56 protein-coding genes are annotated in these 55,477 nt (G+C 60.9%); 27 read left to right on the top strand and 29 right to left on the bottom strand.

What is annotated here, in order from left to right; all coding sequences use genetic code 11:
• Window positions 1-268: 268 nt before the first annotated feature.
• On the bottom strand, window positions 269-1,585 hold the full coding sequence (locus tag APH33_RS26750) for a site-specific DNA-methyltransferase (protein WP_082433629.1): 1,317 nt from the start codon (window positions 1,583-1,585) through the stop codon (window positions 269-271).
• Between the two features lie 103 nt (window positions 1,586-1,688).
• Between APH33_RS26750 and APH33_RS26745 the strand changes: the two genes are divergently transcribed.
• Together APH33_RS26745 and APH33_RS26740 are read left to right on the top strand one after the other, a co-directional pair.
• A complete protein-coding gene (locus APH33_RS26745; RefSeq protein WP_082433628.1) occupies window positions 1,689-2,591 on the top strand; it encodes a DNA adenine methylase in 903 nt (300 codons plus the stop codon).
• Window positions 2,592-3,950, top strand: coding sequence for an HNH endonuclease (locus APH33_RS26740; RefSeq protein WP_082433627.1), 1,359 nt, complete (start codon window positions 2,592-2,594; stop codon window positions 3,948-3,950). It abuts the gene before it with no gap.
• Window positions 3,951-3,999: 49 nt separating this feature from the next.
• Here APH33_RS26740 and APH33_RS16595 read toward each other — a convergent pair whose 3' ends face one another.
• Window positions 4,000-4,500 carry a JAB domain-containing protein gene (locus APH33_RS16595; RefSeq protein WP_054886188.1) on the bottom strand — a complete coding sequence of 167 codons (501 nt, stop codon included), beginning with the start codon at window positions 4,498-4,500 and terminating at the stop codon, window positions 4,000-4,002.
• The gene (locus tag APH33_RS27230; protein ID WP_156351965.1) at window positions 4,487-4,825 is read right to left on the bottom strand and encodes a hypothetical protein; all 339 of its coding nucleotides are present in this window, start codon (window positions 4,823-4,825) and stop codon (window positions 4,487-4,489) included. Before APH33_RS27230 ends, APH33_RS16595 begins: the two co-directional genes overlap by 14 nt.
• A gap of 476 nt (window positions 4,826-5,301) precedes the next feature.
• Between APH33_RS27230 and APH33_RS26735 the strand changes: the two genes are divergently transcribed.
• On the top strand, window positions 5,302-5,526 hold the full coding sequence (locus APH33_RS26735) for an AlpA family transcriptional regulator (RefSeq protein WP_082433626.1): 225 nt from the start codon (window positions 5,302-5,304) through the stop codon (window positions 5,524-5,526).
• Window positions 5,527-5,753: 227 nt separating this feature from the next.
• Window positions 5,754-6,845, top strand: coding sequence for an inovirus-type Gp2 protein (locus APH33_RS26730; RefSeq protein WP_177332408.1), 1,092 nt, complete (start codon window positions 5,754-5,756; stop codon window positions 6,843-6,845).
• On the opposite strand, the gene APH33_RS16590 is transcribed toward APH33_RS26730, so the two are convergent.
• The 11 genes from APH33_RS16590 to APH33_RS16545 form a co-directional block, all read right to left on the bottom strand.
• Window positions 6,833-7,627: a hypothetical protein gene (locus tag APH33_RS16590; RefSeq protein WP_128610107.1), complete on the bottom strand. Its 795-nt coding sequence runs from the start codon at window positions 7,625-7,627 to the stop codon at window positions 6,833-6,835. The genes APH33_RS26730 and APH33_RS16590 overlap by 13 nt on opposite strands.
• Window positions 7,628-7,682: 55 nt before the next feature.
• The gene (locus tag APH33_RS26725; protein WP_082433624.1) at window positions 7,683-8,894 is read right to left on the bottom strand and encodes an integrase arm-type DNA-binding domain-containing protein; all 1,212 of its coding nucleotides are present in this window, start codon (window positions 8,892-8,894) and stop codon (window positions 7,683-7,685) included.
• 385 nt (window positions 8,895-9,279) lie between these two features.
• Window positions 9,280-9,978: a helix-turn-helix transcriptional regulator gene (locus APH33_RS16585; protein ID WP_054886186.1), complete on the bottom strand. Its 699-nt coding sequence runs from the start codon at window positions 9,976-9,978 to the stop codon at window positions 9,280-9,282.
• A gap of 176 nt (window positions 9,979-10,154) precedes the next feature.
• A complete protein-coding gene (ppa, locus tag APH33_RS16580) occupies window positions 10,155-10,682 on the bottom strand; it encodes an inorganic diphosphatase (RefSeq protein ID WP_003255365.1) in 528 nt (175 codons plus the stop codon).
• Window positions 10,683-10,775: 93 nt separating this feature from the next.
• Entirely contained in the window at window positions 10,776-11,591 is an 816-nt protein-coding gene (locus tag APH33_RS16575; protein ID WP_054886185.1) for a zinc-dependent peptidase, read from the bottom strand.
• A gap of 8 nt (window positions 11,592-11,599) precedes the next feature.
• Window positions 11,600-12,247, bottom strand: coding sequence for a DedA family protein (locus tag APH33_RS16570; protein ID WP_054886184.1), 648 nt, complete (start codon window positions 12,245-12,247; stop codon window positions 11,600-11,602).
• A gap of 285 nt (window positions 12,248-12,532) precedes the next feature.
• Window positions 12,533-12,991, bottom strand: coding sequence for a GNAT family N-acetyltransferase (locus APH33_RS16565; protein ID WP_054886183.1), 459 nt, complete (start codon window positions 12,989-12,991; stop codon window positions 12,533-12,535).
• A gap of 109 nt (window positions 12,992-13,100) precedes the next feature.
• The gene (eutC, locus tag APH33_RS16560) at window positions 13,101-13,919 is read right to left on the bottom strand and encodes an ethanolamine ammonia-lyase subunit EutC (protein WP_054886182.1); all 819 of its coding nucleotides are present in this window, start codon (window positions 13,917-13,919) and stop codon (window positions 13,101-13,103) included.
• An 8-nt stretch (window positions 13,920-13,927) separates the two neighbouring features.
• Window positions 13,928-15,322 carry an ethanolamine ammonia-lyase subunit EutB gene (locus APH33_RS16555; protein WP_054886181.1) on the bottom strand — a complete coding sequence of 465 codons (1,395 nt, stop codon included), beginning with the start codon at window positions 15,320-15,322 and terminating at the stop codon, window positions 13,928-13,930.
• A gap of 46 nt (window positions 15,323-15,368) precedes the next feature.
• Window positions 15,369-16,817, bottom strand: a complete 1,449-nt coding sequence (eat, locus tag APH33_RS16550; RefSeq protein WP_054886180.1) for an ethanolamine permease — start codon at window positions 16,815-16,817, stop codon at window positions 15,369-15,371.
• 215 nt (window positions 16,818-17,032) lie between these two features.
• Entirely contained in the window at window positions 17,033-18,553 is a 1,521-nt protein-coding gene (locus APH33_RS16545; protein WP_054886179.1) for an aldehyde dehydrogenase family protein, read from the bottom strand.
• A gap of 255 nt (window positions 18,554-18,808) precedes the next feature.
• Between APH33_RS16545 and APH33_RS16540 the strand changes: the two genes are divergently transcribed.
• The 4 genes from APH33_RS16540 (at window position 18,809) to APH33_RS16525 (ending at window position 23,132) form a co-directional block, all read left to right on the top strand.
• A complete protein-coding gene (locus APH33_RS16540) occupies window positions 18,809-20,803 on the top strand; it encodes a sigma-54-dependent Fis family transcriptional regulator (RefSeq protein ID WP_054886178.1) in 1,995 nt (664 codons plus the stop codon).
• Window positions 20,804-20,872: 69 nt separating this feature from the next.
• Window positions 20,873-22,222: a UDP-N-acetylmuramate:L-alanyl-gamma-D-glutamyl-meso-diaminopimelate ligase gene (mpl, locus tag APH33_RS16535; RefSeq protein WP_054886177.1), complete on the top strand. Its 1,350-nt coding sequence runs from the start codon at window positions 20,873-20,875 to the stop codon at window positions 22,220-22,222.
• Window positions 22,219-22,848, top strand: coding sequence for a flavin prenyltransferase UbiX (ubiX, locus tag APH33_RS16530; protein ID WP_054886176.1), 630 nt, complete (start codon window positions 22,219-22,221; stop codon window positions 22,846-22,848). The genes mpl and ubiX overlap by 4 nt, the downstream gene beginning before the upstream one ends.
• Window positions 22,845-23,132, top strand: coding sequence for a YceK/YidQ family lipoprotein (locus APH33_RS16525; RefSeq protein ID WP_054886175.1), 288 nt, complete (start codon window positions 22,845-22,847; stop codon window positions 23,130-23,132). The genes ubiX and APH33_RS16525 overlap by 4 nt, the downstream gene beginning before the upstream one ends.
• Before the next feature lie 6 nt (window positions 23,133-23,138).
• Here the strand turns inward: APH33_RS16525 and APH33_RS16520 are convergent, their stop codons facing one another.
• The 3 genes from APH33_RS16520 to APH33_RS16510 form a co-directional block, all read right to left on the bottom strand.
• Window positions 23,139-23,780, bottom strand: a complete 642-nt coding sequence (locus APH33_RS16520; protein ID WP_054886174.1) for an oxidoreductase — start codon at window positions 23,778-23,780, stop codon at window positions 23,139-23,141.
• A gap of 27 nt (window positions 23,781-23,807) precedes the next feature.
• Entirely contained in the window at window positions 23,808-25,541 is a 1,734-nt protein-coding gene (locus APH33_RS16515; protein ID WP_054886173.1) for a C13 family peptidase, read from the bottom strand.
• A 193-nt stretch (window positions 25,542-25,734) separates the two neighbouring features.
• Entirely contained in the window at window positions 25,735-26,190 is a 456-nt protein-coding gene (locus tag APH33_RS16510) for a MaoC family dehydratase (RefSeq protein ID WP_054886172.1), read from the bottom strand.
• Between the two features lie 144 nt (window positions 26,191-26,334).
• Between APH33_RS16510 and APH33_RS16505 the strand changes: the two genes are divergently transcribed.
• The 3 genes from APH33_RS16505 to APH33_RS16495 are packed head-to-tail and all read left to right on the top strand — an operon-like array spanning window position 26,335 to window position 28,013.
• Window positions 26,335-26,694: a CidA/LrgA family protein gene (locus APH33_RS16505; RefSeq protein WP_054886171.1), complete on the top strand. Its 360-nt coding sequence runs from the start codon at window positions 26,335-26,337 to the stop codon at window positions 26,692-26,694.
• Window positions 26,695-26,696: 2 nt separating this feature from the next.
• Complete coding sequence (locus APH33_RS16500; protein WP_054886170.1) at window positions 26,697-27,413, top strand: LrgB family protein; 717 nt, start codon at window positions 26,697-26,699, stop codon at window positions 27,411-27,413.
• 9 nt (window positions 27,414-27,422) lie between these two features.
• Window positions 27,423-28,013 (top strand): LON peptidase substrate-binding domain-containing protein, encoded by a 591-nt coding sequence (locus APH33_RS16495; protein WP_054886169.1) that lies wholly within the window; start codon window positions 27,423-27,425, stop codon window positions 28,011-28,013.
• A gap of 194 nt (window positions 28,014-28,207) precedes the next feature.
• On the opposite strand, the gene APH33_RS16490 is transcribed toward APH33_RS16495, so the two are convergent.
• Together APH33_RS16490 and APH33_RS16485 are read right to left on the bottom strand one after the other, a co-directional pair.
• Window positions 28,208-29,524, bottom strand: a complete 1,317-nt coding sequence (locus tag APH33_RS16490) for a bifunctional DedA family/phosphatase PAP2 family protein (protein ID WP_054886168.1) — start codon at window positions 29,522-29,524, stop codon at window positions 28,208-28,210.
• A 3-nt stretch (window positions 29,525-29,527) separates the two neighbouring features.
• A complete protein-coding gene (locus APH33_RS16485) occupies window positions 29,528-30,220 on the bottom strand; it encodes a DNA-3-methyladenine glycosylase (protein ID WP_054886167.1) in 693 nt (230 codons plus the stop codon).
• 204 nt (window positions 30,221-30,424) lie between these two features.
• Here APH33_RS16485 and APH33_RS16480 point away from each other — a divergent pair, with 204 nt between their 5' ends.
• The 13 genes from APH33_RS16480 to APH33_RS16420 all read left to right on the top strand — a co-directional run bounded on the left by APH33_RS16480 (window position 30,425) and on the right by APH33_RS16420 (window position 42,785).
• Window positions 30,425-31,696 carry a glutamate-5-semialdehyde dehydrogenase gene (locus APH33_RS16480; RefSeq protein WP_054886166.1) on the top strand — a complete coding sequence of 424 codons (1,272 nt, stop codon included), beginning with the start codon at window positions 30,425-30,427 and terminating at the stop codon, window positions 31,694-31,696.
• Between the two features lies 1 nt (window position 31,697).
• Window positions 31,698-32,357 (top strand): nicotinate-nucleotide adenylyltransferase, encoded by a 660-nt coding sequence (nadD, locus tag APH33_RS16475; protein ID WP_054886165.1) that lies wholly within the window; start codon window positions 31,698-31,700, stop codon window positions 32,355-32,357.
• 44 nt (window positions 32,358-32,401) lie between these two features.
• Window positions 32,402-32,824, top strand: coding sequence for a ribosome silencing factor (rsfS, locus tag APH33_RS16470; RefSeq protein ID WP_054886164.1), 423 nt, complete (start codon window positions 32,402-32,404; stop codon window positions 32,822-32,824).
• Window positions 32,825-32,833: 9 nt separating this feature from the next.
• Window positions 32,834-33,301, top strand: a complete 468-nt coding sequence (gene rlmH, locus APH33_RS16465; protein ID WP_008090421.1) for a 23S rRNA (pseudouridine(1915)-N(3))-methyltransferase RlmH — start codon at window positions 32,834-32,836, stop codon at window positions 33,299-33,301.
• Between the two features lie 16 nt (window positions 33,302-33,317).
• Window positions 33,318-35,207, top strand: coding sequence for a penicillin-binding protein 2 (mrdA, locus tag APH33_RS16460; protein ID WP_054886163.1), 1,890 nt, complete (start codon window positions 33,318-33,320; stop codon window positions 35,205-35,207).
• Between the two features lie 38 nt (window positions 35,208-35,245).
• Window positions 35,246-36,349, top strand: coding sequence for a rod shape-determining protein RodA (rodA, locus tag APH33_RS16455; RefSeq protein ID WP_054886191.1), 1,104 nt, complete (start codon window positions 35,246-35,248; stop codon window positions 36,347-36,349).
• A gap of 17 nt (window positions 36,350-36,366) precedes the next feature.
• Window positions 36,367-37,377: a lytic murein transglycosylase B gene (mltB, locus tag APH33_RS16450; RefSeq protein WP_054886190.1), complete on the top strand. Its 1,011-nt coding sequence runs from the start codon at window positions 36,367-36,369 to the stop codon at window positions 37,375-37,377.
• Complete coding sequence (locus APH33_RS16445) at window positions 37,377-38,378, top strand: septal ring lytic transglycosylase RlpA family protein (RefSeq protein ID WP_054886162.1); 1,002 nt, start codon at window positions 37,377-37,379, stop codon at window positions 38,376-38,378. Before mltB ends, APH33_RS16445 begins: the two co-directional genes overlap by 1 nt.
• Before the next feature lie 209 nt (window positions 38,379-38,587).
• Window positions 38,588-39,748, top strand: coding sequence for a D-alanyl-D-alanine carboxypeptidase family protein (locus APH33_RS16440; protein WP_054886161.1), 1,161 nt, complete (start codon window positions 38,588-38,590; stop codon window positions 39,746-39,748).
• 74 nt (window positions 39,749-39,822) lie between these two features.
• Complete coding sequence (locus tag APH33_RS16435; RefSeq protein ID WP_054886160.1) at window positions 39,823-40,098, top strand: DUF493 domain-containing protein; 276 nt, start codon at window positions 39,823-39,825, stop codon at window positions 40,096-40,098.
• Entirely contained in the window at window positions 40,098-40,745 is a 648-nt protein-coding gene (gene lipB / locus APH33_RS16430; RefSeq protein WP_054886159.1) for a lipoyl(octanoyl) transferase LipB, read from the top strand. Before APH33_RS16435 ends, lipB begins: the two co-directional genes overlap by 1 nt.
• A 2-nt stretch (window positions 40,746-40,747) precedes the next feature.
• Window positions 40,748-41,764, top strand: a complete 1,017-nt coding sequence (gene lipA / locus APH33_RS16425; RefSeq protein WP_054886158.1) for a lipoyl synthase — start codon at window positions 40,748-40,750, stop codon at window positions 41,762-41,764.
• 82 nt (window positions 41,765-41,846) lie between these two features.
• A complete protein-coding gene (locus APH33_RS16420; protein WP_054886157.1) occupies window positions 41,847-42,785 on the top strand; it encodes an LD-carboxypeptidase in 939 nt (312 codons plus the stop codon).
• Window positions 42,786-42,819: 34 nt separating this feature from the next.
• On the opposite strand, the gene APH33_RS16415 is transcribed toward APH33_RS16420, so the two are convergent.
• The 5 genes from APH33_RS16415 to leuS form a co-directional block, all read right to left on the bottom strand.
• Window positions 42,820-44,136, bottom strand: a complete 1,317-nt coding sequence (locus APH33_RS16415) for a lytic murein transglycosylase (protein ID WP_054886156.1) — start codon at window positions 44,134-44,136, stop codon at window positions 42,820-42,822.
• A gap of 60 nt (window positions 44,137-44,196) precedes the next feature.
• Entirely contained in the window at window positions 44,197-44,361 is a 165-nt protein-coding gene (gene arfA / locus APH33_RS16410; RefSeq protein ID WP_054886155.1) for an alternative ribosome rescue factor ArfA, read from the bottom strand.
• Between the two features lie 189 nt (window positions 44,362-44,550).
• The gene (holA, locus tag APH33_RS16405) at window positions 44,551-45,588 is read right to left on the bottom strand and encodes a DNA polymerase III subunit delta (RefSeq protein ID WP_054886154.1); all 1,038 of its coding nucleotides are present in this window, start codon (window positions 45,586-45,588) and stop codon (window positions 44,551-44,553) included.
• A 36-nt stretch (window positions 45,589-45,624) separates the two neighbouring features.
• A complete protein-coding gene (gene lptE, locus APH33_RS16400; RefSeq protein WP_054886153.1) occupies window positions 45,625-46,230 on the bottom strand; it encodes an LPS assembly lipoprotein LptE in 606 nt (201 codons plus the stop codon).
• 61 nt (window positions 46,231-46,291) lie between these two features.
• Window positions 46,292-48,898, bottom strand: a complete 2,607-nt coding sequence (gene leuS / locus APH33_RS16395) for a leucine--tRNA ligase (RefSeq protein ID WP_054886152.1) — start codon at window positions 48,896-48,898, stop codon at window positions 46,292-46,294.
• 229 nt (window positions 48,899-49,127) lie between these two features.
• On the opposite strand from leuS, the gene APH33_RS16390 reads away from it, so the two are divergent.
• Window positions 49,128-49,442 (top strand): hypothetical protein, encoded by a 315-nt coding sequence (locus tag APH33_RS16390; RefSeq protein WP_054886151.1) that lies wholly within the window; start codon window positions 49,128-49,130, stop codon window positions 49,440-49,442.
• A 131-nt stretch (window positions 49,443-49,573) separates the two neighbouring features.
• Entirely contained in the window at window positions 49,574-50,335 is a 762-nt protein-coding gene (locus APH33_RS16385; protein ID WP_054886150.1) for a YdcF family protein, read from the top strand.
• 108 nt (window positions 50,336-50,443) lie between these two features.
• Here APH33_RS16385 and lnt read toward each other — a convergent pair whose 3' ends face one another.
• Genes lnt through APH33_RS16365 form a run of 4 tightly spaced genes read right to left on the bottom strand, consistent with a single transcriptional unit; the run spans window position 50,444 to window position 54,299 of the window.
• On the bottom strand, window positions 50,444-51,961 hold the full coding sequence (gene lnt / locus APH33_RS16380) for an apolipoprotein N-acyltransferase (RefSeq protein ID WP_054886149.1): 1,518 nt from the start codon (window positions 51,959-51,961) through the stop codon (window positions 50,444-50,446).
• Window positions 51,962-51,969: 8 nt separating this feature from the next.
• On the bottom strand, window positions 51,970-52,809 hold the full coding sequence (locus APH33_RS16375) for an HlyC/CorC family transporter (protein WP_027917759.1): 840 nt from the start codon (window positions 52,807-52,809) through the stop codon (window positions 51,970-51,972).
• 25 nt (window positions 52,810-52,834) lie between these two features.
• Window positions 52,835-53,308, bottom strand: a complete 474-nt coding sequence (gene ybeY, locus APH33_RS16370) for an rRNA maturation RNase YbeY (protein ID WP_054886148.1) — start codon at window positions 53,306-53,308, stop codon at window positions 52,835-52,837.
• Window positions 53,301-54,299, bottom strand: a complete 999-nt coding sequence (locus APH33_RS16365) for a PhoH family protein (protein ID WP_054886147.1) — start codon at window positions 54,297-54,299, stop codon at window positions 53,301-53,303. Before APH33_RS16365 ends, ybeY begins: the two co-directional genes overlap by 8 nt.
• A 174-nt stretch (window positions 54,300-54,473) precedes the next feature.
• Between APH33_RS16365 and APH33_RS16360 the strand changes: the two genes are divergently transcribed.
• A complete protein-coding gene (locus APH33_RS16360) occupies window positions 54,474-54,800 on the top strand; it encodes a DUF1820 family protein (RefSeq protein WP_054886146.1) in 327 nt (108 codons plus the stop codon).
• A gap of 3 nt (window positions 54,801-54,803) precedes the next feature.
• Here the strand turns inward: APH33_RS16360 and APH33_RS16355 are convergent, their stop codons facing one another.
• Window positions 54,804-55,349 (bottom strand): tetratricopeptide repeat protein, encoded by a 546-nt coding sequence (locus APH33_RS16355; protein WP_054886145.1) that lies wholly within the window; start codon window positions 55,347-55,349, stop codon window positions 54,804-54,806.
• Between the last annotated feature and the right edge of the window lie 128 nt (window positions 55,350-55,477).

The raw sequence follows: 55,477 nt of genomic DNA, 5'->3' as shown, positions 1-55,477 counted from the left end.
GGGAGCGGGCTTGCCCGCGATGCGCCGCGCGGGCGGCGCTCGATCTGATAGGCGCTGCACAACTGTCGGCATACAAAAAAAGGGCATTAAAAAGCCGGCTTGTGGCCGGCTTTTTAATCGGCTTAGCAGCTTATTTTATTGGGTTTCGTCATGATCTATGCTTTCGATCCCCCATTTATCCCCCCAGTCTAGCAAAGCGTGAGGGGAAAGAGAGCTCTTAAGTGATTGAGCCTCGGTGGTTAGACCAGTCTGTTAACCTTTCATCGCCTCACGAGGCAGTTGGCAGCTCACAAGCATGCGCCAGTCCAGCTAGGCTATGAACCAGAGACTGTGAGTGGGTCAATTTACCTGTCCTGCCGAATCTGGGAGGAACGTGGACAACCTCAAAGCTGCCACCGCCCTGCCAAGAGACTGTTTCCGTAATTCCTCCCGGATCCCTGCCTTTCACGACGTGTTCAAGACGAGGGTAGAGGAACTCTAAAACGGTTTGTGCATTACGCTCAGCTATCATCCAGCGCCGCCCCATTTTGTGGGCAACTGCCGCCGTGGTTCCGCTGCCTCCGAAAATGTCTACTACTAGCTCTCCAGGATTCGTGGCGATATGGATAATGCGTTCGAGAAGGAGCTCGGGCTTAGGAGTATCAAATACCTCGTGATCCGGGAACATCGCTAGCAAATGCCGTTTGGCTTCGTCATTCGTACCCGTATCTGAGGTGCCCCAGACAGTGAAAGGTACTAGCCCGCGAAGCTGGTTTGCGAAGAGTTTCAGCCGGGGCGATCCATCACCTCCTTTAGGAAACCAAATTCGACCGTCCTCGATTAGGTCCCGGTACGTGGGCTCTGTGGCGTACCACGACCGTCCTCGCGGTGGGCGCAGAACACGACCCGTAGGAGTGACAATCTCATACTGCTGTGCGGGGCGGATACCCGGCGCGGTGAACGGAGCATCCCCCCAAGGGCCTCTTGGGTCATTATCTTTGTTGAGAAGATGGGCATTATCTTTAACTAAGAGGTTTCTCGAAGTTTTCCATTTCTTCGGACCGCTTGGAGCATATACGAGAATAGTGTCATGGTTTGACGAAAACGCAGCGCGCGAGTCTCGGGTCGTTTTCTTTTGCCAGACTACAGATGTGACAAATGCACCTTCACCGAATACCTCATCCATTACTGCACGCGCGCGATGCACTTCGCTGTCATCCAGATGGACCCAAATACTTGCGTCTTCAGCGAGGAGTGGAAGTATGGCTGTAAATCTATCGCGCATCATACTCAGCCACTTGGAGCGGTCCATGGTATCTGTATACTGGCGGAAATTAACCTGTGTGTTAAAAGGCGGGTCGATGTAGACCAGGCGTATACCGCCATTGAAGAGCGCAGAATTGCGATGGAGCGCCTCAAGGGCATCCAGTCCGTCGCCGATCACCAGCGCGTTCGACTGGGGGGTTATAGGCCCAGGGGTGAGCATTTCCGTCTCGTATGGTTGCAACAGCCGAGGATCCGCTGGATGCATCCATTCGTACCCGTTGGCACCGGAAGCACGCAGTGATAAGTCCTTGTTCGGCCAGACGAGCTGAACGTCAGACATAAAAACTCCTAAATTTACCTTCATCGGACAGTGATGCGTTACCTACGTTGTACATCCTGCTAGAATACCTTTGGCCGATCAACCGGCGGAAATAAGAGATCAAATGGACAAGTGTGCTTCAAATCTGGGTCAGGCGCAACTACCGTTCGCCGGCTCCCTCCCAGCTATCAAGCCGTTCGTAAGATGGGTTGGGGGTAAAACTCGCCTACTTCCGCGCATACTCCCGTACATTCCAGACAAAATCCAGAATTACTACGAGCCTTTTCTCGGTGGGGGAGCGGTATTTCTAGCTTGCGCAGGACGTGTCGCGGGTCGTGCTTACCTGGCTGATTTGAATCAGCACTTGGTCGCAGGCTGGGTTGCCATGCGGGACCATCAAGAGGAGCTAATACCTCGACTCAATTGGTACATGGAGAACGACTCCAAGGAGTTTTATTACGAAGTTCGTGCGCAAGTTCCAACTTCGCTGCTAGAAAAGGCGGCAAGGTTTTTCTACCTTAACGGAGTTTCATGGAATCACTTGTGGCGGGAAAACTCTCGCACAGGTGCAATGAATGTTCCTTGGGGTGACCGAGCGTTTAAAGGTTTCGAGTCCGCTTCCTTAGCTAGCATAAAGCAGGTTTTAGCGCGCGCGGATATAAAAAATGCCGATTTTCGAGAAGTGTTGAAAACTGCTTCCAGTGGGGATTTTGTTTATCTTGATCCTCCCTATCTGCCGATATTCACTCGCCCTGATTCAGAGAAAGAGCCAACTGCTAAGTTCAATAAATATACTGCAAAAACTTTTGAAGCTGCAGATTTGATCGAGCTCGCTCGCATTTGCCATAATTTAACCGATCGTGGTGTTAATTGGGTGATGTCGAATCGTGACACTGAGTCAGTGCACGAACTCTTTCCAAATGCAGAAATTGTGACTTTCACTACTCATCGCTCGCTTGCCGCTCAGAGTAAGAGAGAGGTTGAGGCTCATCGTTCACCAGAAGCGATTATCATAGGGAGGGCATGAATGTCAGCTTTGCCAGTGGAGTGGGTTTTAGTAATCTATTACGGCCCGTCGGCGCATCGAGCTACATATGGACGTTTCAATAACTCGAAGGATAAAACCTATACCAAGGATTATATCCAGCTGTCGAGAAAAAGCACGTTCATGGATGCTATTGATCGTTATTTTCCGAAAGCGAATAGCGATGGCTCAGCGCCGCTTACTTATAAGTGGCCGACTGGGACAGCGTCGGGTGCTTTGGTATTGATTTCCGCCGACCGCCCGCATCTTAAATGGGAAACAAGTGTTGGCGCTCCCCTGGTGTGGCGCATGTCGATTGATCCCACCGAAGAAACTGCTCAAACGATACCTGGCGATCCTACTCACACAGAAATTGCCGCAGCCGAGCGCGAGTTTGAGCTCCTGGCCAGTCGGGGAGCGGGCCAACCGTATCTGTTTGCTATAAAGCTGGTTGGTGAAGACGACACGCTTCAGCTCCGTGCCTATCTTTCGGAACCGAGCGAGGATTTTGAGTGGGCTAGTATTAGCCTTGTTCCTCAAGAAATCCAAGATATAGCGGCAAAAACCTCTCAACGCTCAGCTTTGGCTTGGTCATCCGTTGCAAGCGGAGGTGTCGCGCCGAGCAAAGTAACAGATGCAGCTTTATCGCGGTTATTAGAGTCCAGTGAGCCTGAAGCCGTCATTGAATCATTGGATGATGTTACGGCGATTGCTTTAGCTGGCTACTTGAGGAATCCAGGATACGGCTTGTTTTTTGACCCTTCCCGTAATCACGATGCCTGGCAGAAGGTACTCAAGTTAGATCCTCAAATCACAGCTTCAGTTGATTCATTTCTTGAGATGCTGGGCAAACGCTCATCTTCACTCGTGCTGAGCGATGCTGTAGCCGAAACGCTAGATGTATCCGTTGAGGAAGTAGAGGTCTTCCGTGACCAAATTGAAGATCGGGATTATGAAGTACAAGATTCTCACGCCACCGTTAAAACTCGGGGAAGCGCCCAACGAGCTTTCGCCGAAGCTGTGAAGCGAAATTACGGCTACCGATGCGCTTTAACAGGTATTAAAAGCAGGGACTTTTTGGTGGCTTCGCATATCGTTCCTTGGAGTGAAGACCAGACAATTCGTTTAGATCCATCGAATGGCATATGTTTGTCTCTTCTGGTAGATAAAGCATTTGAAAAAGGCTACCTCCTCATTGAGGATGATTGTGTTGTATCTCTCAATAGAGATAAGATCGGAGCTGATACATCACTTCTAGCGCTATTAACTCCTTATGAAGATAGAAAGCTCCGTGCTCCGAAGAAGTCTCCTCCGAGATCTGCCTATCTTGAAAGGCGGCGAGCATGGGTATCTGCTGACTGATTTAGATAATTTATCCTGATAAACGTGCCTCAGTGCTCACTGGGGCAATTCAGTCAATTCTAAACTTTTCGTCGGCGAGCACGAAACAGGTTTCAGTATTGACCATTACGTAGTCAAGCATTCGGCAGCCTGTTAAGTGAAGTGACTTTGCCATATTTCCGATAACGATCTTTCTCTCTTCAATATCTTTAAGAGAGTGCGTGAGGTTTTTGTGGGCGATAATGACTGCTGCAGCATTGTGTTCGATAACGGCTTTACACAGTTCTCGACTACAAATGCTTCCTTTACGATTGCGTCTAAATAGTTCACGAGTGGCAAAAACTGTCTCTTCTTCATTGAGCAGAAGCAAGATAAAGGTGTCGTCGTCATGAAGCTCCAGCATCCGTTGTAGCCAAGTAATTATTTGCTTTGGTTGAGCGAGTGAGCGTCCAATCATAAACCGTTTCATCGCTACCTGTTGCGCGGCTTGAATTACGTCCGCTTCAAGAATCGGCCCGGCACAAGAGTCATAACTGCAACAAGAGGTCGTGAGAACGTTACAGTATTTCATTTCTTTCTCCAAAGCTATGTCCGCATTTCATGCAAAAGCGATACTGTAAAATCTGCTGATCAATTTGTTGTCCAAGCTTGCTTCCAGCTGTAAATCCTGCAGTTGCGCCTATTAATCCGCCCAGCACAGCTCCGATGAACGTTCCAGTGGTGAAACCCACTGGACCGGCGATGGTTCCAGCTAGTGCACCCGCTTCAGCACCTGTTCTGGCGTTTTTATAACCTTTGGCCGAACCAGCGATTGCGCCGATCCAAGCGCACAAGTTCGTAGCTGAATTTTTATCCGTCGTATGTGTGGACGAACAGATGGGGCATGTTATAGCCATGGGAAATCCACTCTCGTTTTGGTACTACCGGAAGGCATCCTCACCTCAAGCTGACCGCTTGGGCGGTCAGCTTGAGGCTTGGGTTCCGAGTGATGATGTATGACTGCGAAATTTTTGATTTTTTGAGCCTTCCGACTGGGAAAGCTTCGAGAGCGGGAGCGCCGTGGAGTCTGGAAAGGGCTTGGCCTGGCGGGCGAAAACTAAGTCCGCCAATCAGGAAACTAAGTCCGGCAACGCAGACGGCCTTGGGGCTAGGGGGGCACCCGGTTTCAGCCGGGAGGTCCAAAATCTGTCAGTCACGAACGGGGGCAGGTAGGGCTGTTTTATCGGCTTGGGCGAGGCTTATTAAGCGAGGGTTTAGGGGGGGCTACTGGGCTTGTAAAACTTCTACCGAAGCACTGTGATTACCCCGGTCGAGGAAATGGCGATATGGTGGCTGCCAGCGCATAAGCAAGCCGCCTGGAGGGCATCCCAACGTGAGTGGTTCTACACCGATACACCCTAAGATCCTTCGCCTCAAAGAAGTCGTGAATCGCATTGGGCTCTCTCGCTCGACTATCTACGATCGGATAAATCCTGATTCATCCCGTTATGACAGAACTTTCCCAAAGCCCATTAAGATTGGTCGAGCGGCAGTTGGTTGGTTAGAGTCGAGTGTAAATGAATGGATTGAATCACTGAATGGTAATGTAAACTTTTAATAATCATCTAGGTTATATGTCGGATGGCGTCTAGATTGTGTACTAACTTTTTGAAATCACTCGCGCGATAGCCTGTCCCTTCCGCGTTGATTGAAATGCTGCGCCCCTCGGTTTGCGGCTATTAAGGAGGTCTTGATTTTTGGTTTATATGTTATTAGCTTGTCATGTTCTTGTGTCTAATAAATATTGTAATGCTTAACAGTCAGTGGTGTATTGGGATATTGTTTATGGAGCAGGCAGAGTTTCTTGAGGTGTACAAGGATAAAGCATATGAGCATTACTACGATGAGGCAGATGGTCAATGTCGTAGTAGCTATAATCAGGGTATGTTGTTTGAGTTCGTGAGCCGAATTATGAGGGCGGTAGATGTTCTGCGTGGGCCTGGTGGTTTGTTTTTGCCGAGGAAGACAAAAGGGCTTGGGAGCCTGGTTCTGAATAAATCTGAGCAGCGCGTTCTTTCAGCTATCGCTATAAACTATGTGGATCTTGAGAGGGAAGTGATTCTTTTCAAAGTCAATCCCTACATAAAGGTATTCATTGATTGTAATGCGGAGATAAAGCCATCTAACCCATATTTGTTGAAAGGTGAGGATGTTGATGAATCTATCGCCATCTTGAACAAGTTTGTAGCGGTTGCTCGTGCAAAAATTTCTAGCAATGAATTTAGAAGAAGTATGGCGGCTCATGCTAGGGCGGCTGATAAGAACTACGCCGGGTTAACGCGCTATATAAATGACCTGTTTGCTAAATATTCGAGATTGCTAGTGTTGAGATTGGATTTTTCGTATAGGAAAGGCGAATTTGATATTGAAGATCTAAGCCGTCCTGATGATAGGCAGGAAGCGCTTATGTCTGTTACCGATGATCTAGTTAGGCATCGTGTTGAGTTGCTTAACCATCTCAAATATAAATGCCCTGGCTTGGAAATGGTAGGCTATGTATGGAAGCTGGAGTATGGTCGAGAAAAAGGTCATCATTACCACATGATGTTTTTTCTAGATGGCGCCAAGGTGCGGCAAGACGTTGTGATTGCCAAGCGGATAGGTGAGTGCTGGGTCACGCATGTAACAAAGGGGAGAGGGCTTTATTACAATTGCAATAGAAATAAAGAGGATTATAGGTTTTGTGGGGTTGGCATGATCAGTCATAGTGACTCTCAAATGATCGCCAATCTTAAAGAAAAAGCTGCGCTCTATTTGACAAAGGTAGATCACTTCGTAAGTGCATGCATGCCGTGCGGACGCCGAACTTTTGGTAAAGGGAACTCCCCTAAGCTTGATAACGTAGTCGGGAGACCTAGAAAAAGTTATCCTGTATGAGTGTCGGGAGCTTTCACAACTGCAGCGATTATCGAGTCGGATTTTATCCAGCGTCGTACTGTTCTCTCTATGCTGTCTGGCGCTGGATATCTGATGCCATTTTCCTTCATGTAGTTCTTCAAGCTTGGCATTATCGCTTTAAGTGCTTGTAACTCATTTGACCAACCAGTAATTGGTCGAAATATCTGGAGCAGTCTGCAGACTTCCTTTTTTGCAGGAGTGTAGCGATCCCTGCGCGCAATGCCTCCCTCGCTCGCAACTTGCTTCCGAGTTTTGATCTGTTCTTTATAAAATCGCTGGTCGCCTTCGTAGAGTTGATGCAAGCCAACGCACAAAGTCTTCATCGCAATCGCTTGTCCGTACAGCGGCAAGAGCTCAATTGCTTTCGAGATGCCCGAGTAGGCGTTCACGATTCGTCCGAGTACAGCCCTTTTTTCTTTAGAGAGTATCGTGTTAATCTGCTCCTGTTTTTCAGGCAGAATGACGCGCCGCTCAATTTTCTTTTTTAGGAAGTCGTCTAGCATATATTGGCTGCGCAGCGGTAGTGTTCTTCTTAGCATTGAGTATTTCTTTGTGACTAGGCTTGCTGCTTGGTTTGCTGCTATGTTGCCGGGTAAAGATTTTAAATACTGATACTCAGGTAAGTCCTCCAAGCTGTTTGGTAATACTTTTCCCGCTTCAGTTGATTTGTCATAGAGTTTTTCGAGTTCGCATTTTGGAAGGCCGCACCACATCTCTGACAGTGACAGGTTGAGTTCAATAATTGAATGATTGATTTTCATTTTTATTTCACGACTTGTTCTTGAGATGTAGGTGGCGGCAATCGTTATCGTGTTTTTATGTTTCGGCCGGGATTTGAGCCAATATGTAGTTTGCCCAGTCAGTCATAAGGTCGCGGCGTTTATCCAAGAAATCTGTACGTGAATATGCGCCCTCAGACTGGTCCCGTTCGTCATGTGCTAATGCCATCTCACATACTTCCCTTGGGTAGTTCGTACATTCTCCTGCCCAGTCTCGAAAGGAAGAGCGGAAGCCATGCCGGGTAACTTGTGTATATCCCAATTCATGTAAGAGCGTGCGGACTGCGTTTGCATGCATAACGCCTGTTTTTCCGCTGCCGGGGAAAAGATAGGGGTTATCATCAACTCTAGGGATACTCCGCAGCAGCTTTTGCACTTGGTTCGCGAGAGGAATAGAAAAGGCTACTCGCATCTTCATTCGTTCGGCCGGCAATGACCAGATGTTGGACTCTAGGTTAAACTCATCCCAGCGAGCGAATCTGACCATGTGTGCGCGTGCTCCAGTCAAAATCAGCAACTGGGCAGCCCATGATGAGGGGGTAGTGTGCGATGAAAGCTTACCCATCAACTCAGGTACGTCTTGCCATTTCAAAGCTTGGTAATGTTCACGTTTCCGTGCCTTTTTCTTATCCGCGCGGCTTAGCAGGTTGTCCAAGTGTCCGCGCCAGCGGGCGGGATTCTCTCCCTGCCTGAGATCGCGGGCCTTGGCAGCGTCCAGTATTTGCTCAAGTTGGCCTCGAACCTCGTCAGCTGTTCTTGTTTTAGTTGCCCAAATAGGTTGTAGAACCTTGAGGATTTCGCCTGTGCCAACATCTGCCGCTGGCAGCTTCCCTATGTGTTCAAATGCGTAAAGCTCAAGTTTTCTTAACCAGCCTCTACGCCACTTTTCGGACCATGTAGCCCCGTGAGCCCGACAGTAATCAGTGGCGAGCATTTCAAATGTTACTTGCTTGGCTTCGTTGACGCGATTCGCCTCTTTTAATAGCGCACGCTCTTCATCACGGGCGACCAGCGGGTCAACCCCGGCGGTAAGCAGTCTGCGTTTTTCGCTGGCATCAATTCTGGCGTTCTTCAAACTCACATCAGGATAGGCCCCAAGACCCATTTCCCGTCTGCGCCCATTGAGCTGGAAACGGAAAACCCATGATTTGCGGCCCGACGCCTTCACAACCAGACGGAGACCTTCGCCATCTTCGTAGGTGCCAGGCTTAGCCAGGTTTTCAACCTGCTTAGGATTGAGCTTACTCAAGATGATCCCCTTTTATTGTCCCCCCAATTGTCCCCCCATCAGACCGCAGACGCCTTTGCATGCATTCGGACGTTGTCGGACAGAAGGAACCTTGAGAGCCCCATGAAACAAGGCTATCAGGAAGATTCTCGGACGAGATAGGAAAGTTTCGGACAAATAAAAAGCCGGCTTGTGGCCGGCTTCTCGGGGACGGTTCCGACTAATTTATGGTAAGTCGCAACCGCCTTAACTGTGTGGCCAGCAAGGGCCTGAAAGAGATGGCAAACGGTCGTGTGGAGCGTCGCCGAGCCCTCTGGAACGCGGCTTGCGCCGGCCGGGGCTGAATGTGCCGCGTAGCATACAAGGGCTGGCGCGGTATGCCCAGCAAAAAATGGCACAGGGCGTGTCAGCCGGGGCGTCGCTGGCGGTAATGCGACCAGTGGAACACCCAGCCGAGTACCTCCAGCTTCTGCGCCTTGCGCTGTAACGGTGTGTAGCGCTCCACCACCTCACGCCGGTTGTGGCTGTGCAGGCACAGGGTGCCTTGGTGGCCGAGGCTCAGGCTGTTCACCCTGAGCCTGCCGTTGTGCAGCAGGGCATAGATCTCGCCATCAACCACCCGGGTGTAGCTTAGGTCGATCGCCAGGATGGCATCGCGTGGAATCCACGGCGCCATATTGGCAGCCGGCATGGTCATGCAGATGGCTTGCTCCACGGGTACGGCCAAAGCCTCCAGCGCAGGTGCCGGCATTGCCAGGTGATGGCCGTCGATCGCGATGAGCTGGCCGTTGCGCAGATCGTGGAAGGGTACTTGCACCAGGGGCACAAGTTGGTCCGATGACGCACCGAATGCGTCTATCGGCATTGCCTGTGGCGCATACATGCGCAGAAGCGAATGCGGGTGCTTCGGGCCTTCGCCCGTTTGCAGCCAGCGGCGCTGCACACAGAACAACTCGGCCATTTCGTCGAGGCGGGCAATCGGGATGCCGCGGGTGAACCAGTTGTTGATGTGCTGCGACGTCACGCGGCGCTGGGCAGCGAAGTCTGAGGGGGTCAGGCCACATTCCCGGAGGAGTGCCTTGAGTCGGTCACCGGATCTGTTCATGAGGCCGAGTGTAGCGGCCGGTTGCCAGTAGCGAAATGAACGTGATGTTGATATGAACGGTGTGAAAAATGCTTGGATGTAGGGCGAAGGTGTAGGGCTGCGTAGGATTTTTTACCTGCCTTCCGCGTAACCCATAAAAAACCCCGCTGAGGCGGGGTTTTTTATGCAAAACGGTATCAGCCTTTGTAGGCAGCGACCGATTTGGTGATCGCGGCGCGGGCGGCGTCGGCGCCTTCCCAGCCTTCGATCTTGACCCACTTGCCCTTCTCCAGATCCTTGTAGTTCGCGAAGAAGTGCTCGATCTGCTGGATCAGCAGGGCTGGCAGGTCGGTGTATTCCTTCACGTCGACGTACAGCTGGCTCAGCTTGTCGTGAGGCACGGCGATAACCTTGGCGTCGCCGCCGCCGTCGTCGGTCATGTTCAGCACGCCGACCGGACGGGCACGGATAACCGAGCCAGGAGCAACCGGGTATGGGGTCACGACCAGCACGTCCAGCGGATCACCGTCGTCGGCCAGGGTGTTCGGGATGAAACCGTAGTTGGCCGGGTAGAACATCGGGGTGGCCATGAAGCGATCGACGAACAGGGTGTCGCTGTCCTTGTCGATTTCATACTTGATCGGCGCGTGGTTGGCCGGGATCTCGATGGCGACGTAGATGTCGTTCGGCAGGTCTTTGCCAGCCGGAATCTTGCTGTAGCTCATTGGGCAGTGCCCCCGTGTTTGATCAAAAAAGTGGCGGCGATTATAGGCACATTCCGCCAGGCCATGCCACGTGTGCACGGATGTGCGGCCGCATCAGGCGTGGCTTTCGCGGTAATCCGGATGCCCGGCCTGCAGCTTCAGCAGGCGCTCGAGCGGGTTCTGCCGGTAGAATAGCGACAGCTGCTGGTACACCTGTGGATAAGCCTGCTGCAGCAGGTCGGGAGCGCTGAAGAAATACTCGCTGGTGACGGCGAAGAATTCCGCCGGGTTTTCCGCCGCGTAGGGGTCGATGGCGGTTTCAGCATCGGGGTCGGCGTCGAGCTGGCGGTTGAGGTCGTCGTAGGCCTGCTGCATGGCCGCTGCCCAGTCTTCCACGCGCATGCCCGGGTGCAGCGGCGGCAGGCCGTTGGCATCGCCATTGAGCATGTCGAGTTTGTGTGCCAGCTCGTGTATCACCAGGTTGTAGGCCTCCCAGCCGCCACTGGCCAGCACCCCGGCCCAGGCCAGGATGATCGGCCCCTGCTGCCAGGCTTCGCCGCTGTGTTCGGCATCCCACGCGTGCTCCACGCCAGTGGCATCGCGGTGGCGCTGCGGGCTCTTGAAGTCATCGGGGTAGAGAATGATCTCGTGGAAGCCCTGGTACCAGTTCAACTCGCCCAGGTGCAGCAGTGGCAGCTGCGCCTGGGCGGCGAGAAACAGGCGCTGCTCGTCGTCCAGCTCGACCCCGGGGAGGGTGGTCAGGTGCTTGTCGAGCAGGAACAGGATGCAGGCTTCGCGCAGCCACTGGTCTTCGGCATCGGTGATGCCATCGAGCATCGGCAGGCGATCACGGATCACCTGCCATTGCTGTGGGTCGATCGGGTAGCGCGCGAGTGTGCGCTTGCGCCGCCAGGCGCTGAAGGACCACATGTCTGCTGTCAGTGGGCCTTGGCGGTGCGGCCCAGGCGGCTGCGCAGCAGGCCGAGGATCATCGGTACCAGGGATAGCAGGATGATGGCGACCACCATCAGCGACAGGTGCTGCTTGATGAACGGCACATTGCCGAAGAAGTAGCCCAGGGTCACCAGGCCACCGACCCACAGCAACGAACCGGCCACGCTGAAGCCCAGGAAACGCGGGTAGTGCATGTGCGCGATACCGGCCACGAACGGCGCGAAGGTGCGCAGGATCGGCAGGAAGCGTGCCATGGTTACGGTCTTGCCGCCATGGCGTTCATAGAAGTCGTGGGTCCGCTGCAGGTAGTCGCGGCGGAAGATCTTCGAATTGGGGTTGCTGAACAGTTTTTCGCCTGTGGTGCGGCCGATGATGTAGTTGGTGCTGTCGCCGAGGATGGCGGCGGCCATCAGCAGGCCTGCCAGCAGGACCGGGTCCATCCCGCCACCGGCGGCCACGGCGCCAGCGATGAACAACAACGAGTCGCCCGGCAGGAACGGCATCACCACCAGGCCGGTTTCGCAGAAGATCACAGCAAACAGGATCGCATAGATCCAGGGGCCGTAGTTGGTGACCAGCAGATCGAGGTAGGCATCGAGATGCAGGATTAAGTCCAGCGGGTTGAATTCCATGTACAGCACCTGTGTTCTTGCCCGCCTATACGGGCATGCGATGACCGACAATGCCCTCGGCGTCGGCATGACTAACCTGTGAGTGGGTAAATTTTCACACATGACAGGTCGAAGCATTATACGGCCAAGTAGGAAACCTGCCCGTAGAGTTTGTAGCGGGGGGTTACTGTGTGCGCCTGTGCCGTCCTCTTCGCGGGCACGCCCGCTCCCACAGGTACCACACAAGGCTCAAGGGCTGTGCAGTACCTGTGGGAGCGGGCGTGCCCGCGAAGAGGACGGTACAGGTCAGTCCTGGCTGATCGGCAGGATGTAGTTCTCGAACTCGGTGTCCTTGCGAAAGCCGATCGACTCATAGGTCTTGCGCGCCACCTCGTTGTTGGCACTGGTCGATACCCGCATGCGCACGGCCTGGGTCTGCTTGGCCATTTTCTTGGCCTCGCGCATCAGATGGTCGGCCACCAGCATGCGCCGCGAGTCTTCGGCGACAAAGATGTCGTTGAGGATCCATACGCGTTTCAGCGAAAGCGATGAAAAGCTCGGGTACAGTTGACAAAAACCGAGCAATTTACCGTCATCGTCATCCGCCAAGGCCAGGTAGATCACCGATTCGTCGCGTTTGAGGCGTTTCTCGAGAAAGGCACGCGAGCTGTCGGGGAAAGGCAGCTGCCCGTAGAACTCGCGGTATCTGACGAACAGCGGGGTGAGCAGGTCGAGGTGTTCCAGGGTTGCCTTGATGATGCGCATGTGCGGCCCTCAGAGTCCATTTGGGGAAACGGCGGAATGCCTGCAGCTTTCATGGGCATGCTGCCCCAATGCTGGCCGTCAGTGCAATCCGCCTTCCGTTACAGGTTCTTTAACCTTCACCGAGCAGGAAATTGCCGCGCTGGTTGGGGGTGTTTTCACTGTCGATGCTATGGACCTCGGCTTCGTCCTTCAGATTCACACCGGAAAGCTGCCGCCGGCAGGCTTCGCGCATCAGGTATAGCAGGCGGTGGGCTGCCATGCCGTAACTCAGACCCTCCAGGCGGATGTTGGAGATGCAGTTGCGGTAGGCATCGGTCAGGCCGACCTTTGGTGCGTAGGTGAAATACAGGCCCAGGCTGTCTGGCGAGCTCAGCCCTGGGCGCTCACCGATCAGCATCACGGTCATGCGTGCACCGAGCAATTGGCCCACTTCGTCCGCCACGGCAACCCGGCCTTGCTCGACCAGCACCACCGGGGCGCTGGTCCAGCCATCGGCTGCGGCCTGCTCCTCGAAGCGGGCCAGGAATGGCAGGGTATGGCGGTGCACGGCCAGGGCCGAGAGGCCGTCGGCGACCACGATGGCCAGGTCGACGCCTTCGGGGTTGGCCTGGGCATGCTGGCGCAAGCGCTCGGCCGAATCGTCGTTCAGCCGCCGTCCCAGGTCGGGACGTTGCAGGTACTGGTGGCGATCACTGGCAGCGCTGTGCAGCACCAGGCTGTCGCGGCCATGGTCCTTGAGCTGTTCACTCAGGGTGGCGTGGTCGAAGGCCAGGTGCACGGCGTCACGGGCCTGGGCGTGGGCGAACTGGAAGTCCAGTTGCGCAGCGGTAGGCAGGCTGGTGCCGCAACGGCCCAGGGCGATGCGTGCCGGGGTCAGGTTGCGCAGGGCCAGCCAAGGATTTTCAGGGATTGGGGATCGGTCTGCCATGGTCACCTCTAGGCCAGCTGTGCCAACGCCTGGCGGAATGCCGGCGGCAGGTTGTCGCCAAAGCGCACGCGGCCATCGGCCTGGGTGAAGATGCCGGTGCGTTGCAACCAGGCTTCGAATTCCGGCCCGGGCTTCAGGCCCAGGGTCTGGCGCGCATACAGCGCATCGTGGAACGACGTGGTCTGGTAGTTGAGCATGATGTCGTCGGAGCCTGGGATGCCCATGATGAAGTTGATCCCGGCCACGCCCAGCAAGGTCAGCAGGGTGTCCATGTCGTCCTGGTCGGCTTCGGCGTGGTTGGTGTAGCAGATGTCGCAGCCCATCGGCACGCCGAGCAGCTTGCCGCAGAAGTGGTCTTCGAGGCCGGCGCGGATGATCTGCTTGCCGTTGTACAGGTATTCGGGGCCGATGAAGCCGACCACGGTGTTGACCAGGAACGGCTTGAAGTGGCGAGCCACGGCGTAGGCGCGGGTCTCGCAGGTTTGCTGGTCGACGCCGTGGTGGGCATTGGCCGACAGCGCGCTGCCCTGGCCGGTTTCGAAGTACATCAGGTTCTGCCCGAGGGTGCCGCGCCTGAGCGACAGGCCGGCCTCGTAGCCTTCCTGCAGCACGTTAAGGTTGATGCCGAAGCCGGCGTTGGCCGCCTCGGTGCCAGCGATCGACTGGAACACCAGGTCCAGCGGCACGCCGCGGTTGATCGCTTCGATCGAGGTGGTGACGTGGGTCAGCACGCAGGCCTGGGTAGGAATGTCATAGCGCTGGATGATGGCGTCGAGCATTTCCAGCAGGGCGCAGATCGAGGCGATGCTGTCGGTGGCCGGGTTGATGCCGATCATGGCGTCGCCGTTGCCGTAGAGCAGGCCGTCGAGGATGCTGGCGGCGATACCGGCCGGCTCGTCGGTCGGGTGGTTGGGTTGCAGGCGGGTCGACAGGCGCCCGCGCAAGCCCATGGTGCCGCGGAACCGGGTCACCACGCGGATCTTCTGCGCCACCAGCACCAGGTCCTGCACACGCATGATCTTCGACACGGCGGCGGCCATTTCCGGGGTCAGCCCAGGGGCGAGGGCGCGCAGGCTCTGCTCGTCAGCTTCTTCGCTGAGCAGCCAGTCGCGCAGGCCGCCAACGGTCAGGTGGCTGACCGGAGCGAAGGCCTGGGCGTCGTGGGTGTCGACGATCAGCCGGGTGATTTCGTCCTGTTCGTAGGGGATCAACGCTTCATTCAGAAAATGCGTCAGCGGGATGTTGGCCAGGGCCATCTGTGCGGCCACCCGTTCGCCGTCGTTGCTGGCGGCGACACCGGCCAAAAAGTCCCCGGAACGGGCCGGGCTGGCCTTGGCCATCACGTCCTTGAGGCTGTCGAAGCGATAGACCAGGTGGCCTACCGTGTGTACGAAACTTGCCATACAGAATCTCCAGAGCCGCGGGCTGGCCCGCGGCAGGTGGCTTTGATCAGTGCAGCGCCTCTTCGGCCTTCTGGATCGCGGCGAATTCCTCTTCCGGTGTGCCCGCAACCAGGTGGTGGCGGCTGTACAACGCAAAATAGGCGATGAATACCGCATAGATCACGGCAGCGCCAATCACCACCCGTGGGTCGACCAGGAAGCCCGCGACCACGGCGATACAGGCCAGCACCAGGGCCAGGCCCGAGGTGAAGATGCCGCCTGGGGTGCGGTAAGGGCGCTCCATTTTTGGCCGACGGATACGCAGGGTAATGTGCGCGGCCATCATCAGCACATACGACAGTGTGGCACCGAATACCGCCACCAGGATCAGCAGGTCACCCTGGCCAGTCAGCGACAGGGCGAAGCCGATGAGGCCGGGGATCACCAGCGCCATGACCGGGGCCTTGCTCTTGTTGGTTTCCGACAGTTTGCGGGGCAGGTAGCCCGCCCGCGAAAGGGCGAAGATCTGCCGCGAATAGGCGTAGATGATCGAGAAGAAACTGGCGATCAGGCCGGCCAGGCCCACCAGGTTGACGAAACTGCCCATCCAGGTAGAACCGCCGTAAGCCTTGGCCAGCGCCTCGACCAACGGGTTGCCGGAGGCCTTCAGGGCTTCGGACCCTGCGCCGCCAGGGCCGACCACCAGGATCAGCAGGGCGAACGCCAGCAGTACCAGCATTGCGCCGATCAGGCCGCGGGGCAGGTCGCGCTTGGGGTTCTTGGTTTCTTCAGCGGCCAGTGGCACGCCTTCCACGGCGAGGAAGAACCAGATGGCATAGGGGATCGCGGCCCACACGCCGACATAGCCGAATGGCAGGAAGCTGCTGGCGCCTGCGGCGTCCGTTTTGGCGATGTCGAACAGGTTGGCTGCATCAAAATGGGGCACCATGGCCACCAGGAATACCGCCAGGGCAATGGCTGCGACCGCGGTGATGATGAACATCAGTTTCAGCGCTTCACCCACGCCGAAGATGTGAATGCCGATAAACACTACATAGAACGCCAGGTAAATCATCCAGCCGCCGATGCCGAACAATGACTGGCAGTAGGCGCCGATGAACGTGGCGATGGCGGCGGGGGCGATGGCGTACTCGATGAGGATCGCCGTGCCGGTCAAAAAGCCGCCCCACGGGCCGAAGGCGCTGCGGGCAAAACCGTAGCCGCCGCCAGCGGTGGGGATCATCGAGGAGAGCTCGGCCAGCGAGAAGCACATGCACAGGTACATGGTGGCCATCAGCAAGGTGGCGAGGAACATGCCGCCCCAGCCACCTTGGGCGAGGCCGAAGTTCCAGCCGGCGTAGTCGCCGGAAATCACGTAAGCAACGCCCAGGCCTACCAGCAGTACCCAGCCGGCGGCGCCTTTCTTCAGTTCACGTTGCTGGAAATAGTCCGAACCGACCTTTTCGAAGTCGACGGAAGACCCTGCCGGCACGCCGGCGGAATGATCGCTTGGCATAGATTCACCTGTTCTTTTTCTTGATGGCCGGAAGGGGTCCGGGCCGATGGTGATAGGTACTGCAGGAAGCGAGCCAGAGCGGTTTTGGCTCTGAAGATTGTGGTAGCAAGTCTGGCCTCTTCGCGGGCAAGCCCGCTCCCACAGGTACTGCACAGGCCTGGAATCTTGCGCGATTCCTGTGGGAGCGGGCGTGCCCGCGAAGGGCGCGACGCGGTTTAGAAGAAGCCCAACGGGTTGATGTCGTAGCTCACCAGCAGGTTTTTGGTCTGCTGGTAGTGGTCGAGCATCATCTTGTGGGTTTCACGGCCGACGCCGGACTTCTTGTAGCCACCGAATGCGGCATGCGCCGGGTACAGGTGGTAGCAGTTGGTCCACACGCGGCCGGCCTTGATACCACGGCCCATGCGGTAGGCGCGGTTGATGTCGCGGGTCCACACGCCGGCACCGAGGCCGAACTCGGTGTCGTTGGCAATCGCCAGGGCTTCGGCTTCGTCCTTGAAGGTGGTGACGCTGACCACCGGGCCGAAGATTTCTTCCTGGAACACGCGCATGCGGTTGTTGCCTTTGAGCAGGGTCGGCTGGATGTAGTAACCGGTGGCCAGCGAGCCTTCGAGTTTTTCCACTTTGCCGCCGGTCAGCAGCTCGGCGCCTTCCTGCTGGGCGATGTCGAGGTACGAGAGGATCTTCTCGAACTGCTGCTGCGAGGCCTGGGCGCCGACCATGGTGTCGGTGTCGAGCGGGTCGCCGCGCTTGATTTGCAGCACCTTCTTCATCACCACTTCCATGAACTGCGGGTAGATCGACTCCTGCACCAGCGCGCGCGATGGGCAGGTGCACACCTCGCCTTGGTTGAAGAACGCCAGCACCATGCCTTCGGCGGCCTTGTCGATGAAGCTCGGCTCGGCCTGCATGATGTCTTCGAAGTACACGTTCGGCGACTTGCCACCCAGCTCGACGGTGGACGGGATGATGTTCTCGGCCGCGCATTTCATGATGTGCGAGCCGACCGGGGTGGAGCCGGTGAAGGCGATCTTGGCGATGCGCTTGCTGGTGGCCAATGCTTCACCGGCCTCGCGGCCATAGCCTTGCACCACGTTGAGCACGCCTTTGGGCAGCAGGTCGGCAATCAGCTCGACCAGCACGGTGATGCCCAGCGGCGTCTGTTCGGCCGGCTTGAGCACCACGCAGTTGCCGGCGGCCAGGGCTGGGGCAAGCTTCCAGGCGGCCATCAGGATCGGGAAGTTCCACGGGATGATCTGCCCGACCACACCCAGTGGCTCGTGGATGTGGTAGGCCACGGTGTTTTCGTTGATTTCGGCAGCGCCGCCTTCCTGGGCGCGGATGCAGCCGGCAAAGTAGCGGAAGTGGTCGACGGCCAGCGGGATATCGGCGTTGAGGGTTTCGCGGATCGGCTTGCCGTTGTCCCAGGTTTCGGTAATGGCCAGGATTTCCAGGTTCTGCTCGATACGGTCGGCAATCTTCAGCAGGATGTTGGAGCGGTCCTGTACCGAAGTGCGGCCCCAGGCGTCGGCGGCGGCATGGGCGGCATCCAGGGCTTTTTCGATGTCTTCGGCAGTGGAACGCGGGAATTCGGCGATCAGCTGGCCGTTCACCGGGGAAGTGTTGTCGAAGTACTGGCCTTTGACGGGGGCCACGAATTCGCCACCGATGAAGTTGCCGTAGCGGTTCTTGAAGGAAACCTTCGCGCCCTCGGTACCGGGATGTGCGTAACGCATGGTGTGTCTCCTGGCTGTTATGTTTGTTGAGGAGTTGGAAAGCGTAGAGCAAAGGTTGGGCCAGCGTGGTGCACCCTCGTGGAATCAATGACTTGGGTCATGCTTTGGCGCCGCGGCAAGGTGCGCTGTGCCAGGCTTGGCACGGCCGGGGTGACACTTTGTACCGTTTGCGACACGGTGCCGGCAGGTACGTTGCAAAGCCTGCGCAGGTGGAGGATGCTGGCCTGAATCTCTATCTGCGGAGAACAACAACAAATGCAGAGCAACTCATTCAGCCGACATGCCCAGCAAGTGCATACCGTTGCCCGTGGAGAAGCGGGCAGCGATCCTTCCATTGCCCGCTCCTGGCTGCGCTGCCTCGACGATTACCACCTCGACCCGTCAGTGATCGAGGCACCGGTGGTGCTTGAGCACGGCCGCCTGCTGGAGAGCCGCGAGCGCCTGCGCCAGGTGCTGAAAATCGCCGACAGCGAAATGAACAGCCTGCACCAGCAGCTGTCTGGAGCCGGCCATGCGGTGCTGCTGACCGACGCCCGTGGGGTGATCCTCAACTGTGTCACCGCGCCCAGCGAGCGGCGCAACTTCGAGCGTGCCGGGCTGTGGCTGGGCGCGGACTGGAGCGAGGCACGCGAGGGTACCAATGGCATCGGCACCTGCCTGGTCGAGCGCCAGGCCCTGACCATTCACCAGAATGAGCACTTTCGCGGCCGCCATACCGGGCTGACCTGCTCGGCGAGCCCGGTGTTCGACCCCCATGGTGAACTGCTGGCGGTGCTCGATGTGTCCTCGGCGCGCCCGGACGTGTCGCGCCAGAGCCAGTTCCACACCATGGCGCTGGTGAACCTTTCGGCGAAGATGATCGAGAGCTGCTATTTCCTGCGTCATTTCGAGCAGCAGTGGTTGCTGCGCATCCACGTGCAGGCGGAGTCGGTCGGCCAGTTCAGTGAAGGGTTGTTGGCGTTCGATGGCGATGGCCGGATCTGCGCCGCCAACCAGAGTGCGCTGAACCTGCTCGGCACCATTCGCGGGGGCGTGTTGGGCAAACCGCTGGAGATGTTCTTCGCCTGCAGCCACGACGAGCTGTTCAGCCGCGCTACGCCAGGCGGCAGTACGGTCTGGCCGTTGCGCACCCGTGATGGACGCCAGGTGTTCGCCAGCCTGCGCGGCCAGGCGCAGGCGCCGCGATGGACGGTGCCGGCCAGCCAGCCCCAGGCCAGGCCTGCCGCAGCGCCGGGTATCTGCTTGCTGGACCCGGCCCTGCAACACGATTTTCAACGTGCCGTGCGTGTGTTCGAGCGCGATGTGCCGCTGCTGCTGCGCGGCGAGACCGGTTGCGGTAAAGAAGCCTTTGCCCAAGCCGTGCACCAGGCCAGCCAGCGCTGTGGCAAGCCGTTCGTGGCGGTCAACTGTGCGTCGATCCCTGAGAGCCTGATCGAAAGTGAGCTGTTCGGCTACCGCGGTGGCAGCTTCACCGGGGCGCGCAAGGAGGGCATGCGTGGCAAGCTGTTGCAGGCCGACGGCGGTACTTTGTTGCTGGACGAGATTGGCGATATGCCACTGGCCTTGCAGACCCGCCTGTTGCGGGTGCTGGAAGAGCGCCAGGTGGTGCCGATTGGCGGTGAGCCGCAGGCGGTGGATGTGCGCATCGTCAGTGCCACCCACCGGGATTTGCTGGAGCGGGTGGAGCAGGGCAGTTTCCGTGAGGATCTGTACTACCGGCTCAATGGCCTGGAGGTGGCGCTGCCAGCGGTGCGCGAGCGTAGTGACAAGGAACGGTTGCTGGATTTCCTGCTGCATCAAGAGGCACAGGGGCAGGTGGTCCGATTGGCGCCCGAGGCGCGTCAGGCACTGCTTGGCTTCGCCTGGCCGGGGAACGTCCGGCAGATGCGTAACGTGCTACGGACCTTGGTGGCGCTGTGCGAAGACACCATCATCCGGTTCCTGGACCTTCCCTCCATCTTCAGGACATACGCGCCCTCTGTGGGAGCGGGCATGCCCGCGAACGAGGGCAACGGCCTCGCCTTGCATTCCCAGGTCGGGCCTCTTCGCGGGCATGCCCGCTCCCACAGGGGCGGTGTCGAGCCTGAGGTCTCAGTGAGGGGCGATGTATTGCAGAGCGCAGAACGCCAGGCGCTGATGGAAGTGCTGGAAGCAAAACACTGGCATCTGACCCGGGTCGCCGAGCACCTGGGCATCAGCCGCAATACCTTATATCGAAAATTACGAAAACACGGCATTAGCCGCGTGTAATAACCGAAACAGCGTGTGCGATTTTTCTCGCTCTGGGCTACCCTGCCTCGAAGTTTTGCGAGGTCGACCATGCATATTCATATTCTCGGTATTTGCGGCACTTTCATGGGTTCGCTGGCCGTGCTGGCCAAAGAGCTCGGCCACCGCGTCACCGGCTCCGACGCCAACGTCTATCCGCCCATGAGCACCCAGCTCGAAGCCCAGGGCATCGAGCTGACCCAGGGCTACGACCCGGTTCAGCTGGACCCTGCACCTGATCTGGTAGTGATCGGCAACGCCATGTCGCGGGGCAACCCGGCGGTGGAATATGTGCTGAACAAGGGCCTGCCTTATGTATCCGGCCCGCAGTGGCTGGCTGACCATGTGCTGCAGGGCCGCTGGGTGCTGGCCGTGGCGGGCACCCACGGCAAGACCACCACCAGCAGCATGCTGGCCTGGGTGCTGGAGCATGCCGGCATGAGCCCGGGCTTCCTGATCGGCGGCGTACCGCAGAACTTCTCGGTGTCGGCGCGCCTGGGCGGCACACCGTTCTTCGTGGTCGAGGCCGACGAATACGACAGCGCCTTCTTCGACAAGCGTTCGAAGTTTGTGCATTACCACCCGCGCACCGCGATCCTCAACAACCTTGAGTTCGATCACGCGGACATCTTCCCTGACCTGGCGTCCATCGAGCGGCAGTTCCACCACTTGGTACGGACCATCCCGAGCGAAGGCCTGGTCATTCACCCGACCACCGAGCAGGCGCTGGAGCGTGTGATCGGCATGGGCTGCTGGACCCCGGTGCAGACCACCGGTGAAGGTGGCCAGTGGCAGGCTCGCCTGCTCAATGCCGACGGTTCGCGTTTCGAGGTGCTGTTCGAGGGTGAGGTGCAGGGCGTGGTGGACTGGGCCCTGACCGGTCAGCACAACGTCGCCAACGCCCTCGCCACGCTGGCCGCCGCCCGTCATGTTGGCGTGGTGCCAGCAATGGGTATCGAAGGCCTGAGTGCGTTCAAGAGCGTCAAGCGGCGCATGGAAAAGGTGGCTGAAGTCCAGGGCGTGACCATCTACGATGATTTCGCCCACCATCCGACTGCCATTGCTACCACGCTCGACGGCCTGCGCAAGCGAGTGGGTGAAGCGCCGGTCATCGCCATCATCGAGCCGCGCTCCAACTCCATGAAGCTGGGCGCCCATCGAGATGGCCTGCCGGAAAGCGTCAATGACGCCGACCAGGTGATCTGGTACGCGCCCGCCAACCTGGGTTGGGACCTGGCCGGCACTGCCGCGCAATGCAAGGTGCCCAGCGTGGTGGCCGACAGCCTTGACGCGATCATCGACCGGGTCAAGGGCCAGGCTCGCCCAGGTACTCATGTGGTGATCATGAGCAATGGCGGCTTTGGCGGCCTGCATGGCAAGCTGGCCGAGGCACTGCAGTGAGCGGTCCGGAACGCATCACCCTGGCCATGACTGGCGCCTCCGGCGTGCAATATGGCCTGCGCCTGCTCGATTGCCTGGTGCGCGAGGACCGCGAGGTGCATTTCCTCATCTCCAAGGCCGCGCAACTGGTGATGGCCACCGAGACCGACGTACTCCTGCCGGCCAAGCCGCAGGCCATGCAGGCGTTTCTCACCGAATACACGGGTGCTGCCGATGGGCAGATCCGTGTCTATGGCAAGGAAGACTGGATGTCGCCGGTGGCTTCGGGCTCTGGAGCGCCAGCGGCGATGGTGGTGGTGCCGTGTTCAACCGGTACCTTGTCGGCAATCGCCACCGGCGCCTGCAACAACCTGATCGAGCGAGCCGCCGACGTCACCCTCAAGGAGCGTCGGCAACTGATCCTGGTGCCACGCGAGGCACCGTTCTCGACCATTCACCTGGAGAACATGCTCAAGCTGTCACAGATGGGGGCAATGATCCTGCCAGCGGCGCCGGGGTTCTATCACCAGCCGCAGACCATCGATGACCTGATCGACTTCGTCGTGGCGCGCATTCTCAACCTGCTGAACATTCCGCAGGACATGCTGCCGCGCTGGGGCGAGCATCATTTCGGGGCTGATGATTGAAACGCTGCCTGGCTGGATTGCTGGCGGCCAGTCTGCTCGGCGGCTGCGCCACGGTGCGCACGCTGGACGCCAACAAGCCTGGGGCGCCGGTGGTGTATGCCGGGACCCGGCTGGATATGTACGTGATCAACGGTGGCTGCTGCCCCAAGGATCGCTTTGGAGCCGAGGCACCGGCGTATCCTCACCTGGACCTGCCTGGCAGCATGCTGCTGGACACGCTGTTCCTGCCGCTGTCATTGCTGACGGCGGCAGGCATAGGGTTTCAGGCTACGGGTGGGCTGTAGCGGCTATTACTTGCCGAGCCTGCGTAACTCGTCGGACTCGATCACGCGGATTCCATCTTCTTCTTCCAGCGCCAGGCGCCACAACGCCCGTGCCAGTGTGCATGCCTCGATCCCGCGATATTTACCCGGCATCAACTTCGAGAACGGTGAGGCCAGCTTTTCACCCAGGCGTGGTTCCAGCCGTTCACCGAGTAGCAACGATGGCCGCACGATGGTCAGTTGTGGCCAGTCCTGAGCCTTTAGCGCTTCTTCCATTTCGCCTTTGACGCGGTTGTAGAAGATCGGCGACTTGGGGTCGGCACCCAAGGCGCTGACAACCAGCAGGTGGCGCGCACCCATTTCCCGTGCGCGCTTGCTGAAGGCCACGACCATGTCCAGATCGACGGCGCGAAACGCTTGCTCCGAGCCCGCCTGCTTGAGGGTGGTGCCCAGGCAGCAATAGGCAATATCGACCCGGCCGGCCAGTTGCGGGAGAAACACTGCGGGGTCGCCCACCGGGTTTTCCAGATGGGGGTGCTCGGCCAATGGCCGACGGGTCGGGGCCAGCACGCGACTGATGGTGGGTTCGTTGAGCAGGCGGTCGAGCAGGTGCTCACCGGTTAGGCCGGTGGCACCGGCAAGCAGGACATGCTGAGGCGTCAAATACATGATGTCTCTCCCTTGTTACACACAAGCTTAGCGGCTGGCAGGCGTTTTTGCCTGTTCCTCCGGCTTGGCCTGTGCCGCATTACGCAAGGCTTCCTCGGCTTGGTGCTTACGCAGTTGCTGCCAGTGTGCCAGTACTGCGGGCGGCGCCCAGATCTGGGGTTCGGAGGCCTCGAAACCTTCCCTCCGTTCTCGTTCGGCAACACTGGCGCGCGCCAGTTCAAACGCTTGTTTCAGGTCATCGGTCTGGTTCAAGGCCTCGGCGAACAAGGCATCGCCGAAGTAGGTGAAGTCAGCTTCTTCCGAGCACCCGAACGACACCCGGTCGGCACGGGCGGCGGTCATGATCAGCGTGCGGTCATCCTTGAGCGGGGGGATATAGCCACCTGAATAACAGGCGGAGATGACAATGATCTTGTCGCGGTCCTTGAGCGGGGCCAGGGCGCTGGCCAATTCGTCGGCGGACAGGTCGGCCAGCTGCAGGCGCGGTTGGTCGAGCACCAGTTGGTGGTCCTGGCTGCCGTGGCTGGTCAGGTAGATGAAGATCAGGTCTTCCGGGCCGCTGCGTTCGGCCAGGGTACGGGCGGCGCGGCTGAGGTTCTCGCGGGTGGCCATGGGGCGGGTGGTCATCTGGTCGCGGTGGTTGACCAAGGTGACCTGGCCACGGGCACCGAAACGCACATTGAGCATATTGCTGACATAGTCGGCTTCGCGCAGGAACACGCTCTGCTGACCATCACCGGCCACTACCAGGCTGTACAGCTGGACGGGCGGCGCCGAGCGCGGTACCCGCGCCAGCGCTTCATCGAGCAGGCGGCCCTGATTGAGCAGGGCCAGGTCCAGCGGGTCGGGCAGAAGCTTGCCTTTCTGGTCACGTACGCGCACGCCATTGACCCAGAAGCCGCTTTCGACCTGGCCGCTGGCCAGCGTCAGCTTGCCGTGGCCCTGGTAGGCGTCGTTGTCGAAACCGCCGACGTACTTGCTGCCATCCGGCAACTGCAGACTGCCTTGGCCAGACAGGTGCCAGTCGACGAAGGTGCCTTTGTAGTGGCTGCCGTCGCTGCCGAGCAATTCGCCTTCGCCGGTCAGCGAACCGTCCTTGAACTCGCCTATCCAGACGTCGCCGTCGGCGTTCTCGTAGCGGCCACGGCCCTCCAGGCGGTTGTCCTTGAACTCGCCGATGTATTGCTCGCCATCGACACTGTCGTAGGTGCCGCTGCCCTGCAACTGGCCATCGACGAAGCGGCCGCTGAACTGGTTACCGCTGGCATCGCTGCGCACGCCGGCGCCATTGGGTTTGCCTCTGGCGAACAGGCCTTGGTAGCGGCTGCCGTCGGCCATTTCCAGTTCGCCTGCGCCTTCGTACTGGTCATCCTTGAATTGGCCGCGGTAGGTCAGGTCGGCCTGCTTGAGCGTACCTTCACCGTCACGTCGACCGTGGCTGAAGGTGCCGGCATAGTGGCTGCCGGGGGTGGTCAGGTCGCCCAGCCCGTGGAACAGTCCCTTGTCGAACTGGCCTCGGTAGATCTCGCCATTGCTGCCGTGCCACTCGCCCTGGCCGTGCCACTGGCCGTCCTTGAAGCTGCCGGCGTACCAGCTGCCGTTGGGGTAGTCGATGCGTCCCTCGCCCTGCAGCAACCCATCGACCACCTGCCCACGGTAGCGGCCACCGTCGGGCAGGCGCGCGTCAGGCGGGGACAATGATTCACCATCGCCACAGGCTGCGAGCATCAGGGTCAGTGCGAGGGGGAGCAGTGGACGCATGGCGGAATCCGGGCAAAAGGTCTGCCGAGTATGCCGCAGAATACGGGGCGCAGGTATCTGTGATCCAATCGAAAGCAGTGTTGGATTGTTCGCGGGTGAACCCGCTCCGACAGGTACGGCACAAGGCCTGGCCGTGTGGCGATCCTGTGCAAGCGGGTTCACCGAGCCGTCGAACCGCCGCGAAGCGGCCGGTTCAGACGAAGCAGAGCGAGAGGGGTTCAGCGATATAGGCCGGCTTCTCTTCGCCTTCGATCTCCAGGGTAGCGGTCGCCTTGAGCAGCCACTGCCCCGGCTTCTTCTCGGTCACCTCACCCAGGTCCACCTTCAGTCGAACCTTGCTGTCGACCTTTACCGGCTGGATGAAACGCACGCTGTCGAGTCCATAATTGACCACCATCTTCAACCCCTCAGGCAGTACCAGGATGTCCATCATCAGCATGGGGATCAGCGACAAGGTCAGAAAACCATGCGCGATGGTGGTGCCGAACGGGGTTTTCGCCGCCTTTTCCGGGTCGACATGGATGAACTGGAAATCGCCGGTGGCTTCAGCGAACAGGTTGATGCGCTGCTGGTCGATCTTCAGCCAGTCGGAACGTCCCAGCTCCTTTCCAACGTACTGCGATAGCTCATTTACCGGTACATAGGGCATCGCGACTCTCCAGGTTGTCATTTGGTACGAAAGTGCAAGATCAGCACGGCGAACCGTTTCAGTCAAGAAGCCCGCATTTCGGCGAATATCGGCTTATACGTAACGCGTGCTTATAATGACGCGGCGTGCCTGAAGGAGATCCTTATGCTGTTGCGTGGTTTGACCTGGCTGGTGCTGTTTCAGCTGCTGGGTACGGCGCTCAATCACTTGTGTGTGCCGATTCTGCCGGGCCCGATCATCGGCCTGTTGCTGCTGCTGTTTTTCCTCATGGCTCGCGGCGAGGTCGGCAAGCCGCTGAGCGAGGCCGCCGGTAGCCTGCTACGTTACCTGCCATTGCTGCTGGTGCCACCGGCGGTGGGGGTGATGGTCTACGCCAAGGACATTGCCGCAGACTTCTGGGCGATTGCCGGTGCGTTGCTGATTTCCTGCCTGGTCACCCTGGTGTTCGTCGGCCTGCTGATGCAGAAGCTAATCGACCGCCAACACGGCAAGCACGAGGAGTAGCCATGATCTTTGATTGGCAGGGCGCGCTCGACGCGGTCATCCACCATCCCTTGTTCGGTATCGGGATCACGTTGGGCGCGTACCAGATAGTGCTGGCTGCCTACGAAAAGACCCGCTGGCTGTTCCTGCAACCGGTATTGGTGTCGATGCTGCTGGTGATCGGCGTGCTGCTGACCTGCGGCATCAGCTACGGCGAATACCGCAAAAGTACCGAAATCATGAACATCCTCCTCGGTCCCGCCACCGTGGCCCTGGCGGTGCCGCTCTATCTCAACCTTCGGCGCATCCGGCAGCTGTTCTGGCCGACTTTTACTACGCTGGTAATCGGAGGCCTGTTCGCCACGGTCTGCTGCTTGCTGCTGGGGTGGTGGTTCGGTGCCGAACACATGATCCTGATGACCATGGCGCCGAAATCGGTCACTTCGCCGATCGCCATGCTGGTGGCGGAACAGATAGGTGGCGTGGCGGCGCTGGCGGCCGTGTTCGTGTTGATTACCGGGGTGATCGGGGCAATCTTCGGCCCCGCACTGCTGACCCGTCTGGGTGTGCACAGCCCGGAGGCGCGTGGCATGTCGCTAGGTGTGACGGCTCATGCCGTGGGCACTTCGGTGGCCTTGCAGGAAAGTGACGAGTGCGGCGCTTTTGCCGCGCTGGCGATGAGCCTGATGGGGGTGGCCACGGCGGTGTTCCTGCCGTTGGCGGTCAGCCTGGTGGCTTGAGGAGTTGTGATGACGCTACCGCTGTTTCCCCTCAATACCGTGTTGTTTCCCGGTTGCCTGCTGGATCTGCAGATCTTCGAGGCGCGCTACCTGGACATGATTGGCCGCTGCATGAAGCAGGGCACTGGCTTTGGCGTGGTGTGCATCGTCGAAGGCGAGCAGGTCGGCAAGGCGCCGCCGGTGGTGGCTTCGATCGGTTGCGAGGCCATGATTCGTGACTTCGTCCAGCAGGACAACGGCTTGCTGGGCATTCGCGTGGAAGGTGTACGGCGCTTCGAGTTGAGCCAGACCGAAGTGCAGAAGGATCAATTGCTGGTCGGCGAGGTGCATTGGCTGGCGGAGCAGCCGGACAGCCCGCTCACCGATCACGATGATGACTTGCTGGCGCTGTTGGTGGCCCTGGGCGAGCATCCGATGGTCGAGGCGCTGGACATGCCGCGGGACGTCGACGGGCGCCAGGCCCTGGCCAACCAACTGGCTTACCTGTTGCCGTTCATGGAAGAGGACAAGCTGGACTTGCTGGCGATCGACTCGCCGGCGCAGCGGCTGGAAGAGATCCAGAAGCTGCTGGAGCGCATCCAGGGTGAGTTGTTCGCCTGATTGAGCTCAGTGGCCCGTACCGGCCTCTTCGCGGCTAAAGTCGCTCCTGCAGGTAATGTGCGATCCCTGTAGAAGCAACTGTCTTGCTCAATAGCTTAAAGCTGGCGCGGCTCCACAAGTACAGCGCACGCCTGGACGCTGGTGATGATCCTGTGGGAGCGGCTTTAGCCGCGAAGAGGCTGGTGCAGGCTATCTCAATATTGGTAACGCAGCAGGGCGTGGGGCAGCGCATGCATGGCAAAGAACGCCAGCAGCGCGATACACGCCGGCAGCACCAGCCACCAGACTTTTTGCGGCAGTGCCGTCAGCGGCTGCCGATGCTGCACCAGGGTCAGGCTCAGGGCGCACACGCAACAGGCCAGCAGGGCACCGGCCATGATGTCGGTCGGCCAATGGGCACCCAGGTACACCCGCGACAAGGCAATCGCCAGCGCCGGGATGCAGCCCAGCATCACCCAGGTCAGGCGCATGCGCGGCGGCATGCCGCGCCCTGCCAGCACCGCCAGGGTCAGGAAGAATGCGAACGATGCCGAACTGTGCCCGCTGGGCATGCTGTAGCTGGTCAAAGGGTCGCTCAGTACTTCCGGGCGGGCACGGGCGAACAGCCATTTGAGCGTGCCATTGGCCAGCGCCGTGCCCATCAGCGTACCGCCCGCGAACAGGGCATGGCGCCACTGACGCGCCAGGAGCAGCAAGCCGGTCAGCAAACCTCCCAGGAAAAACTGGGTCTTGAAGTCGCCCAACCGGGTCACCAGCACCACGGTGCCGTCAATGGCTTTGCTACGGTGCTCCTGCACCAGCGTCATCACGCCCTGATCGAATGCCTGCAGGTAGGGCCAGCCAAGAAACACCGCCGTCAGTGCGATGAAGCTGAGGCCGGCGATCAGCCGGGTACCATGACGCTGATCGCGCAGGCTGCTGTTCAGGCTCAGGCCGATCAGTACCGCCAGGGTCCCGGCGATGATGCCGGCATCCAGCCAGAAACCTTCTGGCAAGGGCAGGCGCATGGCCGCACCGGTGGCCCAGCCGGGCAGCAGATAGGCCACCGACCAACCGGCACCCGCCACCAGGCTGACGGCGATGAAGCGCGGCAGCGGCATATCGAACATCCCGGCCACCATTGGCAGCATCGGCCGCAGCGGGCCGATGAAGCGGCCGACCAGCAGGCTGGCGATGCCGTAGCGTTGGAAGTAGGCCTCGGCGCTGCCGATCCATTCGGGGTGATGGCGCAGCAGCGGCAGGCGGCGGATGTTCTGGTGGAAGTACTTGCCGACGGTGTATGACAGAGCGTCACCGAGCAGGCCGCCGAGGAACCCCAGCAGCAGGGTTTCACCCAGGCTGAATGCACCACTGCCGGCCAGCACGGCAACGGCAAACAGCAGTACCGTGCCCGGCACGATGATGCCGGCAATGGCCAGGCACTCAACGCACGCCACCAAAAAAATCGCCAGGCCAAGCCACTGGGGGTTGGCGCTGAGCCAGCCGGTCAGGCTGTCGAGCCATTGGCCCATGTTTCAGCTTCCTTGTTTGATGGTGAAAAAGTCTTGCCCTTCGACTTGGCCCCGGCGCAGCGGGTTCCGGGTGCAGAAACGGGCGTATTCGGCATCGACGAAGCGGTACGGCAGGTGCTCGTCGCGCCCGTGGGGAATGCCCAACCGTGCCGTCTGGATCACCCTTGGCACGGCGATGCCGCAGTCTTCGACGTACAGGCGCTCGGGGTCGAACCGTTGTGCGTCCCAGTGCGGCACTTTCAGGCCCATGGCCTTGCACAACAGGGTCTGCCCGGCGCACAGGCGCTCAGGTGGGCGCAGGTTGCCGCTGGCGTCGGGGTTGTTCAGTTGCATCTGCGCCAGGCTGTTGGCATCGGAGACGGCGTCGACCCAGGGATAGGCGGACTTGATCAGCACGGCGTTGCCTGGGCCCTGGGCACTGAAGTTGAGCGAGTCGCCGCCGCGGGCGTAATACATGTAGATGTGCCCGCCGTCGAGGAACAGCGCCTTGCGTTTTTCGGTGTAGCCGAGCGACGCGTGGCTGCCTTTGTCGGTCAGGTAGTAGGCCTCGGTCTCGATGATCCGCGCGGCCAGCCACAGGTCGCCTTGGCGATGACGGATGACTTTGCCCAGCAACGCCTTGGCCAAGGTCTGGGCGTCGCGGTCGAAGAAGCTGTCGGGGAGGGCGCGTGCAGGGCAGGGGGCTGAGGCTGGCATGCTGGCGGTTCGTGGCAGTAAAGGCGGGGATGATAGCAATGAATAGCTTAATCGAGGCTGAACCGGGACAGTTCGATAAGCGCGGTTACATCTTTCCTATGGATTCTACCGAGCCATTTTCGACCATCCGCCACCCGCCGCTGGGCGTATACCTGCGCGGCAGTTATAATCAGCCGATTTCCCCTTCGCCAAGACACCGAACCGATGACTGAGTCCGTTCTTGACTACATGACCCGCCTGGGTCGCGCCGCACGCCAGGCTTCCCGCGTCATCGCACGTGCCAGCACCGCGCAGAAGAACCGCGCCCTGCAGGCCGCCGCCGATGCGCTGGATGCTGCGCGCGCCGAGCTTGCCGCAGCCAACGAACAGGACCTGGCCGCCGGCCGTGCCAATGGCCTGGAAGCGGCGCTGCTTGACCGCCTGGCGCTGACACCGGCGCGTATCGACGGCATGATCACTGGCCTGCGCCAAGTGGCAAGCCTGCCAGACCCGGTCGGCGCCATCCGCGACATGAGCTACCGCCCGTCGGGCATTCAGGTCGGCAAGATGCGCGTGCCGCTGGGGGTGATCGGGATCATCTACGAGTCGCGCCCGAACGTGACCATCGATGCCGCCAGCCTGTGCCTGAAATCGGGCAACGCCACCATCCTTCGTGGCGGTTCCGAGGCCATCCACTCCAACCGTGCCATCGCCACCTGCATCCAGCGTGGCCTGGCTGCGGCCGGCTTGCCGGCTGCCGTGGTGCAGGTGGTCGAGACCACCGATCGCGAAGCCGTTGGCGCGCTGATCAGCATGCCCGAGTTCGTCGACGTCATCGTGCCGCGCGGTGGCCGTGGCCTGATCGAGCGCATCAGTCGCGATGCCCGGGTGCCGGTCATCAAGCACCTGGACGGTATCTGCCACGTCTATGTGGCCGAGCACGCCGACCTGGACAAGGCCTGGCGCGTGGCATTCAACGCCAAGACCTACCGCTACGGCATCTGTGGTGCGATGGAAACCCTGCTGGTCGACCAGCGCGTGGCCGAAGGCTTCCTGCCGGAAATGGCCCGCCGCTTCCAGGAGAAGGGCGTCGAACTGCGTGGCTGCGAGCGTACCCGTGGGTTGATCGAGGCCACGCCGGCCACTGAAGACGACTGGCACACCGAGTACCTCGACGCGATCCTGTCGATCCGCGTCGTCGACGGCCTGGACCAGGCCATCGAGCACATCAACCAGTACGGCTCGCACCACACCGACTCGATCATTACCGAACATCAAGGCCAGGCCCGCCAGTTCATGGCCGAGGTCGATTCGGCATCGGTGATGCTCAATACCCCGACCTGCTTCGCCGATGGCTTCGAGTACGGCCTGGGTGCGGAAATCGGCATTTCCACCGACAAGCTGCACGCCCGCGGCCCGGTCGGCCTGGAAGGCCTGACCTGCGAGAAGTACGTGGTGATCGGTGACGGCCAACTGCGCGGCCAGGAGTCCTGCTGAGTTGAGCAAGGCCCAGGCAGTCCGGCGCATCGGCATTCTTGGCGGTACCTTCGACCCCGTGCACATCGGCCACCTGCGCAGCGCGCTGGAAGTGGCCGAGTTCATGGCGCTCGATGAGCTGCGCCTGTTGCCCAATGCCCGCCCGCCACACCGCGATACCCCGCAGGTGGCGGCGCAGGACCGCCTGGCCATGGTTCGTCAAGCGGTGCAGGGCGTCGATTGCCTGAGTGTCGATGCCCGCGAGCTGGAGCGCGACAAACCGTCGTACACCATCGACACGCTGGAGTCGATCCGCGCCGAGCTGGGCATCGACGACCAGCTGTTCCTGGTACTGGGCTGGGATGCCTTTTGCGGCCTGCCCACCTGGCACCGCTGGGAAGAACTGTTGCAGCACTGTCACATCCTGGTGCTGCAACGCCCGGATGCCGACGTTGAACCCCCTGACGAGTTGCGCAACCTGCTGGCTGCGCGCTCGGAGAGCGATCCCACCGCCATGTCCGGCCCGGCGGGGAATATTTCGTTCGTCTGGCAGACGCCGCTCGCGGTGTCGGCTACACAGATCCGACAGCTGCTGGCCAGCGGCAAATCGGTGAGGTTCCTGGTGCCGGACGCCGTACTGGCCTACATCGAGGCGCACGAACTGTATCGTGCCCCTCACTGACGGTGCCCCAGGGCGCCTCATCCAAACGAGTTGAAGAGTTTTTTATGAGCAAGCAGAAAATCAATGGCCAAGAACTGGTCATGCTGACCATCAGCGCCCTGGAAGACGTCAAGGCCCATGACATCCAGGTCATCGACGTGCGCGAAAAGCACAGCCTGACTGACTACATGATCATTGCCACCGGTACTTCCAACCGTCAGATCAACGCGATGCTGGAAAAGGTCCGTGAAGCGGTCAAGGCCAAGGGCGCACAGCCGCTGGGTGAAGAAGGCAAGGGCGACAGCGACTGGGTACTGCTGGACCTGAACGACGTCATCGTGCACATGATGACCGCCGCTGCCCGCCAGTTCTACGACCTGGAGCGCCTGTGGATGGGCGCCGAGCAGAGCCGTGCGGCCGATGCCAAGCACCACAGCCCGGAAAACGCCAGCGACTACTTCACCGAAAAACTGAAAGACCGGGAATAAGGAAGCGTCGTGCGCCTGCGCCTGATCGCGGTCGGCTCGCGTATGCCCAAGTGGGTCGAGGAAGGCTGGCATGAATATGCCAAGCGCCTGCCCCAGGAGCTGTCGCTCGAGCTGGTGGAAATCCCGCTGAACACCCGTGGCAAGAATGCCGACGTCGCCCGCCTGATCCGTCAGGAGGGCGAGGCCATGCTGAGCAAGGTTCAGCCTGGGGAACGCATCGTCACCCTCGAGGTCCATGGCAAGCCCTGGAGTACCGAGCAGCTGGCCACCGAGCTGGACCGCTGGCGCCTGGACTCGCGCACGGTGAATTTGATGGTGGGCGGTCCGGAGGGGCTGGCGCCTGAGGTCTGCGCACGCGCCGAGCAGCGCTGGTCGCTGTCGCCGTTGACCCTGCCGCACCCGTTGGTAAGGATACTCATCGGCGAGCAGATCTACCGCGCCTGGACGGTATTGTCCGGGCACCCTTACCACAAATGAGCCTGTAAGCAGTCCGATGTCGCAGCCGATCCGTCTCAAGGACCATGAGAAAGACGCCCGCCTGGTGCGCAACCGCGTCGTTGTCGGCGCGGTGGCGGTCATGCTGCTCATTTGCGTGTTGGTCGCGCGGCTGTATTACCTGCAGATCATCCAGTACGACTATCACTCGACGCTTTCGGAAAACAACCGGGTGCATGTGCAGCCGATTCCGCCGACGCGCGGGTTGATCTTCGATCGCAACGGGGTGATCGTCGCCGACAACCGGCCCAGTTTCAGCCTGTCGATGACACGTGAACGTGCGGGGAACTGGCAGGAAGTGCTGGATACCATCGTCGAAGTGTTGGACCTGACGGCGGATGACCGGGCGCTGTTCGAAAAGCGCATGAAGCAGGGGCGTCGGCCGTTCGAGCCGGTGCCGATCCTGTTCGAACTCAACGAAGAGCAGATCGCCCGCGTGGCGGTCAACCAGTTCCGCCTGCCTGGCGTCGAGGTCGTCGCCCAGCTGGTGCGCCATTACCCACAGGGCGCGCATTTCGCTCATTCGGTCGGTTATGTCGGGCGGATCAACGAAAAAGAGCTGAAAACCCTCGACCCGGTCAACTACAGCGGCACTCACCATATCGGCAAGACCGGCATCGAGCGCTTCTACGAGCCCGAGCTGCACGGCCAGGTCGGTTACGAGGAAGTCGAGACCAACGCGCGTGGCCGTGTGCTGCGGGTGCTCAAGCGCACCGACCCGAAGCCGGGCAAGGACATCGTGCTGAGCCTCGACATCAAGCTGCAGGAAGCTGCGGAGGCCGCCCTGGGTGGCCGGCGCGGCGCGGTGGTGGCGCTCGACCCGCGTACCGGCGAGGTGCTGGCGATGGTCAGCCAGCCGAGCTTCGACCCCAATCTGTTCGTCACTGGCATCAGCTTCAAGGCGTACGCCGAACTGCGCGACTCGATCGACCGGCCCCTGTTCAACCGCGTTTTGCGCGGCCTGTATCCGCCGGGTTCGACCATCAAGCCGGCAGTGGCCATTGCTGGCCTCGACAGTGGGGTGGTCAACGCCAGCAGCCGGGTGTTCGACCCGGGCTACTACCAGTTGCCCAACTACGATCACAAGTACCGTAACTGGAACCGCACCGGTGACGGCTGGGTCGACCTGGACACCGCGATCATGCGCTCCAACGACACCTACTTCTACGACCTTGCCCACAAGATGGGTATCGATCGGCTGTCCAGCTACATGAACAAGTTCGGCATCGGCCAGAAGGTCGCCCTCGACATGTTCGAGGAATCGCCCGGGCTGATGCCGTCGCGCGAATGGAAGCGCGCCACCCGCCGCCAGGCCTGGTTCCCGGGTGAAACGCTGATTCTCGGCATTGGCCAGGGCTACATGCAGGCCACGCCGCTGCAATTGGCCCAGGCCACTGCACTGATCGCCAACAAGGGCGTGTGGAACCGTCCACACCTGGCCAAGACCATCGAAGGCCAGCCGCCGGTGGACCCTAACCCCATGGAAGACATCGTCCTGCGCGACAAGTCCGATTGGGCCAAGGTCACCCACGGCATGGAGCAGGTGATGCACAACGCCCGCGGCACCGCGCGCAAGGCGGCGACCGGCGCCCAGTACCGCATCGCCGGCAAGAGCGGTACCGCCCAGGTGGTGGCGATCAAGCAGGGCGAGAAGTACGACCGCAACAAACTCCAGGAGCGCCACCGCGACCACGCCCTGTTCGTGGCCTTTGCCCCGGCCGACGATCCCAGGATCGTGGTCTCGGTGATGGTCGAGAACGGTGAGTCCGGCTCCGGCGTTGCCGCGCCCGTGGTGCGGCAGATCATGGACGCCTGGCTGCTCGACGAGAGCGGCCGGCTGAAAAGCGAATTCGCGCCTGCCACCGTCGCCCAGGAAACGGCCCAGTGAAGAACAATTTCGATCGCATGCTCTCCAGCGAGGACGTGATGCGTCGACGCGCCAGCTTCCTGCAGCGCATCCACATCGACGGCCCCTTGCTGATCATCCTGCTGACCCTCGCTGCCGGCAGCCTGTTCGTCCTCTATTCGGCCAGTGGCAAGAACTGGGACCTGCTGCTCAAGCAGGCCACCTCGTTCGGTATCGGCCTGGTCTCGATGTTCGTCATCGCCCAGCTTGAGCCGCGCTTCATGGCCCGCTGGGTACCACTGGCGTATCTGGTAGGGGTGTGCCTGCTGGTGGTGGTCGATGTCATGGGCCACAACGCCATGGGTGCCACGCGCTGGATCAACATCCCCGGGGTGATCCGTTTCCAGCCCTCGGAATTCCTCAAGATCATCATGCCGGCGACCATCGCCTGGTACCTGTCCAAGCGCACGTTGCCGCCGCACCTGAAACACGTGGCAATAAGCCTGGTGTTGATTGGCGTGCCGTTCATTCTTATCGTCCGTCAGCCTGACCTGGGCACGGCGTTGCTGATTCTTGCCTCCGGCGCATTCGTGCTGTTCATGGGAGGGCTGCGCTGGCGCTGGATCCTCAGCGTACTTGCAGCGACGGTACCGGTAGCGGTGGCGATGTGGTTCTTCGTGATGCACGACTACCAGAAGCAGCGCGTACTGACCTTCCTCGACCCTGAAAGCGATCCGCTGGGTACCGGCTGGAACATCATCCAGTCGAAGGCTGCCATCGGTTCTGGTGGTGTGTTCGGCAAGGGTTGGCTACTGGGTACCCAGTCGCACCTGGACTTCCTGCCGGAAAGCCACACCGACTTCATCATCGCGGTGCTTGGCGAGGAGTTCGGCCTGGTCGGCATCTGCCTGCTGCTGATCGTCTACCTGCTGCTGATCGGCCGCGGGCTGATGATCACCGCTCAGGCGCAGACCCTGTTCGGCAAGTTGCTGGCAGGCAGCCTGACCATGACCTTCTTTGTCTATGTGTTCGTCAATATCGGTATGGTCAGCGGCCTGTTGCCCGTGGTGGGGGTGCCGCTGCCCTTCATCAGCTATGGCGGAACTTCGTTGGTGACGCTGCTGTCAGCGTTTGGCGTTCTGATGTCGATCCACACGCACCGCAAATGGATCGCGCAAGTTTGAATAAGGTGAACAATTTCATGCAAGCAGTGCGTAACTGGGCTGCCCGTTGTGCGCCGTGGATCGGCGCGGTGGGCCTGTTCGGCGCTGTACAGCTGGCCCATGCCGGTGACTACGACGGCTCCCCGCAGGTGACCGAGTTCGTTCTCCAGATGAGCCGCGACTACGGGTTTGCTCCCGAGCAATTGAACGGTGTGTTCCGCGAGGTGCAGCGCAAGCAGTCGATTCTCGACGCCATCTCGCGCCCGGCCGAACGGGTCAAGCCGTGGAAGGAATACCGGCCGATGTTCATCACCGACGCGCGCATTGCCCGGGGTGTGGACTTCTGGCGTCAGCACGAGGCGGTGCTGGCCCGGGCCGAGCAAACTTATGGTGTGCCGGCGCAATACATCGTCGCGATCATCGGGGTGGAGACCTTCTTTGGCCGCAACACCGGCAACTACCGAGTGATCGATGCCTTGTCCACCCTGGCCTTCGACTACCCGCCGCGAGCCGAATTCTTCCGCAAGGAGCTGCGCGAGTTCCTGCTGCTGGCCCGCGACGAACAGATCGACCCGCTCAACCTCAAGGGCTCCTACGCCGGCGCGATGGGCTTGCCGCAGTTCATGCCGAGCAGCTTCCGCAACTACGCAGTGGACTTCGACGGCGACGGTCACATCAACATCTGGAACAACCCCGACGATGCCATCGGCAGCGTGGCCAGCTACTTCAAGCGCCATGGCTGGGTGGCCGGCGAAGGCGTGGTCAGCCGCGCTCGGGTCAGTGGTACGCGGGTCGACGAAGGCGTCACCACGGGCATCGAGCCGGTCAAGACGGTCGGGGAGTTGCGGGCGTTGGGCTGGTCGAGCCATGATGCGCTGCGCGATGATCTGCCGGTGACGGCTTTGCGCCTGGAAGGCGAAAACGGCCCCGAGTACTGGATGGGCCTGAAGAACTTCTACGCGATCACTCGCTACAACCGCAGCGTGATGTATGCCATGGCGGTGCATCAGCTTGCGGAACAGCTGGTCCAAGTACGGGGCGTCAAGTAATGCGCGCAATCATCTCTGCCAATACCTTCAAGCTGCTGACCTGCATGACCGTCGGCATGTTGCTGGTCAGCTGTTCCTCCAGCCGCCCGACCTCCCAGGGCAGTGGCAATGTCGTCCGTTCGCAGCCTGGCCTGGATATCAACCGTGCCCACAAGGACGGTGCGCCGTGGTGGGATGTGGATGTCAACAAGATCCCTGATGCCACCCCGACCGTGCATACCGGTGCCTACAAGGCCAACCCGTATACCGTGCTGGGCAAGACCTACTACCCGATGCAGGACGCGCGCAACTACCGCGCCGAGGGCACTGCATCGTGGTATGGCACCAAGTTCCACGGCCAGAACACTGCCAACGGAGAACTGTACGACCTCTACGGCATGAGCGCGGCGCACAAGACCCTGCCGCTGCCGGCCTATGTCCGGGTGACCAACCTGGCCAACGGTCGTAGTGTGATCCTGCGGGTGAACGACCGTGGCCCGTTCTATTCCGATCGGATCATCGACCTGTCCTATGCGGCGGCGAAGAAACTCGGCTACGCCGAGATCGGCACCGCGCACGTACGGGTCGAGGGTATCGACCCGCAGCAGTGGTGGGCACAGAAGGGCCAGAAGCCGCCACTGATGCTGAAAGAACCGCAGGTCGCGCAGACCCAGGCGATTCCGGCCAGCACCGGGCGGGTCGAGCAGTGGACCCCGCCACCGCAGCAGCACGCGGCGCCGGTGGTGCCGGTGCAGGTGGGCGGCGGCAACGTGCCAGCCGGCGCTGCTGGCAATGTCCTGCAGGTAGGTGCCTTCGCCAACCCGGATGCTGCCGAACTGCTGCGCTCCAAGCTCAGTACCATGGTCAGCGCGCCGGTGTTCATCAGCTCCATCGTGCGCAACCAGCAAACCCTGCACCGCGTGCGCCTGGGGCCGTTCGGCAGCCAGGGCGAGATCCAGCAGGCACAGGACAGCATTCGCCTGGCGAATCTTGGCCAGGCCAAGCTGGTCACCGCTGACTGACCGTTCATGTGGGGGCCCGGGCCTCCACAAACTGTCGGTTTTGTCATGAATTGCCGGGCCCGGCCATGTACAATATTGGCTTTTGCCCGCAGCGACATAAAGCCGCAGTTCGCGGGCCAGGCCGAAGGCCACCAAAACTAGACTGACTGGCGCTGGGCACACGATGTGGCCCAGGGAACATCAGACCATTAGCGATTTTCGAGAGACGGATGAACATCACCAACCTTGCCAAACGACTTTGCCTGCCCGTACTGCTGATGCTCACGCCTGCTGCCTTCGCAGCAGAGCAGATGATGCCGGCGCCACCGCAACTGGCAGCCAAGTCCTACGTACTCATGGACGCGTCCAGCGGCAACGTGCTGGTCGAGAACAACGGTGACGAGCGCCTGCCGCCTGCCAGCCTGACCAAGCTCATGACCGCCTACATCGCCACCGTCGACATCCGTCGCGGCCAGATCGGCGAAAACGACCCGGTCACCGTCAGCGAGAACGCCTGGCGTACCGGCGGTTCGCGCATGTTCATCAAGGTCGGTAGCCAGGTCACCGTGAGCGACCTGCTGCACGGCATCATCATCCAGTCGGGCAACGATGCCTCGGTTGCCCTGGCCGAGCACATCGCCGGCAGTGAAGACGCCTTCGCCGACATGATGAACAAGACCGCTGCCGAACTGGGCATGTCCAACAGCCATTTCATGAACCCGACCGGCCTGCCGAACCCGGAGCACTACTCCTCGGCGCACGACATGGCCCTGCTGGCCCGCGCGATCATCAATATCGACCCGGCCCACTACGCCATCTACTCGCAGAAAGAGTTCTTCTGGAACAACATCAAGCAGCCGAACCGCAACCTGCTGCTGTGGCGTGACAAGACCGTCGACGGTCTGAAAACCGGCCACACCGAAGAAGCCGGCTACTGCATGGTGGCTTCGGCCGTTCGTGACGGCCAGCGCCTGATCGCCGTGGTGTTCGGCACCAACAGCGAGCAAGCCCGTGCTGCCGAGACCCAGAAGCTGCTGACCTACGGTTTCCGCTTCTTCGAAACCCAGACCTTCTACCAGAAGGGCACCGAGCTGACCCAGGCTCCGGTCTGGAAGGGTGCTACCAGCCAAGTCAAGGCTGGCCTGGCCGAAGATCTGACCATGACTATGCCTAAAGGCCAGCTTAAACGTCTGGTGGCTTCGATGACCATGAACCCGCAGCTCACCGCACCCATCGCCAAAGGTGACGTGATCGGCAAAGTGGAAGTCAAACTGGACGAGAACGTGGTTCACAGCGCCGACCTGATCGCCCTCGATGGCGTCGAGGAAGGTGGTTTCTTCCGCCGTATGTGGGATAGCATCCGTCTATTCTTCTACGGGTTGTTCAACTGAATACGTGACCTGCACGCCCCCGCGTAACCAGTGGGGGCGTTGTTGTTGCCACGGCTTACGAGGCCGTTTCCGCCATGAGCGAACCTGACGTCAAGTCGCACAAAATCGAATTCCCCTGCGACGATTACCCGATCAAGGTAATCGGCGACACCGTAGTCGGCTTCAAGGACACGGTGATCGAGATCCTGAGCAAGCACGCGAGGGTCGACCTTTCCACATTGGCCGAGCGCCAGAGCAAGGAAGGCAAGTACACCACCGTGCAACTGCACATCGTCGCCGAAAGCGAAAATCAGCTGCATGACATCAACAGTGCCCTGCGTGCCACCGGCATCGTGAAAATGGTGCTCTGATGTCGCTTTGCCTCGGTGTTCGCGAACTTGGCCTGCAGCCCTATGAACCGGTGCTGGAGGCCATGCGTCGCTTCACCGAGCAGCGTAGCCCGGACAGCCAGGACGAAATCTGGCTGGTCGAGCACCCCGCGGTCTTCACCCAGGGCCAGGCCGGCAAGGCCGAGCACCTGCTGGTTCCTGGAGACATCCCGGTGGTGCAGACCGACCGCGGCGGCCAGGTGACCTACCATGGCCCCGGGCAGCTGGTGGCCTACCTGCTGCTGGACGTGCGGCGTCTGGGCTTTGGCGTGCGCGACCTGGTCAGCCGCATCGAGCAGACCCTGATCGACCTGCTGGCCAGCTATGGCGTCAACGCCGTGGCCAAGCCCGATGCGCCGGGTGTCTATGTCGACGGAGCGAAAATCGCCTCCCTCGGCCTGCGAATCCGCAACGGCCGTTCCTTCCACGGCCTTGCTCTGAACGTGGACATGGACCTAGCGCCATTCCGCCGAATCAACCCCTGTGGGTATGCGGGGCTGGCCATGACCCAGCTGCGTGACCTGGCAGGTCCGATCGAACTCGACGAGGTCAGGACAAGGCTGCGCGGACAGCTGGTCAGGCACCTCGACTATGCTGAGCAGACGACCCTCACGGGCGGAATCGACTGAATATGACAACTGTGCAAGAAGCCGTGCCGAACCTGATACCCACCCAGGATGCCACCGCGCGCCCAGCGCCGAAAAAAGTGGAAGCCGGGGTAAAGCTGCGTGGCGCCGAAAAGGTCGCGCGTATCCCGGTGAAGATCATCCCCACCGATGAGCTGCCGAAAAAGCCTGACTGGATCCGCGTGCGCATCCCGGTCTCCCCTGAAGTCGACCGCATCAAGCAGCTGCTGCGCAAGCACAAGCTGCACAGCGTGTGCGAAGAGGCGTCCTGCCCGAACCTGGGCGAGTGCTTCTCCGGTGGCACCGCGACCTTCATGATCATGGGCGACATCTGCACCCGTCGCTGCCCGTTCTGCGACGTTGGCCATGGCCGGCCGAAGCCACTGGACCTGGACGAGCCGAAGAACCTGGCCGTTGCCATTGCCGACCTGCGCCTGAAGTACGTGGTGATCACCTCGGTGGACCGCGACGACCTGCGAGACGGCGGTGCCCAGCACTTCGCCGACTGCATTCGCGAAATCCGCGCCTTGTCGCCTGGCGTGCAGCTGGAAACCCTGGTGCCGGATTACCGTGGCCGCATGGACGTTGCCCTGGAAATCACTGCGCAAACGCCGCCTGACGTGTTCAACCACAACCTCGAGACCGTACCACGCCTGTACAAGGCCGCGCGTCCGGGTTCGGACTACGACTGGTCGCTGGACCTGCTGCAAAAGTTCAAGCAGATGGTCCCGCATGTGCCGACCAAGTCGGGCCTGATGCTCGGCCTGGGCGAGACCGACGAGGAGGTGATCGAGGTGATGCAGCGCATGCGTGAGCACGATATCGACATGTTGACCCTCGGGCAGTACCTGCAGCCATCGCGCAGCCACCTGCCGGTGCAGCGTTTTGTCCACCCGGACACCTTCGCCTGGTTCGCCGAGGAAGGCTACAAGATGGGCTTCAAGAACGTCGCTTCCGGCCCGTTGGTGCGTTCGTCGTACCATGCCGACCAGCAGGCGCACGAAGCCAAGATCAAGCTCTGATCCGGGCTTGCGTTGAACATGCCGATGCACGCTGAGAGGCGGCATCGGCATTTTTGTCTTTGCTGTCCCGTAAGGAGCTGCGATGAATTGCGTTGAAACCACAGAGTCCCGTTTGCCTGCCGCGCTGGCGGAAAATGCCTGCTTTGCCATCGTTGCACCGGCAGGGCCGGCACGTCTGGATGCGCAGAAGGCCGGCCAGTGGTTCAGTGAGCGTGGCTACCGTTGCCGGATCTACCCGGGCGTTTCCCAGGCTGTGGGTTACCTGGCCGGTAGCGACGAGCAGCGCCTGGAGGATCTGCATGCCGCTTTCGCCGACCCGCAGGTCGATGCGATCCTGTGCATGCGTGGTGGTTATGGCAGCATGCGCCTGCTCGATCGGCTCGATTTCGAGCTGATCCGCCGCAACCCCAAGCCGTTGATCGGCTACAGCGACATCACCGCGCTGCACACCGCCATTCACCAGCGTACCGGGTTGATCACCTTTCACGGTGCGATGCTCAATGCCGACCTGTTGGGCGCCAAGCTGCAACCGACCGAGTCATCGTTGCTGGCGCAGTTGGGCGGGCTTTTGCGGGAGGGCGATGAAATTGTCCATCCGGCCGCGTTCGCCTTGAATTGCGTGGTACCTGGTGTCGCCAGCGGGCGCCTGCTGGGTGGCAATCTGTCGATGCTGGGTGCCACCCTCGGGACGGTAGCGGAGATTGATACGCAGGGCTGCATCCTGTTCATCGAGGACGTCAATGAGCCGCTGTATCGGGTGGACCGGTTGCTGACCCAGTTGCGCCTGGCGGGCAAGCTGGAGGGCGTCCGGGGCGTTCTGGTGGGGGATTTTGCCGGGATTACCGTGGCAGCGCTGGCGCCGCTGCTGGAGGAGACGTTCGGGCCGCTGGGCGTGCCGGTGCTGGCCGGGTGGCGCAGTGGGCATTGTGATCCGAATGTGTGCTTGCCGCTGGGGGCATTGGTGAGGCTCGACAGTGAGCAGCAGACATTGGTGCTGGGTCAGGATTTGTTCAAGGCTTGAAATCGCCGGGGCCGCAAAGCGGCCCCGGGGTGCATCAGCGCTGACGCAGGCTATCAAGCAGCTTGTGGGTCGGATAGCCATCCGCCGGCCACCCCAGCTGCTGCTGGGCATTACGAATCGCCTTGCGGGTGTTGGCCCCGATGATGCCGTCCGGGTTCCCGGCTTCATGGCCACGGGCGTTCAGCAGATTTTGCAACTCCATGCGCTCACTGCGGCTCAATGGCAGGTCTTCTTTCGGCCAGCTGCCGCTGATGAAGCCCCAGCCCGAGAAGCGATCACCGAGCAGGCTCACTGCCAGCGCGTAGGACGACGAATTGTTGTACTTGAGAATGGCGCGGAAGTTGTCCAGCACGAGGAATGCCGGACCACGAGCGCCCGCAGGCAGCAGCAGGGCTGCCGACAGCTGATTGCTGCCCGCTGGCAGCTGGGTACCTGCCGGCAGTTTCACGCCCATCTGCAACCATTCGTACACCGGCTTTCGCAGCGAGCCGTCGGCTTGCCAGTAGTCGAAACCGGCCGGCACCTGCACTTCAAAGCCCCAAGGCTGGCCATGTTTCCAGCCAGAGCTCTGCAGGTAGTGCGCAGTCGATGCCAAGGCATCTGGCGTGCTGTTCCAGATATCCCGGCGACCATCACCGTCGAAATCCACCGCATGGGTGTTGTAGGTGGTCGGGATGAACTGGGTCTGGCCCATGGCGCCGGCCCACGAACCCCGCATGGCCTCAGGCTGGATATCGCCGTGCTGGATGATTTGCAGGGCGGCGATCAGCTGGTCCTGAGCGAACTGAGGGCGGCGCCCTTCATAGGCGAGGGTGGCCAGCGAACGGATCACCGACTTGCTGCCCTGGAACTGGCCAAAGTTGCTCTCCATGCCCCACACCGCAACCAGCGCCTGACGATCGACGCCATAGCGCTGCTCGATGCGGGTCAGCAGTTCGGCGTTCTGTTCCAGCAGTTTCTTGCCGTTGCGCACGCGCAGGGGCGACAGCGCGCCCTCCAGGTATTCCCACACCGGGCGGGTGAATTCGGGCTGGCTGCGGTCGGCCTTGATCACATCGAGGTCAGGGGTCACGCCGAGGAATGCTCGGTCGAAGGTGCTCGCTTCGATGCCGGCCTGGAGGGCCTGCTGGCGGAAGTTCGCCTGCCATTCGGCGAAGGACAGCAGGGGCTGGATTTCAGTGCTGACGTCAGCTGTGGCGCTGGGCAGGGTCACTGCCGGCGCGGGCTGGGCGGGGGCCAGCGGCAGGGCGTCGGCGGCGGTGGGTTTTTCCGCGCAGGCGACGAGCAGGATGAAGCTGGAGGCCGCGAGTAACTGGCGGGAATTCCAACGGGGGAGAAGACTCAAGAGCATGCACGGATCCAGAATTGCAGGTCAGGTGCCGACCATACCATGCCTGCGCCTGCGATGCTTTCATGCGGCCAAAAAGTAAGAAGCCTCCCAATCTCTCGATTGGAAGGCTTTGCGGCGGTAGCTGCCCTTGCCTTTTTCCGGTTGTTCCTGGCGGCAGCGGAACAAGGGTTGGGCGATGATAGATTTGGCCTTGTTGTGGCCGTGCTTTTTCGGCTTTTTGCTCATGGCGGGATCCCGGCTAGGGTAGGTTTCGGGGCGGACTTTAGGGCTTGGGGCTTGGTGGGGCCAATTGATTGTCTTTATGGCTGAGATTCTGGGGCCGCTTCGCGCCCCTTTCGCGACACAAGGCCGCTCCTACAGGTGAACGCGGCTCCTTGTAGGAGCGGCCTTGTGTGGCGAAAAGGGCGCCCTCAGCTATTGCGAAGGAAGTACCAGGCGCTGCCCGGCCATCAACAGTGCCAATCGCGACAACCCGGTCCACGGCGAGCCTTCGGCCTGCCCCTTGATTTGCGCATCGATATGTTGGGCATCCTGCAGCAACTGCGCCCAGCGCTGCGCCGAGAGGCGCTGAAGCGCTTTGCTGACCAGCGGTCGGCGCTTGTCCCACACGGGCGGGCGCGCCTGGCTGAAGGCCTTGTCCAGCGGTACACCTTGGCTGAACTGCTGGGCCAGCCCGGCCAGCAGGCGCAGCTCACGCGCCAACGCCCAGAGAATCACCGGCGGTTCCACACCCTCGCCGCGCAGCCCTTCGAGCATGCGCAGTGCATGTGCGGCCTCACCATTGAGAATGGCGTCCACCAAGCCGAAGACATCGAAGCGCGCACTGTCGGCAACCGCAGCCTGTACCGTCTCGACGGTGATCTGGTTGCCCTCTGCCAGCAGCTTGAGCTTTTCGATCTCCTGGGCGGCGGCCAGCAAGTTGCCTTCTACCCGTGCGGCGATCAGATCGACGGCATCGCGTTGCGCCGACAACCCGGCCTGGGAGAGGCGCTGGTTGATCCACTGGGGTAATTGCTGGGGATCCACCGGCCAGATCTGGATGAACTGACAGTGGGCACCTTCGATCAGTGCCTTGCCCCACTTGGTCTTTTGCGCGCTGCCGTCGAGCTTGGGCAGGCTGATCAGCAGCAGGGTGTCTTCGGCGGGCTTGGCGCAATATTCCATGAGTGCCGCAGCGCCCTTGTCACCGGGCTTGCCCGACGGCAGGCGCAGCTCCAGCAGGCGCCGCTGGGCGAATAGCGACAGGCTGGCACCCGCTTGCAGCAGGGTACCCCAGTCGAAATTGGCGTCAGCGCTGAACACCTGGCGTTCGTCAAACCCCTGCTGGCGCGCCGCATTGCGGATGGCATCGGCGGCTTCCTGGCACAGCAGCGGGTCGTCGCCACTGACCACGTAGACCGGGGCCAGGCTACCTTGCAGGTGCTTGTTGAGTTGGGCGGGGGCGAGCTTCATGGGAGCAGGCGGGGCACCGGAGTGCCCCGTTCGGGCTTAGTTGCCCGGGATTTCCATGGGGGACTGCTGCGGCGTCTCGGCCTGTTGGCGGCGTGCAGCTTCCAGTGCATCGGCTTCGGCCTTGGCGCGTGCGTCGGCCTTGCGCTGCAACTCATCGAGCTGCGCAGGGCTCAGCTGTTGCAGGCGCGAAACCATCGACTGCACCAGGTCGCGGCGCATTTCTTCGCGTGCTCGCAGGGCTTCCTGATCGGAGCCGGTGATATTGCCACCGTCACGCACGTACACCTTGCGTGCTTCTACCTTGTTGCTCAACAGTTCGAGGTTGTTCAGGCCGAGGATGCTGTAGCTGAGCGTGGTGGTGAGCTCGTACTCGGCAGTGCTGTTGCCGCCGGAGTAGCTCGCCGAGCGAGAGCTTTCCTGCTCGTTGGTCAGTACCAGGCGATAAGGCGCGCCCGCATGCACGTTGACGCCACTGCGCTCAAGTACCTGGCGCAGTTGCACCACGGTCTGGCCGTAGGCGTTGCGCGCACTGACGTCCATCTCCTTGACGCGCAGGTCGTTGGTGCCGGTGCCGCGCAGCTGGAAACCGCAGGCGCTGAGCAGGACAGCCAGGCCCATTACCAGCAGATTGCGTTTGATCATGTTGTTGCTCCCTTGTGGGCCGATACCGCCCACCCGCACCGGATGCGGGTGGGCGTTGCCATCAGTTGGCGACGATGTTGACCAGTTTGCCCGGTACCACGATAACCTTGCGGATAGTCAGGCCATCGATGAAGCGCAGGACGTTTTCGTTGCTGCGGGCAGCGGCTTCGACTTCCTCGCGGCTGGCGGCGGCTGGCATTTCAACCTGGCCGCGCAGCTTGCCGTTGACCTGCACCACCAGGGTGATGCTGTCCTGCACCAGGGCGCTCTCGTCGACTGTCGGCCAGCCTGCGTCGATGACAGCCTGGTCGTGGCCCAGCTGCTTCCACAGTTCGTGGGAAATGTGCGGAGTGATCGGTGCCAGCAGCAGGGTCACGGCCTCCAGGCCTTCCTGCAGCAGGGCGCGGTCCTGTTCGGTGGCCTGCGGGGCCTTTTCCAGCACGTTCATCACGGTCATCACCTGGGCGATGGCGGTGTTGAACTTGTGGAACTGGCCGACATCGGTGCTGGCCTGTTTGATCGCGGCGTGGATGGCGCGGCGGATGACCTTCTGTGCATCGTCCAGTGCGGCGACGTCCAGCTTGCCCGGCAGGCCTTGTGCGACGTGAGCCTGGGCCAGGCGCCAGACGCGGCGCAGGAAGCGGCTTGCACCTTCGACGCCGGAGTCGGACCACTCCAGGCTCGCGTCAGGTGGCGAGGCGAACATCATGAACAGGCGGCAGGTGTCGGCGCCGTACTGGTCGATCATCGACTGCGGGTCGACGCCGTTGTTCTTCGACTTCGACATCTTTTCGGTGCCGCCGATTTCCACCGGCAGGCCATCGGTCTTCAGGCGGGCACCGATGATCTTGGCCTTGGCATCGCGTTCGATTTCGACGTCGGCCGGGTTGAACCAGTCCTTGCCGCCGTTGCTGGCTACGCGGTAGTAAGTCTCGGCGACCACCATGCCCTGGGTCAGCAGGTTCTTGAAGGGCTCGTTGGAGGTCACCAGGCCCTCGTCGCGCATCAGCTTGTGGAAGAAGCGCGCGTACAGCAGGTGCAGGATCGCGTGCTCGATACCGCCGATGTACTGGTCGACCGGCAGCCAGTGGTTGGCTGCTTTCGGGTCGACCATGCCACCTTCGTAGTTCGGCGAAGCGTAGCGGGCGAAATACCAGGACGACTCGACGAAGGTGTCCATGGTGTCGGTTTCGCGCTTGGCCGCAGCACCGCATTTCGGGCAGCTGCACTCATAGAACTCAGGCATGCGCGCCAGCGGCGAACCGGCACCGTCCGGCACCACGTTTTCCGGCAGGGTGACCGGCAGCTGGTCTTCCGGCACGGGTACGTCGCCGCACGACGGGCAGTGGATGATCGGGATCGGGCAGCCCCAGTAGCGCTGGCGGCTGATGCCCCAGTCGCGCAGGCGGAACTGGGTGCGAGATTTGCCCAGCTCCTTGCGGATCAGGGCGGCTTCGATGGCGTCGAAGGCGCCGGCGAAGTCCAGGCCGTCGAACTCGGCGGAGTTGATCAGCTGGCCATGCTCGCCATAGGCGGCCAGCCATTCGCTGCCGACGTCATCACCGGCGCTGGTGCGCACCACGGCCTTGACCGGCAGGTTGTACTTGCGGGCGAACTCGAAGTCGCGCTCGTCGTGGGCAGGGACGGCCATCACGGCGCCATCGCCGTAGTGCATCAGCACGTAGTTGGCGACCCAGACCGGCAGCTTCTCGCCGGTCAGCGGGTGCTCGACGAACAGGGAAGTGGGCATGCCCTTCTTCTCCTGGGTGGCCATGTCGGCCTCGGCGACGCTGCCGCTCTTGCATTCGTCGATGAACGCCTGCAGGGCAGGGTTGCCCTGGGCGGCCTGGGTGGCCAGCGGGTGCTCGGCGGCAACGGCGACGTAAGTGGCGCCCATCAGGGTGTCGGGACGGGTGGTGAAGACCTTGAGGGTGCCTTCGTGGCCGATGCTGGCCTTGTCATACGGGAACTGCACTTCCATGCCACGCGACTTGCCGATCCAGTTGCGCTGCATGGTCTTGACCTGCTCTGGCCAGCCCGGCAGTTCGTCGAGGCTTTCCAGCAACTCGTCGGCGTAGTCGGTGATGCGGAAGTAGTACATCGGGATTTCGCGCTTCTCGATCAGCGCGCCGGAACGCCAGCCGCGGCCGTCGATGACCTGCTCGTTGGCCAGTACGGTCTGGTCGGCCGGGTCCCAGTTCACGGTCCCGTTCTTGCGGTAGATGATGCCTTTCTCGAACAGGCGGGTGAACAGCCACTGTTCCCAGCGGTAGTAATCCGGCTTGCAGGTGGTGACTTCACGCGCCCAATCGATGGCCAGGCCCAGGCTCTTGAGCTGGGTCTTCATGTAGTCGATGTTCTCGTAAGTCCACTTGGCCGGGGCGACGTTGTTCTTCATTGCCGCGTTTTCCGCGGGCATGCCGAAGGCGTCCCAGCCCATCGGCTGCAGGACGTTCTTGCCCAGCATGCGCTGGTAACGGGCGATCACGTCACCGATGGTGTAGTTGCGCACGTGGCCCATGTGTAGCTTGCCGCTCGGGTACGGGAACATCGACAGGCAGTAGTACGTGTCTTTGCCTGGCTGTTCGGTAACAGCGAACGATTGTTGCTCGTCCCAGAATTTCTGGGCGGCGGCTTCGATATCACGGGGCGTGTATTGTTCGTGCATGGCTACTTTTTGCTGAGAGAGAAGAGACCTTGTTCCAGGCAGCGGAACCTCGCTGCGTCCGGCACTCCGGTGTCGTTTTAGAGTGAACGCCGTAGCATACAGCAGCGCCGCGCATCGTGGGAAACCTTGATTGCGAATGCCCGCTGGTCGCGGCATCCGGCTGCTTTTTACAGCGACGCTAAGCTCAGGTGTGGGGGGAGATAATCTTTATCTTCAATGAGGTGAACGGATGGGAGAGACGCAGCTACCCGCAATCAAACCGGAGCTTTACGAACGCCTGATCGACCGTCTTGGCCTGGCACTGGAAGTCGCCAGGACCTCGGTAAGATTACGCGACGAGATGCCAGCCGAGCTGGAGTTGCGTGGCTTGAGCCATGCAGAGTTCGAAGTGATCAAGGCTTACCTGGAGTCCCTCCCGGAACGCCGTAATGCCTGTGCCGGTACATTCCCGCAAGCGGAACCGGCCACGGCCAAGATCATCTGGCTCAAGGACAAGAGACGCCCCGCCAACTCGGCGAGTTCCAGGAGGCTGCCGCATCGCTAGCCGTTCAGGACGCCAGGCGCAGGCAATCGCCCGCCGGTTCTACAACACACATCCCATGATCGACGCCGGCCCGGGCTTGTTGACCGGCGTCGATCCTTTATAGGCTGCACGCCTTCCATGGAGGTGTGTCGATGCCGATCCGGTTTTTCTTCAAGCAATGGCTGATGCCGCCTGGCGTCCTGTTTCTGCTGCTGCTCGCGGCCTGGTGGTTGCGCAGAAGGCGGCCGCAGTTGGCGACGCTGTGTTTTGTCATGGGGCTGGGAGGCCTGTGGCTCATGAGTTTGCCGCTGGTGGTGCAAGAGTCTGCCCATATCCTGGAAACCGAGCCGCCCCTGGCGACAGCGGATTGGACCGGCCTGGCGAGCAGGGCAGACGCCATCGTCGTGCTTGGCGCGGGGCGCGAACGCGGTGATCCGGCCTGGGGTGGTGGTGACCAGCCCACGGCGACGGCCCTTGAGCGCATGCGCTTTGCTGCTCGGCTGGCGAAAGCCTCGGGGTTGCCGGTGCTGACCAGCGGTGGCTTGCATTACGGTACGCCGCCTAGCGAAGCACAGCTGATGGCGGATCGCCTGCGCGAAGATTTCGCCGTCGAGGTGAAATGGAAGGAAGAAGCCAGTCGTACCACCTGGGAGAACGCCCAGCTGAGCGCCAAGGTGTTGCAGCCGCTGGGTATGCGCCGCGTGGTGGTGGTGACCCAGGCGTGGCACATGCAGCGCTCACGCTGGAGCTTCGAGCGGGCCGGGTTCGAGGTGGTGCCGGCACCGGTGGGGTTCCTGGGGCGCGATCATGCACGGCCGTTCGGAGGGTTGCTGCCCGAGAGCCGGGCCATGTGGCAGAGCGGGCAGTTGCTCAATGAAGCGGTGGGCTTGGTGGGGTATCGGTTGTTCTACTGAGCCTTGTGTCGCCAATGCCGGCCTCTTCGCGGGCACGCCCGCTTCCACATGGGAGCGCGGAACCCTGTGGGAGCGGGCGTGCCCGCGCACAGGCCGGTGCAGGCTGAATCAGACTGTCTTGGCGATACGGCTCGCCAGCAGGGCCCAGCCCAGCAACAGCACGCAAAGAATCGCCAGCGGCCAGGACCGCCACTGCAGATAAGGCGTCAGCTGCTGCATTGGCACCACTTCGCCATACAGCACCGCCCGCTGGAACTGCGGCACTTGTGCGGTGATCTTGCCAAACGGGTCGATCAGTGCGGTTACACCATTGTTGGTGGCGCGGATCATCCAGCGGCCGGCTTCCAGTGCACGCATCTGCGCCATCTGCAGGTGCTGCAGAGGGCCGATCGAGGTACCGAACCAGGTGTCGTTGCTGATGGTCAGCAGCAGGTCACTGCGTGCCGCCAGGCCAGCAGCGAACTCGGGATAGACCACTTCGTAGCAGATGAACGGGGCAACCTGGTAGCCCTTGGCTTGCAGCAGTGGCTGGTCCGCGGGGCCGCGGGCAAAGTCCGACATCGGCAGGTTGAAGAACTCGATCGCGCCGCGAAGCATGTCCTGCAACGGCACGTACTCGCCAAACGGCACCAGTTTCTGCTTGAGGTAAGTGCCGTCGCCTTCGCCGGTTGCGATGACGCCGTTGTAATAACGGCGCTGGTGATGCACCACTTCACGGACGGGGACACCGGTGATCAGCGCCGAGTGCCGGTCGGCAGCAAAGCGGCCCATCACATCGATATAGCCTTGAGCTTGGTCCTTGAGCACTGGCACGGCGGTTTCCGGCCACACCAGCAGGTCAACCGGTCTGGAGCTGAAGCTCATGTCGCGGTACAGCGCCAGTTGCGCGTCGATGTGGGCCGGGTCCCACTTCAGGTCCTGCTCGACGTTGCCCTGCAGGGCCGCAACCTTGAGCGGGTCGCCCGCCGGCGTGGTCCAGGCGTGGCCCTTGAGGGCCATGCCGATCACCCATGGCGCCAGCAGCAGCACCGCGCCGATGGCAAGGAACGATGGGCGTTCGCGCAGGCGCTGCAGGTTGCACAGCAGCGCGGCGCTCAGCGCCAGGGCGAAGGAAATCAGCCACACGCCACCTAGCGGCGCAAGGCCCGACAGCGGGCCGTCGAGCTGGCTGTAACCGGCATACAGCCAAGGGAAGCCAGTCAGGAACCAGCCACGGAAGGCCTCTTGCAGCAGCCACAGGGCGGCGAAGCACAGGGCATCGGCCAGAGGCGCCTCGTTGCGCCTGAACCAGCGTGCCCACAGCCAGGTGGGCAGGGCGAAGAACCAGGCGAGGGCGGCGAAGAATGCCAGCAGCAAGGCGATCGCCAACAACGGCGAGGCGCCGCCGTAGGTATTCATGCTGACGTAGATCCACCACGTGCCTGCGCCATAGAGGCCAAAGCCGAACCACCAGCCACGCCACATGGCCTGGCGCGGGCTGAGCTCGCGCAGGCCAAGGTAGAGCAGGGCGATTGACAGCAAGGCCAGCGGCCAGATATCGAACGGCGCCAAGGCCAGGAGGGTCGATGCGCCGGCCGCCAGGGCCAGCAAATTACCGGGCCAGCCGGGGCGGGTGATCCAACGCATGTTTGTCCTTAGCGGGTGATCGGGGTCAGGCGCAGCAAGTGTATCCGCCGGCTGTCGGCATTGAGAATACGGAACTTGTAGGCGCCGATTTCGGTGGTCTCGTTGCGCTTGGGCAGGTGGCCGAAGGCGCTCATCACCAGGCCGCCGACGGTGTCGAACTCGTCATCCGAGAATTCGCTGTCGAAAAACTCGTTGAAGTTGTCGATCGGGGTCAGCGCTTTGACCAGGAAGTCACCGCTCGGTAGCGGCTTGATGTAGCTGTCTTCCTCGACGTCATGCTCGTCCTCGATGTCACCGACGATCTGCTCCAGCACGTCCTCGATGGTCACCAGGCCCGCCACGCCGCCGTATTCGTCGATAACGATGGCCATGTGGTTGTGGTTGGCGCGGAACTCGCGCAGCAGCACGTTCAGGCGCTTGGACTCCGGCACGAAGGTGGCCGGGCGCAGCAGGTCCTTGATGTTGAAACTGTCGCCGTTCTCTTTGAGGATCAGCGGCAGCAGGTCCTTGGCCAGCAGGATCCCGAGCACATCGTCGTGGCTTTCACCGATCACCGGGTAGCGCGAGTGGGCAGCGTCGATGACGGCCGGGAGGAACTCGCGCGGCGATTGGGTCGCCTTGATGCTGATCATTTGCGAGCGCGGGACCATGATGTCGCGTACCTGCAGGTCGGCGACCTGGATGGCACCTTCGACGATGGTCAGCGCTTCGCTGTCGAGCAGCTTGTTCTGATGGGCTTCGCGCAGCAGCTCAAGGAGCTCCTGGCGGTTTTTCGGCTCATGGGCAAAAGCCTGGGTCAGTTTACCCAGCCAGGACTTCTGCCCGTTGCTCGATCGATCTTCGCTCATGGCGGTTCTCGTGATCCTTCGTGTATCAGTGTGTGAGAGATTCGTTTTCATCGTCGGCGTACGGGTCAGGGTGACCCAGTTCCGCCAGCAATTCCCGTTCCAGCGCTTCCATTTCCTCGGCCTCGTCGTCTTCGATGTGGTCGTAGCCGAGCAAGTGAAGGCAGCCGTGGATGACCAGGTGCGCCCAGTGCGCTTCCAGCGATTTGCCCTGTTCGGCCGCCTCGCGCTCGACCACTGGCACGCAGATCACCAGGTCGCCCAACAGCGGGATATCGAGCAGGTCATCCGGCACGTCGGCCGGGAACGACAGCACATTGGTCGCGTAGTCCTTGTGCCGGTAGGTGTGGTTGAGTTCGCGGCCTTCGCCTTCGTCGACCAGACGAATGGTCATTTCCGAATCGGCCGTGCGCTGGCGCAAGGCCAGTTCGCACCAGCGGCGGAAGGCGGCGTCGTCCGGGGCGGCAGCATCCGTGGCCCGTTGCAGGTCAAGTTCAAGCATCTTTGCCGGGTGCCTCGGGCTTGGCCTGGCGGGCATCGAAGCGGTCATAAGCCTCGACGATACGCTGCACCAGTGGGTGACGAACCACATCTTTGGGTTGGAAGTGGGTGAAGCTGATCCCCGGTACGTCCCTGAGCACCTCGATCACATGGGCCAGGCCCGACTTGGTGCCACGGGGCAGGTCGACCTGGGTGATATCACCGGTGATCACCGCCGTCGAGCCGAAGCCGATACGGGTAAGGAACATCTTCATCTGTTCCAGCGTGGTGTTCTGGCTTTCGTCGAGGATGATGAAGCTGTTGTTCAGGGTGCGGCCGCGCATGTAGGCCAGCGGGGCGATCTCGATCACCTGGCGCTCGATCAGCTTGGCCACATGTTCGAAGCCGAGCATCTCGTACAGCGCGTCGTACAGCGGGCGCAGGTACGGGTCGATCTTCTGGGCCAGGTCGCCAGGCAGGAAGCCGAGCTTTTCGCCCGCCTCGACCGCCGGGCGTACCAGCAGGATGCGGCGCACTTGCTCACGCTCCAGGGCGTCGACGGCGCAGGCCACGGCAAGGTAAGTCTTGCCGGTACCGGCCGGGCCGATGCCGAAGTTGATGTCGTTGCCGAGGATTTCCTTGACGTAGCGCTGCTGGTTGACGCCGCGCGGGCGAATATTGCCCTTGCGCGTGCGCAGCGAGACGCTGACTTCATTGACCGCAGGATTGTCGATGTTCTCTACCGTCGACTCCTGCAGGTACAGGTGCACGGTTTCCGGCGACAGGTCCGTGGCCTTGGTCTCGCGGTAGAGGCGGCGCAGCAGTTGCTCGGCAGCGGAAGTGGTCTTGGGTTCGCCGATCAGCTCGAATTGGTTGCCGCGGTTGCGGATTTCGATGGCCAGGCGTTGTTCGATCAGGCGCAGGTGCTCGTCGAACTGGCCGCACAAGTTGGCGAAACGGTGGGCCTCGAAGGGTTCGAGGATGAAACGATGAGGTTGTATGGGTGCGTTCAAGGTCGTTTTTAGCCGCTCGACGGCAATGAATGTGAACTCAAGAATAACCCTTGAAGGGCAGTGGCGAAAGCACTGAAACGATCAAGGGTTGGTTCAGGCTGTGTACCCGCCCGGGCCGGGGCCCGCTCTGCTATGATGCGCGCCTTTTCTTACGCATGTGTTATCCCGCCGAACATGAGCAAACGCGAACCCGCCATCTACAAAGTGATCTTCCTCAACCAGGGGCAGGTCTTCGAGATGTATGCCAAGCAGATCTACCAGAGCGACCTGTGGGGCTTTCTGGAAATCGAGGAGTTCGTTTTCGGCGAACGCACCCAGGTGGTGGTCGACCCAAGCGAAGAGAAGCTCAAGAATCAGTTCGAAGGGGTGATCCGCAGTTTCGTACCGATGCATTCGATCGTGCGGATCGATGAAGTGGAGCGCCTGGGCACGGCCAAGATCAGCGAGGCGAAGGTCAGCGGCAATGTAATGCCGTTCCCCATGCCGATGCCGGAGCGGTAAGCATCAGGGCAGCGGCGAGAACGGTGTGCGTCCTTCGGCGTTCTGCAGTTCCAGCAGGTACTTGCGGAAGATCTGGCCAAGCACCTGGGTGGCGTGCTCAAGCTCGTCGCGAGGCATCTGTTCGGTTACTTCGTCGGCCATGTCCAGCGCATCCTCGGCGCCGTTGACCGCGGCCATCTTCAGCAGGATATAGGCCTGCACATTGTTGGCCTTTACCCCTTCGCCATGAAAGAACATGGCGCCAAGGCGGTACTGGGCTTCGGCGTGGCCTTGCAGCGAGGCCTTCTGGAACCAGTCCAGCGCCAACTTCAGGTTTTTCGGCGTAAGCGTGTAGTAGTACTCGCCCAGCTCGAACTGTGCCTGGGCGTCCCCGGTCGCCGCTGTTTCTTCGCAGGCTTTCAGCGCGTTCTGCAGGTCTTCTGGCTGAACGTTGAGCGTGCAGCGCCCCGTTGCCGGAATCAGCAACGAGTTACCGCCCTCCGCCAGGGCCAGCAGGGGCTGAAGAAGCAACAGGCAGCCCAAGGTGAGGGCGCGGCCGGTGCGGTTCATGGGGATCGACTTACCTCTGCAAAGCTGCGGCCAATATCTCTGGTGGCACATTATGGGATAAGCAGCGCCAACCTTACAAAGTTTTACGCGAATTTCTGTCTTGCTGGTGGATTGGATGATTGTGTAGG

This window comes from Pseudomonas sp. NBRC 111130 (assembly GCF_001320485.1).
GTDB lineage: Bacteria > Pseudomonadota > Gammaproteobacteria > Pseudomonadales > Pseudomonadaceae > Aquipseudomonas > Aquipseudomonas vlassakiae.
Note: the sequence above shows the minus strand (reverse complement) of the source record. Positions and strands in the feature narration are given on the sequence as shown.

Excerpts from the sequence above, each read along its gene's own strand:
- APH33_RS26750 (WP_082433629.1), bottom strand. The coding sequence starts at position 1,585 with ATGTCTGACGTTCAGCTCGTCTGGCCGAACAAGGACTTATCACTGCGT.
- APH33_RS26745 (WP_082433628.1), top strand. The coding sequence starts at position 1,689 with ATGGACAAGTGTGCTTCAAATCTGGGTCAGGCGCAACTACCGTTCGCC.
- APH33_RS26740 (WP_082433627.1), top strand. The coding sequence starts at position 2,592 with ATGTCAGCTTTGCCAGTGGAGTGGGTTTTAGTAATCTATTACGGCCCG.
- APH33_RS16595 (WP_054886188.1), bottom strand. The coding sequence starts at position 4,500 with ATGAAATACTGTAACGTTCTCACGACCTCTTGTTGCAGTTATGACTCT.
- APH33_RS27230 (WP_156351965.1), bottom strand. The coding sequence starts at position 4,825 with ATGGCTATAACATGCCCCATCTGTTCGTCCACACATACGACGGATAAA.
- APH33_RS26730 (WP_177332408.1), top strand. The coding sequence starts at position 5,754 with ATGGAGCAGGCAGAGTTTCTTGAGGTGTACAAGGATAAAGCATATGAG.
- APH33_RS16590 (WP_128610107.1), bottom strand. The coding sequence starts at position 7,627 with ATGAAAATCAATCATTCAATTATTGAACTCAACCTGTCACTGTCAGAG.
- APH33_RS16585 (WP_054886186.1), bottom strand. The coding sequence starts at position 9,978 with ATGAACAGATCCGGTGACCGACTCAAGGCACTCCTCCGGGAATGTGGC.
- ppa (WP_003255365.1), bottom strand. The coding sequence starts at position 10,682 with ATGAGCTACAGCAAGATTCCGGCTGGCAAAGACCTGCCGAACGACATC.
- APH33_RS16575 (WP_054886185.1), bottom strand. The coding sequence starts at position 11,591 with ATGTGGTCCTTCAGCGCCTGGCGGCGCAAGCGCACACTCGCGCGCTAC.
- APH33_RS16570 (WP_054886184.1), bottom strand. The coding sequence starts at position 12,247 with ATGGAATTCAACCCGCTGGACTTAATCCTGCATCTCGATGCCTACCTC.
- APH33_RS16565 (WP_054886183.1), bottom strand. The coding sequence starts at position 12,991 with ATGCGCATCATCAAGGCAACCCTGGAACACCTCGACCTGCTCACCCCG.
- eutC (WP_054886182.1), bottom strand. The coding sequence starts at position 13,919 with ATGGCAGACCGATCCCCAATCCCTGAAAATCCTTGGCTGGCCCTGCGC.
- APH33_RS16555 (WP_054886181.1), bottom strand. The coding sequence starts at position 15,322 with ATGGCAAGTTTCGTACACACGGTAGGCCACCTGGTCTATCGCTTCGAC.
- eat (WP_054886180.1), bottom strand. The coding sequence starts at position 16,817 with ATGCCAAGCGATCATTCCGCCGGCGTGCCGGCAGGGTCTTCCGTCGAC.
- APH33_RS16545 (WP_054886179.1), bottom strand. The coding sequence starts at position 18,553 with ATGCGTTACGCACATCCCGGTACCGAGGGCGCGAAGGTTTCCTTCAAG.
- APH33_RS16540 (WP_054886178.1), top strand. The coding sequence starts at position 18,809 with ATGCAGAGCAACTCATTCAGCCGACATGCCCAGCAAGTGCATACCGTT.
- mpl (WP_054886177.1), top strand. The coding sequence starts at position 20,873 with ATGCATATTCATATTCTCGGTATTTGCGGCACTTTCATGGGTTCGCTG.
- APH33_RS16520 (WP_054886174.1), bottom strand. The coding sequence starts at position 23,780 with ATGTATTTGACGCCTCAGCATGTCCTGCTTGCCGGTGCCACCGGCCTA.
- APH33_RS16515 (WP_054886173.1), bottom strand. The coding sequence starts at position 25,541 with ATGCGTCCACTGCTCCCCCTCGCACTGACCCTGATGCTCGCAGCCTGT.
- APH33_RS16510 (WP_054886172.1), bottom strand. The coding sequence starts at position 26,190 with ATGCCCTATGTACCGGTAAATGAGCTATCGCAGTACGTTGGAAAGGAG.
- APH33_RS16505 (WP_054886171.1), top strand. The coding sequence starts at position 26,335 with ATGCTGTTGCGTGGTTTGACCTGGCTGGTGCTGTTTCAGCTGCTGGGT.
- APH33_RS16500 (WP_054886170.1), top strand. The coding sequence starts at position 26,697 with ATGATCTTTGATTGGCAGGGCGCGCTCGACGCGGTCATCCACCATCCC.
- APH33_RS16495 (WP_054886169.1), top strand. The coding sequence starts at position 27,423 with ATGACGCTACCGCTGTTTCCCCTCAATACCGTGTTGTTTCCCGGTTGC.
- APH33_RS16490 (WP_054886168.1), bottom strand. The coding sequence starts at position 29,524 with ATGGGCCAATGGCTCGACAGCCTGACCGGCTGGCTCAGCGCCAACCCC.
- APH33_RS16485 (WP_054886167.1), bottom strand. The coding sequence starts at position 30,220 with ATGCCAGCCTCAGCCCCCTGCCCTGCACGCGCCCTCCCCGACAGCTTC.
- APH33_RS16480 (WP_054886166.1), top strand. The coding sequence starts at position 30,425 with ATGACTGAGTCCGTTCTTGACTACATGACCCGCCTGGGTCGCGCCGCA.
- rsfS (WP_054886164.1), top strand. The coding sequence starts at position 32,402 with ATGAGCAAGCAGAAAATCAATGGCCAAGAACTGGTCATGCTGACCATC.
- mrdA (WP_054886163.1), top strand. The coding sequence starts at position 33,318 with ATGTCGCAGCCGATCCGTCTCAAGGACCATGAGAAAGACGCCCGCCTG.
- rodA (WP_054886191.1), top strand. The coding sequence starts at position 35,246 with ATGCGTCGACGCGCCAGCTTCCTGCAGCGCATCCACATCGACGGCCCC.
- mltB (WP_054886190.1), top strand. The coding sequence starts at position 36,367 with ATGCAAGCAGTGCGTAACTGGGCTGCCCGTTGTGCGCCGTGGATCGGC.
- APH33_RS16445 (WP_054886162.1), top strand. The coding sequence starts at position 37,377 with ATGCGCGCAATCATCTCTGCCAATACCTTCAAGCTGCTGACCTGCATG.
- APH33_RS16440 (WP_054886161.1), top strand. The coding sequence starts at position 38,588 with ATGAACATCACCAACCTTGCCAAACGACTTTGCCTGCCCGTACTGCTG.
- APH33_RS16435 (WP_054886160.1), top strand. The coding sequence starts at position 39,823 with ATGAGCGAACCTGACGTCAAGTCGCACAAAATCGAATTCCCCTGCGAC.
- lipB (WP_054886159.1), top strand. The coding sequence starts at position 40,098 with ATGTCGCTTTGCCTCGGTGTTCGCGAACTTGGCCTGCAGCCCTATGAA.
- lipA (WP_054886158.1), top strand. The coding sequence starts at position 40,748 with ATGACAACTGTGCAAGAAGCCGTGCCGAACCTGATACCCACCCAGGAT.
- APH33_RS16420 (WP_054886157.1), top strand. The coding sequence starts at position 41,847 with ATGAATTGCGTTGAAACCACAGAGTCCCGTTTGCCTGCCGCGCTGGCG.
- APH33_RS16415 (WP_054886156.1), bottom strand. The coding sequence starts at position 44,136 with ATGCTCTTGAGTCTTCTCCCCCGTTGGAATTCCCGCCAGTTACTCGCG.
- arfA (WP_054886155.1), bottom strand. The coding sequence starts at position 44,361 with ATGAGCAAAAAGCCGAAAAAGCACGGCCACAACAAGGCCAAATCTATC.
- holA (WP_054886154.1), bottom strand. The coding sequence starts at position 45,588 with ATGAAGCTCGCCCCCGCCCAACTCAACAAGCACCTGCAAGGTAGCCTG.
- lptE (WP_054886153.1), bottom strand. The coding sequence starts at position 46,230 with ATGATCAAACGCAATCTGCTGGTAATGGGCCTGGCTGTCCTGCTCAGC.
- leuS (WP_054886152.1), bottom strand. The coding sequence starts at position 48,898 with ATGCACGAACAATACACGCCCCGTGATATCGAAGCCGCCGCCCAGAAA.
- APH33_RS16390 (WP_054886151.1), top strand. The coding sequence starts at position 49,128 with ATGGGAGAGACGCAGCTACCCGCAATCAAACCGGAGCTTTACGAACGC.
- APH33_RS16385 (WP_054886150.1), top strand. The coding sequence starts at position 49,574 with ATGCCGATCCGGTTTTTCTTCAAGCAATGGCTGATGCCGCCTGGCGTC.
- lnt (WP_054886149.1), bottom strand. The coding sequence starts at position 51,961 with ATGCGTTGGATCACCCGCCCCGGCTGGCCCGGTAATTTGCTGGCCCTG.
- APH33_RS16375 (WP_027917759.1), bottom strand. The coding sequence starts at position 52,809 with ATGAGCGAAGATCGATCGAGCAACGGGCAGAAGTCCTGGCTGGGTAAA.
- ybeY (WP_054886148.1), bottom strand. The coding sequence starts at position 53,308 with ATGCTTGAACTTGACCTGCAACGGGCCACGGATGCTGCCGCCCCGGAC.
- APH33_RS16360 (WP_054886146.1), top strand. The coding sequence starts at position 54,474 with ATGAGCAAACGCGAACCCGCCATCTACAAAGTGATCTTCCTCAACCAG.
- APH33_RS16355 (WP_054886145.1), bottom strand. The coding sequence starts at position 55,349 with ATGAACCGCACCGGCCGCGCCCTCACCTTGGGCTGCCTGTTGCTTCTT.